The organism is Klebsiella sp. JB_Kp031 (assembly GCF_040064295.1).
GTDB classification, from domain to species: Bacteria; Pseudomonadota; Gammaproteobacteria; order Enterobacterales; family Enterobacteriaceae; genus Klebsiella; species Klebsiella quasipneumoniae.
Map to the genome: position 1 here is coordinate 1 of NZ_JBEAJW010000042.1, position 56,374 is coordinate 56,374.

The 56,374-nt window shown below is 58.6% G+C and carries 53 protein-coding genes, 1 other RNA gene, 1 pseudogene and 1 riboswitch (1 of these 56 cut by a window edge); of the genes and pseudogenes, 27 read left to right on the forward strand and 28 right to left on the reverse strand.

The window, feature by feature from the left end; genetic code table 11:
* The first annotated feature begins 51 nt into the window (after positions 1-51).
* Positions 52-173, forward strand: a non-coding RNA gene (locus tag ABLV64_RS23060) — RtT sRNA.
* A gap of 59 nt (positions 174-232) precedes the next feature.
* Here ABLV64_RS23060 and ABLV64_RS23065 read toward each other — a convergent pair.
* Positions 233-395 (reverse strand): annotated as a pseudogene (locus ABLV64_RS23065) (hypothetical protein).
* 69 nt (positions 396-464) lie between these two features.
* On the opposite strand from ABLV64_RS23065, the gene nadA reads away from it, so the two are divergent.
* Complete coding sequence (gene nadA / locus ABLV64_RS23070; RefSeq protein ID WP_004886008.1) at positions 465-1,508, forward strand: quinolinate synthase NadA; 1,044 nt, start codon at positions 465-467, stop codon at positions 1,506-1,508.
* Between the two features lie 35 nt (positions 1,509-1,543).
* The gene (gene pnuC, locus ABLV64_RS23075) at positions 1,544-2,263 is read left to right on the forward strand and encodes a nicotinamide riboside transporter PnuC (protein ID WP_004151689.1); all 720 of its coding nucleotides are present in this window, start codon (positions 1,544-1,546) and stop codon (positions 2,261-2,263) included.
* On the opposite strand, the gene zitB is transcribed toward pnuC, so the two are convergent.
* Together zitB and ABLV64_RS23085 are read right to left on the reverse strand one after the other, a co-directional pair.
* Positions 2,260-3,204, reverse strand: coding sequence for a CDF family zinc transporter ZitB (gene zitB, locus ABLV64_RS23080; RefSeq protein ID WP_004886012.1), 945 nt, complete (start codon positions 3,202-3,204; stop codon positions 2,260-2,262). The two genes, pnuC and zitB, sit on opposite strands and share 4 nt — an antisense overlap.
* A 118-nt stretch (positions 3,205-3,322) precedes the next feature.
* Entirely contained in the window at positions 3,323-3,700 is a 378-nt protein-coding gene (locus ABLV64_RS23085; RefSeq protein ID WP_017899606.1) for a YbgS-like family protein, read from the reverse strand.
* Between the two features lie 316 nt (positions 3,701-4,016).
* Here ABLV64_RS23085 and aroG point away from each other — a divergent pair, with 316 nt between their 5' ends.
* Entirely contained in the window at positions 4,017-5,069 is a 1,053-nt protein-coding gene (gene aroG, locus ABLV64_RS23090) for a 3-deoxy-7-phosphoheptulonate synthase AroG (RefSeq protein ID WP_049004307.1), read from the forward strand.
* Positions 5,070-5,141: 72 nt separating this feature from the next.
* Here aroG and gpmA read toward each other — a convergent pair whose 3' ends face one another.
* From gpmA to modE, 7 genes are all read right to left on the reverse strand, one after another.
* On the reverse strand, positions 5,142-5,894 hold the full coding sequence (gene gpmA / locus ABLV64_RS23095; protein ID WP_002895089.1) for a 2,3-diphosphoglycerate-dependent phosphoglycerate mutase: 753 nt from the start codon (positions 5,892-5,894) through the stop codon (positions 5,142-5,144).
* A 290-nt stretch (positions 5,895-6,184) separates the two neighbouring features.
* On the reverse strand, positions 6,185-7,228 hold the full coding sequence (gene galM / locus ABLV64_RS23100; RefSeq protein ID WP_023319996.1) for a galactose-1-epimerase: 1,044 nt from the start codon (positions 7,226-7,228) through the stop codon (positions 6,185-6,187).
* Positions 7,222-8,370 carry a galactokinase gene (gene galK, locus ABLV64_RS23105; protein ID WP_023319997.1) on the reverse strand — a complete coding sequence of 383 codons (1,149 nt, stop codon included), beginning with the start codon at positions 8,368-8,370 and terminating at the stop codon, positions 7,222-7,224. Before galK ends, galM begins: the two co-directional genes overlap by 7 nt.
* A 2-nt stretch (positions 8,371-8,372) precedes the next feature.
* Entirely contained in the window at positions 8,373-9,419 is a 1,047-nt protein-coding gene (gene galT / locus ABLV64_RS23110) for a galactose-1-phosphate uridylyltransferase (RefSeq protein ID WP_004886023.1), read from the reverse strand.
* A gap of 9 nt (positions 9,420-9,428) precedes the next feature.
* Positions 9,429-10,445, reverse strand: coding sequence for a UDP-glucose 4-epimerase GalE (gene galE / locus ABLV64_RS23115; protein ID WP_017899610.1), 1,017 nt, complete (start codon positions 10,443-10,445; stop codon positions 9,429-9,431).
* A 209-nt stretch (positions 10,446-10,654) separates the two neighbouring features.
* A complete protein-coding gene (gene modF / locus ABLV64_RS23120; RefSeq protein ID WP_348843097.1) occupies positions 10,655-12,127 on the reverse strand; it encodes a molybdate ABC transporter ATP-binding protein ModF in 1,473 nt (490 codons plus the stop codon).
* Positions 12,128-12,194: 67 nt separating this feature from the next.
* Complete coding sequence (modE, locus tag ABLV64_RS23125) at positions 12,195-12,983, reverse strand: molybdenum-dependent transcriptional regulator (RefSeq protein WP_017899612.1); 789 nt, start codon at positions 12,981-12,983, stop codon at positions 12,195-12,197.
* 152 nt (positions 12,984-13,135) lie between these two features.
* On the opposite strand from modE, the gene ABLV64_RS23130 reads away from it, so the two are divergent.
* The 4 genes from ABLV64_RS23130 (at position 13,136) to modC (ending at position 15,951) form a co-directional block, all read left to right on the forward strand.
* A complete protein-coding gene (locus ABLV64_RS23130) occupies positions 13,136-13,285 on the forward strand; it encodes an AcrZ family multidrug efflux pump-associated protein (protein ID WP_048294400.1) in 150 nt (49 codons plus the stop codon).
* Positions 13,286-13,427: 142 nt separating this feature from the next.
* On the forward strand, positions 13,428-14,201 hold the full coding sequence (gene modA / locus ABLV64_RS23135; RefSeq protein ID WP_048323447.1) for a molybdate ABC transporter substrate-binding protein: 774 nt from the start codon (positions 13,428-13,430) through the stop codon (positions 14,199-14,201).
* On the forward strand, positions 14,201-14,890 hold the full coding sequence (gene modB / locus ABLV64_RS23140) for a molybdate ABC transporter permease subunit (RefSeq protein WP_004886033.1): 690 nt from the start codon (positions 14,201-14,203) through the stop codon (positions 14,888-14,890). The genes modA and modB overlap by 1 nt, the downstream gene beginning before the upstream one ends.
* 2 nt (positions 14,891-14,892) lie before the next feature.
* Positions 14,893-15,951 (forward strand): molybdenum ABC transporter ATP-binding protein ModC, encoded by a 1,059-nt coding sequence (gene modC / locus ABLV64_RS23145; RefSeq protein WP_135683169.1) that lies wholly within the window; start codon positions 14,893-14,895, stop codon positions 15,949-15,951.
* Here the strand turns inward: modC and ABLV64_RS23150 are convergent, their stop codons facing one another.
* Positions 15,952-16,770 carry a pyridoxal phosphatase gene (locus tag ABLV64_RS23150; RefSeq protein ID WP_087771583.1) on the reverse strand — a complete coding sequence of 273 codons (819 nt, stop codon included), beginning with the start codon at positions 16,768-16,770 and terminating at the stop codon, positions 15,952-15,954. It abuts the gene before it with no gap.
* 227 nt (positions 16,771-16,997) lie between these two features.
* On the opposite strand from ABLV64_RS23150, the gene pgl reads away from it, so the two are divergent.
* Entirely contained in the window at positions 16,998-17,993 is a 996-nt protein-coding gene (pgl, locus tag ABLV64_RS23155; RefSeq protein ID WP_017899615.1) for a 6-phosphogluconolactonase, read from the forward strand.
* A 109-nt stretch (positions 17,994-18,102) separates the two neighbouring features.
* On the opposite strand, the gene ABLV64_RS23160 is transcribed toward pgl, so the two are convergent.
* The 3 genes from ABLV64_RS23160 to ycgZ form a co-directional block, all read right to left on the reverse strand.
* Positions 18,103-18,369, reverse strand: a complete 267-nt coding sequence (locus tag ABLV64_RS23160) for a biofilm development regulator YmgB/AriR family protein (protein ID WP_004886050.1) — start codon at positions 18,367-18,369, stop codon at positions 18,103-18,105.
* A 51-nt stretch (positions 18,370-18,420) separates the two neighbouring features.
* Complete coding sequence (locus tag ABLV64_RS23165; protein ID WP_004886052.1) at positions 18,421-18,726, reverse strand: hypothetical protein; 306 nt, start codon at positions 18,724-18,726, stop codon at positions 18,421-18,423.
* Between the two features lie 124 nt (positions 18,727-18,850).
* A complete protein-coding gene (gene ycgZ / locus ABLV64_RS23170) occupies positions 18,851-19,096 on the reverse strand; it encodes a regulatory protein YcgZ (protein WP_004151693.1) in 246 nt (81 codons plus the stop codon).
* 329 nt (positions 19,097-19,425) lie between these two features.
* On the opposite strand from ycgZ, the gene ABLV64_RS23175 reads away from it, so the two are divergent.
* Both ABLV64_RS23175 and ABLV64_RS23180 read left to right on the forward strand, forming a co-directional pair.
* Positions 19,426-20,637, forward strand: a complete 1,212-nt coding sequence (locus ABLV64_RS23175) for a diguanylate phosphodiesterase (RefSeq protein ID WP_032455737.1) — start codon at positions 19,426-19,428, stop codon at positions 20,635-20,637.
* Between the two features lie 154 nt (positions 20,638-20,791).
* Complete coding sequence (locus tag ABLV64_RS23180; protein WP_004886056.1) at positions 20,792-21,526, forward strand: MerR family transcriptional regulator; 735 nt, start codon at positions 20,792-20,794, stop codon at positions 21,524-21,526.
* 41 nt (positions 21,527-21,567) lie between these two features.
* Here the strand turns inward: ABLV64_RS23180 and ABLV64_RS23185 are convergent, their stop codons facing one another.
* Both ABLV64_RS23185 and ABLV64_RS23190 read right to left on the reverse strand, forming a co-directional pair.
* Positions 21,568-22,122 (reverse strand): helix-turn-helix transcriptional regulator, encoded by a 555-nt coding sequence (locus ABLV64_RS23185; RefSeq protein ID WP_049114933.1) that lies wholly within the window; start codon positions 22,120-22,122, stop codon positions 21,568-21,570.
* Between the two features lie 82 nt (positions 22,123-22,204).
* Positions 22,205-22,417: a biofilm development regulator YmgB/AriR family protein gene (locus ABLV64_RS23190; protein WP_004886058.1), complete on the reverse strand. Its 213-nt coding sequence runs from the start codon at positions 22,415-22,417 to the stop codon at positions 22,205-22,207.
* A gap of 370 nt (positions 22,418-22,787) precedes the next feature.
* On the opposite strand from ABLV64_RS23190, the gene ABLV64_RS23195 reads away from it, so the two are divergent.
* Together ABLV64_RS23195 and ABLV64_RS23200 are read left to right on the forward strand one after the other, a co-directional pair.
* Complete coding sequence (locus tag ABLV64_RS23195) at positions 22,788-23,084, forward strand: hypothetical protein (RefSeq protein WP_162492928.1); 297 nt, start codon at positions 22,788-22,790, stop codon at positions 23,082-23,084.
* A 53-nt stretch (positions 23,085-23,137) separates the two neighbouring features.
* Complete coding sequence (locus tag ABLV64_RS23200; RefSeq protein WP_004886059.1) at positions 23,138-23,644, forward strand: hypothetical protein; 507 nt, start codon at positions 23,138-23,140, stop codon at positions 23,642-23,644.
* Between the two features lie 16 nt (positions 23,645-23,660).
* On the opposite strand, the gene ABLV64_RS23205 is transcribed toward ABLV64_RS23200, so the two are convergent.
* The 3 genes from ABLV64_RS23205 to ABLV64_RS23215 are packed head-to-tail and all read right to left on the reverse strand — an operon-like array spanning position 23,661 to position 28,774.
* Positions 23,661-24,584, reverse strand: coding sequence for an acyltransferase family protein (locus tag ABLV64_RS23205; RefSeq protein ID WP_074186554.1), 924 nt, complete (start codon positions 24,582-24,584; stop codon positions 23,661-23,663).
* A gap of 38 nt (positions 24,585-24,622) precedes the next feature.
* Positions 24,623-27,688, reverse strand: coding sequence for an efflux RND transporter permease subunit (locus tag ABLV64_RS23210; protein ID WP_348843096.1), 3,066 nt, complete (start codon positions 27,686-27,688; stop codon positions 24,623-24,625).
* On the reverse strand, positions 27,689-28,774 hold the full coding sequence (locus tag ABLV64_RS23215; RefSeq protein ID WP_048294404.1) for an efflux RND transporter periplasmic adaptor subunit: 1,086 nt from the start codon (positions 28,772-28,774) through the stop codon (positions 27,689-27,691).
* Positions 28,775-29,308: 534 nt separating this feature from the next.
* Here ABLV64_RS23215 and ABLV64_RS23220 point away from each other — a divergent pair.
* Both ABLV64_RS23220 and ABLV64_RS23225 read left to right on the forward strand, forming a co-directional pair.
* Positions 29,309-29,740 carry a universal stress protein gene (locus ABLV64_RS23220; protein WP_348843095.1) on the forward strand — a complete coding sequence of 144 codons (432 nt, stop codon included), beginning with the start codon at positions 29,309-29,311 and terminating at the stop codon, positions 29,738-29,740.
* A gap of 51 nt (positions 29,741-29,791) precedes the next feature.
* On the forward strand, positions 29,792-32,479 hold the full coding sequence (locus ABLV64_RS23225) for a cation-transporting P-type ATPase (RefSeq protein ID WP_348843094.1): 2,688 nt from the start codon (positions 29,792-29,794) through the stop codon (positions 32,477-32,479).
* Between the two features lie 76 nt (positions 32,480-32,555).
* Here the strand turns inward: ABLV64_RS23225 and ABLV64_RS23230 are convergent, their stop codons facing one another.
* Positions 32,556-33,839: a putative acyl-CoA thioester hydrolase gene (locus ABLV64_RS23230; RefSeq protein WP_285755675.1), complete on the reverse strand. Its 1,284-nt coding sequence runs from the start codon at positions 33,837-33,839 to the stop codon at positions 32,556-32,558.
* A gap of 214 nt (positions 33,840-34,053) precedes the next feature.
* Here ABLV64_RS23230 and hutI point away from each other — a divergent pair, with 214 nt between their 5' ends.
* The 6 genes from hutI (at position 34,054) to ABLV64_RS23260 (ending at position 41,893) form a co-directional block, all read left to right on the forward strand.
* Positions 34,054-35,313 (forward strand): imidazolonepropionase, encoded by a 1,260-nt coding sequence (hutI, locus tag ABLV64_RS23235; RefSeq protein WP_072500723.1) that lies wholly within the window; start codon positions 34,054-34,056, stop codon positions 35,311-35,313.
* Positions 35,310-36,266 (forward strand): formimidoylglutamase, encoded by a 957-nt coding sequence (hutG, locus tag ABLV64_RS23240; RefSeq protein ID WP_023320005.1) that lies wholly within the window; start codon positions 35,310-35,312, stop codon positions 36,264-36,266. The genes hutI and hutG overlap by 4 nt, the downstream gene beginning before the upstream one ends.
* Before the next feature lie 57 nt (positions 36,267-36,323).
* On the forward strand, positions 36,324-37,049 hold the full coding sequence (locus ABLV64_RS23245) for a histidine utilization repressor (RefSeq protein WP_017899626.1): 726 nt from the start codon (positions 36,324-36,326) through the stop codon (positions 37,047-37,049).
* A gap of 142 nt (positions 37,050-37,191) precedes the next feature.
* Positions 37,192-38,880, forward strand: coding sequence for a urocanate hydratase (gene hutU, locus ABLV64_RS23250; protein WP_004886099.1), 1,689 nt, complete (start codon positions 37,192-37,194; stop codon positions 38,878-38,880).
* On the forward strand, positions 38,877-40,412 hold the full coding sequence (gene hutH / locus ABLV64_RS23255) for a histidine ammonia-lyase (protein WP_032455741.1): 1,536 nt from the start codon (positions 38,877-38,879) through the stop codon (positions 40,410-40,412). The genes hutU and hutH overlap by 4 nt, the downstream gene beginning before the upstream one ends.
* Before the next feature lie 98 nt (positions 40,413-40,510).
* Positions 40,511-41,893, forward strand: a complete 1,383-nt coding sequence (locus tag ABLV64_RS23260) for an amino acid permease (RefSeq protein WP_004886104.1) — start codon at positions 40,511-40,513, stop codon at positions 41,891-41,893.
* Positions 41,894-42,133: 240 nt separating this feature from the next.
* Here ABLV64_RS23260 and ABLV64_RS23265 read toward each other — a convergent pair whose 3' ends face one another.
* Together ABLV64_RS23265 and bioA are read right to left on the reverse strand one after the other, a co-directional pair.
* A complete protein-coding gene (locus ABLV64_RS23265; RefSeq protein ID WP_002895575.1) occupies positions 42,134-42,610 on the reverse strand; it encodes a kinase inhibitor in 477 nt (158 codons plus the stop codon).
* Positions 42,611-42,680: 70 nt separating this feature from the next.
* Complete coding sequence (gene bioA, locus ABLV64_RS23270; RefSeq protein ID WP_217325205.1) at positions 42,681-43,970, reverse strand: adenosylmethionine--8-amino-7-oxononanoate transaminase; 1,290 nt, start codon at positions 43,968-43,970, stop codon at positions 42,681-42,683.
* A gap of 85 nt (positions 43,971-44,055) precedes the next feature.
* Between bioA and bioB the strand changes: the two genes are divergently transcribed.
* The 4 genes from bioB to bioD are packed head-to-tail and all read left to right on the forward strand — an operon-like array spanning position 44,056 to position 47,704.
* Positions 44,056-45,096, forward strand: a complete 1,041-nt coding sequence (gene bioB / locus ABLV64_RS23275; protein WP_004886109.1) for a biotin synthase BioB — start codon at positions 44,056-44,058, stop codon at positions 45,094-45,096.
* Positions 45,093-46,250: an 8-amino-7-oxononanoate synthase gene (gene bioF / locus ABLV64_RS23280; protein ID WP_217325031.1), complete on the forward strand. Its 1,158-nt coding sequence runs from the start codon at positions 45,093-45,095 to the stop codon at positions 46,248-46,250. The genes bioB and bioF overlap by 4 nt, the downstream gene beginning before the upstream one ends.
* Positions 46,234-46,989 (forward strand): malonyl-ACP O-methyltransferase BioC, encoded by a 756-nt coding sequence (gene bioC, locus ABLV64_RS23285; RefSeq protein WP_064187601.1) that lies wholly within the window; start codon positions 46,234-46,236, stop codon positions 46,987-46,989. Before bioF ends, bioC begins: the two co-directional genes overlap by 17 nt.
* Positions 46,982-47,704, forward strand: coding sequence for a dethiobiotin synthase (gene bioD, locus ABLV64_RS23290; protein WP_023320010.1), 723 nt, complete (start codon positions 46,982-46,984; stop codon positions 47,702-47,704). The genes bioC and bioD overlap by 8 nt, the downstream gene beginning before the upstream one ends.
* Here bioD and ABLV64_RS23295 read toward each other — a convergent pair.
* Positions 47,646-48,368, reverse strand: a complete 723-nt coding sequence (locus ABLV64_RS23295) for an ATP-binding cassette domain-containing protein (RefSeq protein WP_017900923.1) — start codon at positions 48,366-48,368, stop codon at positions 47,646-47,648. The two genes, bioD and ABLV64_RS23295, sit on opposite strands and share 59 nt — an antisense overlap.
* A gap of 86 nt (positions 48,369-48,454) precedes the next feature.
* A complete protein-coding gene (locus ABLV64_RS23300; protein ID WP_004886124.1) occupies positions 48,455-48,667 on the reverse strand; it encodes a hypothetical protein in 213 nt (70 codons plus the stop codon).
* A 410-nt stretch (positions 48,668-49,077) separates the two neighbouring features.
* Between ABLV64_RS23300 and uvrB the strand changes: the two genes are divergently transcribed.
* Positions 49,078-51,099 carry an excinuclease ABC subunit UvrB gene (gene uvrB, locus ABLV64_RS23305; protein ID WP_004886127.1) on the forward strand — a complete coding sequence of 674 codons (2,022 nt, stop codon included), beginning with the start codon at positions 49,078-49,080 and terminating at the stop codon, positions 51,097-51,099.
* A 252-nt stretch (positions 51,100-51,351) separates the two neighbouring features.
* On the opposite strand, the gene pmrB is transcribed toward uvrB, so the two are convergent.
* From pmrB to yvcK, 4 genes are all read right to left on the reverse strand, one after another.
* Entirely contained in the window at positions 51,352-52,449 is a 1,098-nt protein-coding gene (gene pmrB, locus ABLV64_RS23310) for a two-component system sensor histidine kinase PmrB (protein WP_004886129.1), read from the reverse strand.
* 3 nt (positions 52,450-52,452) lie between these two features.
* Positions 52,453-53,124 (reverse strand): two-component system response regulator PmrA, encoded by a 672-nt coding sequence (gene pmrA / locus ABLV64_RS23315; RefSeq protein WP_004886130.1) that lies wholly within the window; start codon positions 53,122-53,124, stop codon positions 52,453-52,455.
* Entirely contained in the window at positions 53,124-54,764 is a 1,641-nt protein-coding gene (gene eptA / locus ABLV64_RS23320) for a phosphoethanolamine transferase EptA (protein ID WP_065802262.1), read from the reverse strand. The genes pmrA and eptA overlap by 1 nt, the downstream gene beginning before the upstream one ends.
* Positions 54,765-54,867: 103 nt before the next feature.
* Entirely contained in the window at positions 54,868-55,773 is a 906-nt protein-coding gene (gene yvcK / locus ABLV64_RS23325) for a uridine diphosphate-N-acetylglucosamine-binding protein YvcK (protein WP_004886135.1), read from the reverse strand.
* Positions 55,774-55,981: 208 nt separating this feature from the next.
* Positions 55,982-56,120, forward strand: a riboswitch (molybdenum cofactor riboswitch).
* Here yvcK and moaA point away from each other — a divergent pair.
* Positions 56,108-56,374, forward strand: partial view of a GTP 3',8-cyclase MoaA gene (moaA, locus tag ABLV64_RS23330; protein WP_004886137.1) — the beginning only. The gene runs 723 nt beyond the window's last position; only the first 267 of its 990 coding nucleotides appear in the window; it begins with the start codon at positions 56,108-56,110; its stop codon lies beyond the right edge, outside the window. It overlaps the preceding riboswitch by 13 nt.

Sequence of the window (56,374 nt, forward strand, 5' to 3'; positions counted from 1 at the left end):
CTGCACGACCCACCAATGTAAAAAGGCGCCCTAAAGGCGCCTTTTTGCTATGCGTTGAACTCAACGATTCGAACCTGCGGCAGGTTCGGGTCTCACGTAGTGAGACAACGGAGCCGCTTGCGGCGACGGCCCGAAGGGCGAGGCGAAGCCGAGTCATCCTGCACGACCCACCAATGTAAAAAGGCGCCCTAAAGGCGCCTTTTTGCTATGCGTCATTCTCCACAATCCTACTTCAGCATGACCCCCTGCCGCCGCTTACCGTGACGCCATAAGGCACGAACCGGTAGCCCGGGAAGATGCGTAGCATCGTCCCCGGGGAATAGGTGCTCATGTACAAAATTCATCACGACTTTTTGTTCGTAATCCGCTATCTTGTTTAGCATATAAAACACCATGACCGTGTTAAGGCGCAGACAGGCCATAGTGACGGTCTTAGAGTTAAGCCAGTAAAACGAGATTGCATGATGAGCGTAATGTTTGATCCTGAAACGGCGATTTATCCCTTCCCACCGAAACCGCAGCCGCTGACCGTCGACGAAAAGCAGTTTTACCGCGAGAAAATCAAGCGTCTGCTGCGCGAGCGCGATGCCGTGATGGTGGCGCATTACTACACCGATCCTGAAATTCAGCAGCTGGCGGAAGAGACCGGCGGCTGTATAGCCGACTCGCTGGAGATGGCGCGCTTTGGCGCCCGTCATTCGGCCTCCACGCTGCTGGTCGCCGGGGTGCGTTTTATGGGGGAAACCGCCAAAATCCTCAGCCCGGAAAAGACCATTCTGATGCCGACCCTGAACGCGGAGTGTTCGCTGGATCTGGGCTGTCCGATTGAGGAATTCAACGCCTTCTGCGATGCCCATCCCGATCGCACCGTGGTGGTTTATGCCAATACGTCCGCCGCGGTGAAGGCCCGCGCTGACTGGGTGGTGACCTCCAGTATCGCCGTGGAACTCATTGATCATCTGGACAGCCTGGGTCAAAAGATCCTCTGGGCGCCGGACCGCCACCTTGGCCGCTACGTTCAGCGTCAGACCGGCGCAGACGTGCTTTGCTGGCAGGGGGCGTGCATCGTGCACGACGAGTTTAAAACTCAGGCGTTGATGCGGATGAAGGCCCTCTATCCTGAAGCTGCTGTACTGGTCCATCCCGAGTCGCCGCAGGCAATCGTCGAGATGGCCGATGCCGTAGGTTCCACCAGTCAGCTGATCGCGGCGGCGAAAAGCCTGCCCCAGCGCCAGCTGATCGTGGCGACCGATCGCGGTATCTTTTATAAAATGCAGCAGGCGGTGCCGGAGAAAACGCTGCTGGAAGCGCCCACCGCTGGTGAAGGGGCGACCTGCCGCAGCTGCGCGCATTGTCCGTGGATGGCGATGAACGGCCTGAAAGCCATTGCCGAGGGGCTCGAGCAGGGCGGCGCTGAACATGAAATCCACGTCGACGAAGCGCTGCGGACCGGCGCATTAATTCCCCTTAACCGGATGCTGGATTTTGCGGCTACACTACGGGGATAACCTATTGCCGCGTCATCTGACGCTGAGAGGATAAAATGGATTTTTTTAGCACGCAGAATATTTTAGTACATATACCCATCGGCGCCGGGGGGTACGATCTCTCCTGGATAGAGGCCGTGGGGACCATCGCCGGGCTGCTGTGTATCTGGCTGGCGAGCCTGGAGAAGATCAGCAACTATGCATTCGGTCTGGTCAACGTCACGCTGTTCGCCATCATCTTCTTTCAGATCCAGCTGTACGCCAGCCTGTTGCTGCAGCTGTTCTTCTTTGCCGCTAACGTTTACGGCTGGTATGCCTGGTCGCGGCAAAGCAGCAATCATGAGGCCGAGCTGCAGATCCGCTGGCTACCACGCAGTAAAGCCCTGGGCTGGCTGGCGGCCTGCGTGGTGGCGATCGGCTTGCTGACCCTGTTTATCAATCCGTTTTTTGCCTTCCTGACGCGAATCGCGGTCAGCCTGATGCAAGCGCTTGGTTTGCAGGTCACGATGCCGGAACTGCAGCCGGATGCCTTCCCGTTCTGGGACTCCTGTATGACGGTGCTGTCGGTAGTGGCGATGATCTTAATGACCCGCAAATACGTTGAGAACTGGCTGCTGTGGGTCATCGTCAACGTCATAAGCGTGGTGATTTTTGCCCGTCAGGGCGTCTATGCTATGTCGCTGGAATATCTCTTGCTGACGTTCATTGCGCTGAACGGCAGCCGAATGTGGATAAACAGCGCGCGTGAGCGAGGTTCTCACGCGTTTTCTGGCTAATGATGGTGGTGATGATCGTGCCCGGCGTGCATCGTGTTGAGATGGCACTCCGGGCCGCTGCAGGGCTGGTACTCCATCTGCACCGTGGCATGCTCAATTTCATATTTATGTTCCAGGAAATGCAGGATGCGGTTGAGTAACGCATCATGATCGTGCGGCGGGACCACCTGCACATGCAGCGTCATCACCGGTTTTTCCCCCACTAGCCAGACGTGAACGTGGTGAACATCGCGCACCTCCGGGATAGAGCGGCGGATATCCCGCTGCAGGGCCGCCACATCCAGCGAACGCGGTGCGCCTTCCAGCAGCTCATTCAGACTCTCCTTCAGCAGCCGCCATGCGCTACGTAGCACCAGGCAGGAAACCAGCACGGAAAGGATCGGATCGACAGGCGTCCAGCCGGTGGTGAGGATCACCACGGCGGCCACAATCGCGCCAACCGAACCCAGCAGATCGCCGAGCACGTGTAGCGCCGCGGCGCGCACGTTGAGATTCCGCTCTTCGCTGCCACGATGCAGGATCCAGAAAGCCAGCACGTTGGCCAGCAGGCCAGCGACCGCAATGACCATCATCGTCACCCCGGCAACCGGCTGCGGATGCTGGAAGCGCTGAATGGCCTCCCAGACAATCAGCATGGTGATCACCACCAGAGCAATGGCATTGAGAAACGCCGCCAGGGTGGTCAAACGCAGCCAGCCAAAAGTATGGCGGGCGTTCGGGGGACGGCTGGCGAAGCGAACCGCCAGCAGCGCAAACAGCAGGGCGGCGGAGTCGGTGAGCATATGGCCGGCATCCGCCAGCAGGGCCAGCGAGCCGGAGATCGCGCCGCCGATGGCTTCTATCAGCATAAAACCGGCGGTGACGATGAACGCCCAAAGCAGCCGGCGAGCGTTGCCGTTATCCGGAGCCTGGGCAGGGGAGTGCGAATGCGAATGCGCCATGGTGTCGTCCCTTGATAGTTATCATTATCACGCTATGACAGCATAAACAGAGAACGATAACAAACAGAGAAAAGGCGAGCCCAGCTCGCCTTTTCTCTGTTTGCACTCACCGCATCAATTACTGGGTGGTGCCGTCGGTTTTGCTGTTGTCATGGTTCATGCTGTCGCCGTTGTCCAGTTTCTTACCGGTATCCGGACAGCGGCCGTCTTTACACATCGAGTTTTTATGTACCTCATCGCTCGACATATTGTCCTGGCTCATCGTCGAGCCGTCAGGATGAAGCATGGTGCCGCCAGAGCCAGAGTTAATTTGGCTATTATCCACGTTATTCGGCGCCACGTTTTCACGGGCATCCGGCGCCACCTGGCCGGCATCAGCGGAAGAGTTGGCCTGGCCATTGTTGGACTGGGCGCCGGTGTCTGCCGCCAGGGCCGCGCCGCTGGCAAGACTTAAGGTGGCGGTGAGCAAAAGGGTCGTCAGTTTTTTCATATTCATCGGATACTCCTGTTGGGTCAGGAAGCGGTAAAAAACGCCTCCAGCGGTAAGTGTGCCAGGGATCTGACTCGCTATGGTTTAAGACTCCGCAGACGATCGCAGTGTCACTATATAATCCTGAAACGTAAGACTTAATTAGCTTTAACAGTTAAATATTGTAGTTCATGAGCCTGCTTTCGCTACTTTATGGCGTATTTTTGCCTATTTCCAGGATTATTCCATCACTACTGTAAAATCACGTTTACACTATTTCAGCGAAGAGATAGATTGGAGGGATTGCATTTCATTGAATAAGTATGGCAACGCTGGAAAGAAGATGAATTATCAGAACGACGATTTACGCATTAAAGAGATCAACGAATTATTACCTCCCGTTGCGCTCCTGGAAAAATTCCCTGCTACCGAAAATGCTGCAAACACCGTTGCACATGCTCGCAAAGCGATCCACCAGATCCTCAAAGGCGATGATGACCGCCTGCTGGTGGTGATTGGGCCTTGTTCTATTCACGACCCGGCGGCGGCGAAAGAGTACGCTTCCCGTCTGCTGACCCTGCGCGAGGCGTTGAAGGGCGAGCTCGAGATCGTCATGCGCGTCTATTTTGAGAAACCGCGCACCACCGTCGGCTGGAAAGGGCTTATCAACGATCCCCATATGGATAACAGCTTCCGCATCAACGACGGGTTGCGCATTGCGCGCAAACTGCTGCTGGACATTAACGACAGCGGTCTGCCGGCGGCGGGGGAATTCCTCGATATGATCACCCCGCAATATGTCGCCGATCTGATGAGCTGGGGCGCCATTGGGGCGCGTACCACCGAATCTCAGGTTCACCGCGAGCTCGCCTCGGGGCTCTCCTGCCCGGTGGGCTTTAAGAATGGTACCGATGGCACCATCAAGGTGGCTATCGACGCGATTAACGCCGCCGGCGCGCCGCACTGTTTCCTGTCGGTCACCAAGTGGGGCCACTCCGCCATCGTGAATACCAGCGGCAACGGCGACTGCCATATTATTCTGCGCGGCGGCAAAGAGCCGAACTACAGCGCGAAGCACGTGGCGGACGTGAAGATCGGCCTGGCTAAAGCGGGCCTGCCGGCCCAGGTGATGATCGATTTCAGCCATGCCAACTCCAGCAAGCAGTTCAAGAAGCAGATGGAAGTGGGCGCCGACGTATGCCAGCAGATCGCCGGCGGCGAGCGCGCCATTATGGGCGTGATGATTGAAAGCCATCTGGTGGAAGGCAACCAGAGCCTCGAGAGCGGTGAACCGCTGACCTACGGCAAGAGCGTCACCGACGCCTGCATCGGCTGGGAGGATACCGACACGATCCTGCGTCAGCTGGCAGAAGCAGTGAAAACCCGTCGCGGCTAAGCTACTCTGCGTTAGCGCAGGTCATAAAAAAAGCGTGGAGATTTCCACGCTTTTTTGTTTTGACCGGGGAAATTACTTCGCTTTACCCTGGTTGGCGACGGCAGCAGCTTTCGCCGCGATCTCTTCCGCATTGCCCAGATAGTAATGTTTGATCGGCTTGAAGTTTTCATCGAACTCATACACCAGCGGTACGCCGGTCGGGATGTTCAGTTCGAGGATCTCGTCTTCGCCCATGTTGTCGAGGTATTTCACCAGCGCGCGCAGGGAGTTACCGTGAGCGGCGATGATCACGCGCTCACCGCTTTTCAGGCGCGGCAGAATGGTTTCGTTCCAGTAAGGCACGACGCGGTCGATGGTCAGCGCCAGGCTTTCAGTGGTCGGTAGTTCGGCGTCGGTCAGTTTTGCATAGCGCGGATCGTGGCCCGGGTAGCGCTCGTCGTCTTTGGTCAGCTCCGGCGGAGTGACAGCGAAGCCGCGACGCCACTGTTTAACCTGCTCGTCACCGTATTTCTCAGCGGTTTCCGCTTTGTTCAGGCCCTGCAGCGCGCCGTAATGACGCTCGTTCAGCTTCCAGGATTTCTCAACCGGCAGCCAGGCCTGATCCAGTTCGTCCAGTACGTTCCACAGGGTATGGATGGCACGTTTCAGCACGGAGGTATAAGCAAAATCAAAGCTGAAGCCTTCAGCCTTCAGCAGTTTACCTGCCGCTTTCGCTTCGCTAACGCCTTTCTCGGACAGATCAACGTCGTACCAACCGGTGAAGCGGTTTTCGTTGTTCCACTGGCTTTCGCCATGACGAACCAGTACCAGCTTAGTTACAGCCATTCTCTTACTCCTCTCTACACGCCATCCCTCGCGCCGCGAACGGTGCGCTGAATATGTTGGTGTATGTGTTATTGATTGATAACTATTCTCATTATATTGCCGTGATTTGGCTCACGGCAATGCTTATCCCTAACCATAGCGAAAATAGTGGCTCAGTGTAAGGTGCTTGTAAAACACAGGTTATTTTTTTGCCCTTTGGTGACGGAAAATAGAGCAGGTTGCTGAAAAAAGAGGCGCCAGAGAGGAGGGCGGGGACGAAAAGCAGCGCCCCCGGCGGAGGGCGCTGGCGATTATCGGGCGATAAACTGATATTCCGTCAGGCTGACGTACTCCTGGCCCGGACGTAACACACAGTCCGGCTGCGGCCATTCCGGATGATTCGGCGAATCCGGGAGGAATTCGCTTTCCAGCGCCAGCCCCTGCCAGTCGGCGTAGGGCTCTGTCGTCTGCGACGGGGTGCCGCCGAGATAGTTGCCGGAGTAAAACTGCAGCGCCGGAGCGGAGGTATAGACCGTCATCTGCAGCTTACCGTCCTGCGACCAGACCTGCGCCGCAGGCTGGCTGGCGTCGCCTCCGGCGTCCAGCAGGAAGGCATGATCGTATCCCTTCACCTTTTGCTGATCGGCGTCGGCGAGGAAGTCGGCGGCGATGGTTTTCGGCTGGCGGAAATCAAAGCTGGTGTTAGCAACATCTTTGAGTTCACCACCCGGGATACCGTCGCTTTCCACCGGCAGATACCTCTGGGCGAGGATCTGCAGCTTGTGCTGGCGCACGTCGCGCTGTTCACCGTCGAGGTTGAAATAGACGTGATTGGTCATGTTCACCGGGCAGGGTTTATCCACGGTGGCGCGATAGGTAATCGCGATGCGGTTATCGTCGGTCAGACGATAGTGCGCGGTGGCCTGCAGCGTGCCGGGAAAGCCTTGATCGCCATCTGGCGAGGTCAGAGCGAACAGCACTTCCTGCTCGTCGGCGCGGACGATGCGCCAGCGACGTTTATCAAACCCTTCCGGGCCGCCGTGGAGCTGGTGGCCCGCGTCGTTTGACGGCGTAACGTTGACGAGCTGGCCGTCAAGCGGGAAGCGGCTATTGCCGATGCGGTTGGCGTAGCGGCCTACCGAGGCGCCAAGAAACGCGGCCTGGCGGGTATAGTCTTCCAGCCTGGCGCATCCCAGCAGCGGGCGGCGCAGGCTGCCATCGGCCAGCGGCACCTCGGCGCTGAGCAGCGTCGCGCCCCAGTCCGCCACGGTGACGGTCATCCCCGCCTTATTGCGCAGGGTCACCTGCTGCCAGGGCTGGCCGTCCGGCGCCAGCGCGGTGGTTTGCGTTACCATTGGCCAGCCCCCTGTGACGGTTTGCAGACATAGAACGTCTCTTTAATTCCGGTTTTCGCTTCATACTCGTTGGCAACGGCCTGCTGCACGGTATCGACCAGATCTTCCGGGACCAGCGCTACCACGCAGCCGCCAAAGCCGCCGCCGGTCATGCGCACGCCGCCTTTATCGCCGATTGTCGCCTTGACGATCTCCACCAGGGTGTCGATCTGCGGGACGGTGATCTCGAAATCATCGCGCATCGAGGCGTGGGATTCGGCCATCAGCTCGCCCATCCGCTTCAGGTCGCCTTTTTCGAGGGCGCTGGCAGCTTCTACGGTGCGGGCATTCTCCGTCAGCACATGGCGTACCCGCTTCGCGACCACCGGATCCAGCTCATGGGCAACGGCGTTGAATTGCTCAAGGGTGACATCGCGCAGAGCGGGCTGCTGGAAGAAGCGCGCGCCGGTCTCGCACTGTTCACGACGGGTGTTGTACTCGCTGCCGACGAGGGTGCGCTTAAAGTTGCTGTTGATGATCACCACCGCCACGCCTTTCGGCATCGAGACGGCTTTGGTGCCCAGAGAACGGCAGTCGATCAGCAGCGCATGGTCTTTTTTGCCCAGCGCCGAAATCAGCTGATCCATGATCCCGCAGTTGCAGCCGACGAACTGGTTTTCCGCCTCCTGGCCGTTGAGGGCGATTTGCGCGCCGTCCAGCGGCAGATGATACAGCTGCTGGAACACGGTGCCGACGGCGACCTCCAGCGAGGCTGAGGAGCTTAAGCCCGCGCCCTGCGGCACATTGCCGCTGATCACCAGATCCGCGCCGCCGAAGTGGCTGTTCCGCTGCTGCAGATGCTTCACCACGCCGCGGACATAGTTCGACCACTGCTGGGTGTCGTGGCTGATAATCGGCGCGTCGAGAGAGAATTCATCGCTCTGATTGTCGTAATCGGCGGCAATCACCCGCACGGTACGATCGTCGCGCGGCGCACAGCTGATCACCGTCTGGTAGTCGATAGCGCAGGGCAGCACAAAGCCGTCGTTGTAATCGGTATGCTCGCCGATCAGGTTGACGCGGCCTGGCGCCTGAATGACATGGCTGGCCGGGTAACCGAAGGCCTCAGCAAACAGGGTTTGGGTTTTCTCTTTCAGACTCATCATTACACTCCGGATTCACGAAAATGGACGTCGCTGACGGCGCGCAGTCGTTCAGCAGCTTGCTCGGCGGTCAGATCGCGCTGCGTTTCGGCCAGCATTTCGTAGCCAACCATAAACTTGCGGACCGTCGCGGATCGCAGCAGCGGCGGATAAAAGTGGGCGTGGAGCTGCCAGTGATTATGGTTTTCGTCGTTAAACGGCGCGCCGTGCCAGCCCATGGAGTAGGGGAATGAGCACTGGAACAGGTTGTCGTAACGGCTGGTCAGCTTTTTCAACGCCAGCGCCAGATCGCTACGCTGGGCGTCGGTGAGATCGGTAATACGCTGCACGGGCGCTTTCGGCAGCAGCAGCGTTTCAAACGGCCACGCGGCCCAGTAGGGCACGACCGCCAGCCAGTGCTCGGTGTCGACCACGGTGCGGCTGCCGTCGGCCAGTTCGCGCCGGGCATAGTCCAGCAGCATTGGCTGGCCCTGGCTGGCGTAATATTCTTTCTGCAGACGGTCTTCCCGTTCCGCTTCATTGGGCAGGAAGCTATTGGCCCACACCTGACCATGCGGGTGCGGGTTGGAGCAGCCCATCGCTGCCCCTTTATTTTCAAAGACCTGGACCCACGGGTAGCTTTTCCCGAGGTCCGCGGTCTGTTCCTGCCACGCTTTAACCACGCCTTCCAGCGCTTCAAGGCTCAGTTCCGGCAGCGTTTTGCTGTGGTCTGGCGAGAAGCAGATCACCCGACTGGTGCCGCGCGCGCTCTGACAGCGCATCAGCGGATCGTCACTCTCCGGGGCGTCCGGGGTGTCGGTCATCAGGGCCGCAAAGTCGTTGGTAAACACGTAGGTACCGGTGTAATTCGGATTCGTGTCGCCGGTGACCCGGGTGTTGCCCGGGCACAGGAAACAGTCCGGATCGTGGGCCGGCAAGGTCTGTTTTGCCGGCGTTTCCTGCGCCCCCTGCCAGGGGCGCTTGGCGCGATGCGGAGAAACCAGAATCCACTGCCCGGTTAACGGGTTATAACGACGATGCGGATGGTCAACGGGGTTAAATACGCTCATGAAGGTTCCTTAGTCTGGATAACCCTGCGGATGGCGGGACTGCCAGTGCCAGGTGTCCTGCGCCATTTCGTCCAGGTTGCGCGTCACGCGCCAGTTCAGCTCGCGGTCGGCCTTGGCGGCATCCGCCCAGTAGGCCGGGAGGTCGCCATCGCGGCGCGGCGCGAAATGGTAGTTAATCGGTTTGCCGCAGGCTTTGCTGAAAGCATTGACCACGTCGAGCACGCTGCTGCCGACGCCGGCGCCAAGGTTGTAGATATGAACCCCGGCTTTGTCAGCCAGTTTTTCCATGGCCGCGACGTGACCGTCAGCGAGGTCCATCACGTGGATATAATCGCGCACGCCGGTGCCATCTTCGGTCGGGTAGTCGTTACCAAACACGGCCAGCGATTCGCGACGGCCAACGGCGACCTGGGCGATGTAGGGCATCAGGTTATTCGGGATCCCCTGCGGGTCTTCACCCATGTCGCCCGACGGATGGGCGCCGACCGGGTTGAAGTAGCGCAGCAGGGCAATGCTCCACTCCGGCTGGGCTTTCTGCAGGTCGGTCAGGATCTGCTCCACCATCAGTTTGCTTTTACCGTAGGGGCTTTGCGGGGTGCCAGTCGGGAAGCTTTCGACATACGGGATTTTCGGCTGGTCGCCGTAGACGGTGGCGGAGGAGCTAAAGATGAAGTTCTTCACGCCCGCGGCGCGCATGGCGGAGACTAATTTCAGTGTGCCGGTGACGTTATTGTCGTAATATTCCAGCGGCTTGGCGACGGACTCCCCGACGGCCTTCAGCCCGGCGAAGTGGATCACCGCTTCAATGGCGTGGTCGTGGAGGATCTCGGTCATCAGCGCTTCATTACGAATATCGCCTTCAATAAAGGTGGCTTTTTTGCCGCCGAGACGCTCAATCACCGGCAGTACGCTGCGCTTGCTGTTGCAGAGATTGTCGAGGATCACCACCTCATGCCCCTGCAGCAGCAGTTGAACGCAGGTATGACTTCCAATGTAACCGCTACCACCTGTAACCAGAACTTTCATGATTCGCTCCATTCGGCTTATCGTGTATGAGGAAGATAGCATATCAAAGAAGTGAAAAGTGTGACACAGAACAAGTTAGTGGAATCGTTTACACTTGAGGGTGAAACGACATCATTTAATTTATTTTGTTTTATATACAATTGGTTATATGAGGTTGGCGCTATTTTTCTGAAAAATACCAGGGATCTTTCGATCCCCGGCAGGAGGCGTCAGGCCACGGGGCCGAGCTGATAAGTGTAACCGTCTCCACTGGGAACGAATACCAGGCGATGGGTAATACAGTCCGGGGCATCTTCCGCATGGTGCGAGACAAACAGCAGCTGCGTGGCGCCTTCGCCAATCAGGACGTCGACAAAGCGGCGTACCAGCTGGCGATTGAGGGGATCCAGCCCCTGCAGCGGTTCATCGAGGATCAGCAGGGTTGGATGCTTGACCAGCGCGCGAACGATAAGTGCCAGCCGCTGCTGGCCCCACGACAGGCTGTGAAACGGCGCGTCGGCGGTGCGCTTATCGATGCCGAGAATATCCAGCCATTGCTGCACCAGCTTATGCTGTTTATCGGACACCGCCTGATAAATGCCGATCGAGTCAAAATAGCCCGACAGAATAACGTTGCGGACGTTGGTGCTGACCCGGTAGTCCAGATGCAGGCTGCTGCTGACGTAGCCGATATGCTTTTTAATATCCCAGATGGTCTCGCCGCTGCCGCGGCGGCGGCCAAAGAGGGTGAGATCGTTGCTGTAGCCCTGCGGATGATCGCCGGTGATAAGGCTCAGCAGCGTGGATTTACCGGCGCCGTTGGGGCCGACGATCTGCCAGTGTTCGCCCGGGCTCACGGTCCATGAGAGATGGTTGATGACCGGACGATCGTTGTAGGAGACCACGCCGTCATTGAGCACGATACGCGGCGCCGAGTCTGCCAGCGCATGACGGGCTGGTGGTACATCTGGCTCCGGTAGGGTGATGCCGTCCAGTTTTTCACTGTGCGCCAGCTGAGCGACCAGCGCCTGCTGCAGAAGAGCGCGCTTCTCGCCGGTCTCGCTGAGGAGGCAATCAGCCAGCACGCCGGCGTATTGCACAAACTCCGGGATCTCATCGAAGCGGTTGAGCACCAGCACCAGGGTGAGGCCGGCGCGATGCAGGTCGGCCAGCAGCGCGGCCAACTGCTGGCGGGAGTTGACGTCGAGGCCGTCGAAAGGCTCGTCGAGGATCAGCAGCTGCGGATCGCTCATCAGGGCCTGGCACAGCAGGGTCTTACGCGTTTCGCCAGTGGACAGATACTTAAAGCGGCGGTCCAACAGGGCGCTGATGGCAAACTGTTCGGCAAGCTGCGCGCAGCGGGCAGAATCTTTCACCTCGTCCTGAATAATCTCCGCAGTGGTGCGGCCGGTATCTTCTTCTCCGGGGCTGAGCAGGTCGGTGTTATTGCGCTGCCACTCGTCGCTGACCAGCTTCTGCAGCTGTTCGAAGGAGAGACGCGTTACGCGGGAGAAGTGGCTCTCGCGCTGACCGCTGAGCAGGGTCAGGTCACCGGCCAGGGCTCGCGCGAGGGCGGATTTGCCGCTGCCGTTGCTGCCGACGAACGCCCAGCTTTCACCCGCCGCCACGCTCAGGTGGTCTATTTTTAAGGTTTTTGTATCGCTCAGGCGAAACGTGCCTTGCGAAATTTGCAATGATGACATGATGTATCCCATTTTTTGCAGCGATGTGCATCAGGGATACGACTTCAGGCGCGCAATGTCAATGGGGTCAGCATAACGTCGCGAGAATGATGCGATCGGCGTTGAAGTAAGCGATCGCCTCCGTCCCTTCCGCCAGGCCAGACGTCTGCGCCTGCGGCAGAGTGGCGCACAGGGTCTGACCGTCGGCCAGCGTCATCAGCACTTCGCACTGCCCGGAGCCGCATTCGATATGGCTGATACGACCCGACAGCTGGTTCTCGGCCTGGCGGGCCACCGCCGGGTCGAGGGTGATGCCGACCCAGGGCGCTTTCAACAGAACCAGCACCTCCTGGCCCTCATCGAGCCCCAGCTTTTCAGCGCTCTGGGCGGTAATGGCGACGTTCAGGCGGGTCTGACCGTCGGCCAGCAGCACCTCAACGTGCTGCTGCACCTGCTGGCGATCGCGGCCGGTAATGGTGCCGAACCACTGGTTGCGGGCGCTGGTCTGCAGGGAAAAGCGCGAGATGGCCGCCAGCAGGCTGTCCAGTGGCAGGGCGTCGTCATCGCTGAGCACATCAAACGCTTTCTGCTGGATCTGCGCCAGCAGATCGTACAGTTGGATCAGACGCTGCCCGTAGCGGGTCAGCACCGCGCCGCCGCCGCCTTTGCCGCCGGTGGCGCGATCCACCAGCGGCTGTTCGCTGAGCTGGTTCATCTCGTTGATGGCATCCCACGCGCTTTTATAGCTGATGCCCGCGTGCTTCGCCCCCTGGCTTATCGAGCCGGTCTGGTCAATCTGTTTGAGTAGGGCGATCCGCCGGGGGTCGGCAAACAGGCGCTGCTGTAGCTTAAGGGTGAGAAGAATTTCAGCCTGCATAATCGTTTCCTGACAAAAAAGCGTATTGTGACCGATAGTCACCCGGTTGCAAAACCTCTCTGCGCGGTTTGTCATTAACCACCGCACAAATGGGGCGTGTTTTTTCGGCTGAAACCGTTACAATCAGGGAATCATACTATCTGGAGTGAACCATGTTAGAGCTTTTGAAAAGTCTGGTTTTTGCGGTCATCATGGTACCGGTGGTGATGGCGGTCATCCTGGGATTGATTTACGGTCTTGGCGAAGTGTTCAACCTCTTCTCCGCTGTCGGCCACAAAGATCGCAGCCAGCAAAATCATTGATTTCCCGGCGCCCGGTTTAACCGGGCGCTGTGCTATTTCCCTCCTGCATCATTTCCCTTCGTTTTATTGTCCTGCATCACTATAAAAACGTTTCGCATATCGTTATATTGTCAAGTACATAACGCATTGACAGGAGATTCAGATGACAGGTTCTTGGTTACGCGGGGTTGTCGGGGTATCACTCACGCTGTGCGTCGCGGGTCAGGCGCTGGCGGCCGAGGGGAAAGTGACCGTTTTCGCCGCCGCGTCGTTAACCAACGCGATGCAGGATATCGCCCAGGCGTATAAGAAAGAGAAAAACGTCGAGGTCGTCTCGTCGTTTGCCTCGTCGTCGACGCTGGCGCGGCAGATTGAAGCAGGCGCCCCGGCGGATCTGTTTATCTCCGCCGATCAAAAGTGGATGGACTACGCGGCTGACAAAAAGGCCATCGATCCGGCGACCCGCGCCACCCTGCTTGGCAATAGCCTGGTGGTGGTGGCGCCGAAAGCCAGCGCGCAGGGTGCGATTACCATTGATGAGAAAACCGACTGGACCAGCCTGCTGAAAGGGGGCCGTCTGGCGGTGGGCGATCCGCAGCACGTTCCGGCAGGGATCTACGCCAAAGAGGCGCTGCAGAAACTGGGCGCCTGGGAGACCCTGTCGCCGAAGCTTGCGCCGGCGGAAGACGTGCGCGGCGCGCTGGCGCTGGTGGAGCGTAGCGAAGCGCCGTTGGGCATCGTCTACGGATCGGATGCTGTGGCCAGCAAAGGGGTGAAAGTGGTGGGCACCTTCCCGGAGGCGTCGCATCAGAAAGTCGAATACCCGCTGGCGATTGTCGATGGCCATCGCAATGCGGCCGTGAGCGCTTTCTATGACTACCTGAAAGGGCCGGAAGCGTCCGCGATTTTCCAACGTTACGGATTTACCACCCGCTGATGTTTCTGAGCGAACCCGAATGGCAGGCGGTGCTGCTGAGCCTGAAAGTCTCCTCCCTGGCGGTGGCCTTGAGCCTGCCCTTTGGCATCTTTTTTTCCTGGCTGCTGGTCAGGCGCACCTTCCCCGGCAAGGCGCTGCTCGACAGCCTTCTCCATCTGCCGCTGGTGCTGCCGCCGGTGGTGGTGGGATATCTGCTGCTGGTGGCCATGGGGCGGCGCGGGTTTATTGGCAGCTGGCTGTATGACTGGTTCGGCATCAGCTTTGCCTTCAGCTGGCGCGGGGCGGTGCTGGCGGCGGCGGTGATGTCTTTCCCGCTGATGGTGCGCGCCATCCGCCTGGCGCTGGAGGGGGTGGACATCAAACTGGAGCAGGCGGCGAGAACCCTCGGGGCCAGCCGCTGGCGGGTATTTTTCACCATTACGCTGCCGCTGACTCTGCCGGGAATTATTGTTGGCACGGTGCTGGCCTTCGCCCGCTCGTTAGGGGAATTTGGCGCGACCATCACCTTCGTCTCCAATATTCCCGGCGAAACGCGTACCCTGCCTTCGGCGATGTACACCCTGATCCAGACTCCGGGCGGGGAGGGGGCGGCGGCTCGTCTGTGCCTCATCGCTATCGGCCTGGCGCTGGTCTCGCTCTTGATATCAGAATGGCTGGCCCGCGTGAGCCGCCAGCGCATAGGAGGATAATGATGCTGGAGCTGGACTTTACCCAGACCCTCGGCAGCCACTGTCTGCAGATCCGTGAAACGCTGCCCAGCAGCGGGATCACCGCCATCTTTGGCGTCTCCGGCGCCGGGAAAACGTCGTTGATCAACGCTATCAGCGGCCTGACCCGGCCGCAGGCGGGGCGGATCGTGCTCAACGGCAGGGTGCTGAACGACACCGCGCAGCGTATCTGCCTGGCGCCGGAGCAGCGGCGGATCGGCTATGTCTTTCAGGATGCGCGCCTGTTTCCCCACTATAAAGTGCGCGGCAATCTGCAGTACGGCATGGCGAAATCCATGGTCAGCCAGTTCGATAAGCTGGTGGAGCTGCTGGGGATCGCTCCCTTGCTGGATCGCCTGCCTGGCCGGTTATCCGGCGGCGAAAAGCAGCGTGTAGCCATCGGCCGCGCTCTGCTGACCGCGCCGGAGCTGCTGCTGCTGGACGAGCCGCTGGCCTCGCTGGATATTCCGCGCAAACGCGAACTGTTACCCTATCTGCAGCGGCTGGCGCAGGAGATCCATATTCCGATGCTTTACGTCAGCCACTCGCTGGACGAGATCCAGCATCTGGCCGATCGCGTTCTGGTGCTGGAGGCCGGTAAGGTGAAGGCTTTCGGTCCGCTGGAGGAGGTCTGGAGCAGCAGCGTGATGCACCCCTGGCTGCCGGCGGAACAGCAGAGTACGATCCTCAGCGCCACCATCGCCGCGCAGCATCCGCAGTACGCGATGACCGCGCTGACGCTGGGGGATCAAATGCTGTGGGTCAACCGGCTCGAACGTCCCGCAGGTGATACCGCGCGGATCCGCATTCAGGCGTCGGATGTTTCGCTGGTGCTGGCCCAGCCGTCCGTCACCAGCATCCGCAACATCTTGCGCGCCGAGGTGGTTCAGTGTCTGGAGGTCAACGGACAGATCGAGGTTCAGCTCAGGGTGAGCGGCCATCCTCTGTGGGCTCGAATCAGCCCGTGGGCGCGGGATGACCTGGCGATAGCGCCAGGCCAGCAGGTGTTTGCCCAGATCAAAAGCGTGTCGATCGCCGCCTGATCACAGCAGCTGACGGTAGATAAACTCGGCGATGCTGGCGGACTCATTGTCCCCGATGACCACGTTGGCGCGGGCTTTGACCTCGTCCACCGCATTGCCCATCGCCACCCCGGTGCCTGCTGCTTCCAGCATACTCAGATCGTTGTAGTTATCGCCGAAGGCCACCACATTCTGCATCGACAGCCCCTGGTCAGCGACCCACTGCGCCAGGCGTTTGCCTTTGCTGTTGCCGGCGCGGGCAATATCCACCTGGTCGTGCCACGACCATTCGCACGCCAGGCCCAGCGTCTCGCCGACCTCCTGCGCAAAGCGCTGCAGACGGGGAATGTCATCGTCGGTGAGGGCGAATTTCCATATCGCCTTGACCTCGCGGACCGCCTGCGCCAGCGAGTCGACCTGGCTGAAGACCGGGCGCTGATCCTCCGGTAGCGCCTGCGCCCAGTTGCGGGTGCGGATCACATGCCCGGTGGGCTGTTCGTAAAGCATCGCGTCATCCACATAGGCCAGACCGTGGATCTGCTGTTCGGCGAGCATGGCGGTGAGGCTTACCGCGTGTTCCACCGACATAGGATCGGCCGCCAAAACCTTTTTTGCGTGATAATCATACAAATAAGTGCCATTACAACAAATTGCAGGTGTATCGAGGGCCAGTGCCTGATAAAAAGGATGAATAGCGACGTGATGACGTCCGGTAACGACGATCACCTGGTAGCCCGCCTCTCTGGCGCGGGCCAGCGCTTCCAGCGAAGCGGGCAGGATGGTTTTTTTGCTGGTAAGCAGGGTGCCGTCTAAATCCAGGGCAATCACGCGTGTTGTCATGTGTTATTTCCGGTTGATGTTGAAAAGTACCTGGCCATGATGGTACACCGCCGTGGCGTCAGGACCAATTTTTCCACATCTGCCGTGAATGTCTGTATGCCCTTTGTGCCGCCTTCCGTCGGTAATTCGGTCGGCGATGCGAGTATCATGGGCGGATGTCTTATAATTTTCAGGGTGCTGTTATCCTGAAAATGAAAAATCCACGTGCAGTGAGGGAAGGAGTAGTCATGAAACAAACCGTTTATACCGCCAGCCCGGAAAGCCAACAAATCCACGTCTGGAGTCTTGAAGCGGACGGCAAACTGACGCTGGTGCAGGTGGTTGATGCCCCGGGTCAGGTCCAGCCGATGGTGGTCAGTCCCAATAAGGAGTATCTGTACGTTGGCGTTCGTCCGGAGTTTCGCGTGTTAGCTTATCGCATCACGCCGGATAACGGGGCGTTGACCTTTGCGGGAGAAGCGGCGCTGCCGGGCAGCCCGACCCACATTTCTACCGATCATCATGGCCGCTTTGTCTTCAGCGCCTCCTACAATCAGGGCTGCGTCAGCGTGACCCCGCTGCAGGATGGCCTGCCGGCTGAAACTATCACCGTGGTGGAAGGGCTGGAAGGCTGCCACTCGGCCAATATCTCCCCGGACAACCGTACCCTGTGGGTGCCGGCGCTGAAGCAGGATCGCATCTGCCTGTTTACCCTCAGCGAAGATGGTTTCCTCTCCGCCCAGGAGCCAGCGGAAGTCACCACCGTCGAGGGGGCGGGTCCGCGCCACATGGTGTTCCATCCGAACCAGCAGTATGGTTACTGCGTCAATGAGCTGAACAGCTCAATTGACGTTTGGGAGCTGAAAGACCCGAATGGCAACATCGAATGTGTACAAACTCTGGATATGATGCCGCCTGATTTCACCGGCGTGCGCTGGGCGGCGGATATTCATATCACTCCGGACGGGCGTCATTTGTACGCCTGCGATCGTACCGCCAGCATCATCACGGTGTTCAGCGTGTCGGAAGATGGTAGCGTGCTGGCGGTGGAAGGCTATCAGCCGACCGAGACCCAGCCGCGCGGCTTCAATCTCGATCACAGCGGTAAGTATCTGATTGCCGCCGGGCAGAAGTCGCACCATATCGCGGTGTACGAAATTACCGGCGAGCAGGGGCTGCTGCAGGAGAAAGGCCGCTATGCGGTCGGGCAGGGACCGATGTGGGTGGTGGTCAACGCTCACTGATCCGTCAGGCGGTAAAAGAAAAAACCTCGCGTGAGCGAGGTTTTTTTGATCAGAGCGGACAGGCTCTGTAGGGAAGGTGTTGCCCTGGTAGACCTGAAGCGTGATGGCTTTAGATATCGTCCATGGTGTAGCCGACGACAATCTCCAGCGTTTTACGGATCACGTCTGCGGTCACCACGTCATCGGTGCTTTCCAGCGCCTGAATCAACCATAAAATAATGGCCTTATTGTTCAGGTGACCCTCGGACTGGAGAATACTGTTGATGGCCAGCGACATCACGGCGGACTCATCAACCAGCTTATCACCGGCGTTACGGAAATAGTCGGAGAGCGCGGTGTCCTGCAGTCCTGCGTAAATATCGGGTTGCTGATGCATAGTCTGTCTCATCACATTCTCACTCTGTGTTATTCACCATGGTTGGGAGACTCAGTGGATCTTTTTACCTTCCAGCGCCATGGCGCTTTGTGTCGGCGAACCTCGGGTTTCCCAACGGCCATTGATTTTCTTTACCTGCAAAGGCGCTTGCTTGCGCTGACGGGCAAGCTTCGTGCAAATTTCTTCGATCACAGCAGCGATGACCTTTCTTCGCTGTCGGTCTGACTCTGTCGCCTGCATCAACCGAAGTCGAACCAGCAGGGTCGGGGTGGTAATCGGGCGATTCGTTTTCAGAAGCGCGAGCACCGCCTCGCCGATGATCTCATCGGTGATTTCCTCAGTTTCACTGCTATTCATAACCGTCTCTCTGCATGCCACTCTCTCCCTGAACCTGCGAACGGGCATTCAGGTCAGCAGCAGGTTTGTGGATGCGATCGCCCCTCATCTGCTACTGCGGCGCAACAGGCGACGATCGATGACGTTATTCCTGACCGGCAAACAGCAGACCAATTAAGGTCTGATAGTGACTCTCTTCCTCGGGGGCACGGGCGCGGTCGAGGCGGCTCAACAGTTTGGTGCACAGCGCTTTGCGGTTGAGATGACGCCCTTCGTTGAGAATATCCATCACAATCTGACCCAGCGTTTCCTGCTGGGAAGGTAACGATGCTTTGTTGAAATACTGGGCAATTGCGTTCGCTGTATCTGGAATGTAACCATTCTGCTGCATATGTGCTCCTTTCATTTCATTCATCTGTTAACTGTCATTAAACTTATACAATAATTATTAACCTGTACACACAAAGTTGCACAGAAATGATTCAAAAAGTGTTAAGATTTTGATTTATAATAAGTTAATTTTTTTGTGTTTGGCGAGATTCTGGTTTGTAAAGGTAGGGGTTAGCGTTGCATGTTGTACAAGAAAAGAAAAATGCAAAAGCCTTGCACAAAACATGGATTTTTAGTGTATCTTTTTTGTTAAGACAAAACCTAGTTTTACAAGACGATTAGCCTGATAACTGCTACTGTGAATGCTTATCCCTCCCATCTGGAATCACTATGCTAACCACCATCATTTATCGCAGCCATATTTGCGACAATGTCTCATTCAAATCGATCGAGGCCATGGTTGCCAGGGCAAACGAGAGAAATGGGCAGGCGGATGTCACCGGTATTTTACTTTTTAACGGGACGCATTTTTTTCAACTCATTGAGGGGCCTGAAGAAAAGGTTCGGGATATTTATCAGCATATTTGCCGCGATCCCCGCCACTATAACCTGGTGGAGCTTCTGTGCGACTATGCGCCGTCCCGCCGTTTCGGTAATGTCGGCATGGAACTGTTTGATTTACGCGAACATGATCGCGAGGAAGTGCTGCAGACGGTGATGGACCGCGGGACCTCAAAATATCAGCTCACCTATGACGACCGGGCACTGCAATTTTTCCGTACCTTCGTCGAATCAACGGAAAAAGCGAACTATTTTGAGATTCCTTCCGCTGACAGCTGGGTATTTATCCCCGATCAGAATACTTTCTATCCTGATACCCCGATAAGTGATAATAATGAAAGCTGGTCCTTTGCCTTCCAGCCGATCGTCGACCCTTTCGCCTGCGAAATTATTTCGTGGGAAGCGCTGTTACGCGCACCGGACGGCCAGTCGCCTGGCGCCTATTTTGCCGGGCTTTCCGGGGACGACATTTATCTCGCCGATCTGCACAGTAAACGGGTGGCGCTGTCGCTGGCGGGGAAATTAGGGTTACGTAATAAGGCGTTAAGTATTAATCTACTGCCGATGACGCTGGTTAAAGCGCCGAACGCGGTGGGTTTCCTGCTCGATCAAATTCAGCGTAATGATCTTATTCCTGAGCAGATTATTGTCGAGTTTACCGAGCGGGAAGTGATTTCGCGGATGGATGATTTTACCGATGCGGTGCGAAAGCTAAAGGGGGCGGGCATCAATCTCGCCATCGACCACTTCGGCGCCGGGTTTGCCGGGCTGTCACTGCTGGCGCAATACCAGCCCGACAGAATTAAAATCGACCATGAGCTGATCCGCAATATCCACCAGGATGGGCCGCGCCAGTCGATTGTACAGGCGATTATCAAATGCTGTTTTTCACTGGAGATTGCGGTCTCAGCCGTCGGCGTTGAGCGCGCTGAAGAGTGGATGTGGCTGGAATCAGCCGGTATTTCGCAGTTTCAGGGGAATTTGTTCGCCAGCGCGCGCCTGGGAGGCTTGCCTGCCGTCGCCTGGCCAGAGAAAAAATGATCCATCTAGAAATCAGCTAATTATTTTTTCATCTTTTTCCCAAGCGCTGTGAGCCACAACCTGATATCTTTATCTGTACAAGAAAATAGAGTTGTACAGGATGCCTGAATTCGTTAGTTTAGGTATTAAAGTATCAGATTGATGTGAGGCTGCTATGGCGTTTTACAGTATCGGTGAGGTAGCCGAACGTTGCGGAATCAATCCGGTCACACTGCGCGCCTGGCAGCGTCGTTACGGTCTACTGAAACCGCAGCGTAGCGAAGGTGGGCATCGACAATTTGATGAAGAAGATATCCTGCGCATTGAAGAGATCAAGCGCTGGATAGAGCGCGGTGTATCAGTAGGGAAAGTTAAAGCGCTGCTGGAGGATAACCTGCCGGCGGCGCGCGACGAATCCGCGCATCTTCAGGAAGAGATGATGTCCATTCTGCGTTATATGCAGCCTGCCAGAATCCGTGCCAAATTACTGGCACTAAGCCATCAACACCCCGTCGACACGCTCATCGACAGCCTGTTAGTGCCGGTACGTCAGCGTCTGAAGCTCGATCAGAATACCTCGCTGGTGATTAGCAGTATGCTGGATGGTCTGTTGATTGACTGCGTGGCGCTGTTTCTTGCCGAAGCGCGTAAGAAGAACGGCAGGGAGACGCTGCTGGTGGGCTGGAGCAATGAGGACAGGACCCGTCTGTGGCTGGAGGCATGGCGTCTTTCCCAGCGTGGCTGGCACGTCAACGTCCTCGCCGAACCGCTGGAGTCGCCGCGGCCCGAGCTGTTTCCCGGCCAGCATATCTTCGTCTGGACCGGACGCGCTGCCACCCCTCTGCAGGAAGAGCTGCTCAGCCACTGGCAAGAGCAGGGCTTCAGCATCCATTTTCACGGTAATAATTAATCGCCCCGATCCGCAAAGCAGACCGGGGCTAACGCGCCGGGTTACAGGTGGATCTGGCTCCAGGATTTAAAGGTTTCGCTGCGGCTGATATTAAAAAAATCGGTCCTACCGCTACAGCCGAGCTTTTTAATCAGATTCAGCCGGATCTGATAAATGGTTTTAATATGCAGATTCAGCGACCGGCCAATGCTGGCGACCGCTTCGCCATTGCTGATAAGTTGAATCACTTTCTTTTCCCGCTCGGTAAACTGCACCGAGGCGCCCGGCGCCGGGTGGGTTTTATAGTAGCGGGTGGGCTGGTGCAGAAATATCTTTAACTCTTCCGGCGTTGAATCGGCCGGTAAGCGCAGCATAGGCAGTTCACTCAGAAAATTAAGATCGTTGCCTTCGGTTAAAAGAATAAATAACGTATCCCGACGGTTATAGTTGTGCTGCAGTACTGCGAAATAATTGTCGCTGGTAAAGAAAACATGTTTTTTGCGAAAGTAAGATGCCGGCAGACTATTCAGGATCAGCGACATCCCGTAGAGAAGAAAACGATTATCAAACCACAGATCGTAATGTTCAGTACGATAGCAGGTATTATGGTGTGACATTTTATTTGCCTCAGTTAGCCGATAGAGACCCAGGCGTGCCGGCACCGCAGGGTTGAGCCTGCTGCCAGCTCCGCGGGGTTAATTAATGATGAGGTTTGCTGGACAGCATATCCAGCGCCTGCAAATAGAGGTCGGAAAGTATTTCATTACTTTCCGTTTGCAGGCGATGCTGGATTTCCGTAATCATCCGCTCATTATTTATCGTTCTGTGCTGCTTAATGAGCGTATTTTCAATATTCTTCATCAGGGCCGAATTGAAGACAAACTCTGCTGGAATGGTATTTTTAATATGCATAGCTCGAACTCTCCCACGTATAACGCAAACTGACAATAAAAGTCGCTACGTACCATTGGTACGCGCTAAGTCACGAACAGGAAATGCAAAACCAGGAACCACCGCCTGACTTGCCGCGCCACCGTTAAACATCCCCGCTTCGTTGCGCAACAAGCAGTTAACACTCCAAAACTATAGACGGTGATTCTGCTATGTACAACTTTTTTCAGGACTATATGTACAACGGAACGACTTATTTTTGTATTTTGTATTAATCGATTGATTTTAAAGAATTTTGTTGTCTGCATTACTTGTACATAAAATCCGGTTTGTGCAAGATACCTTTGTAAAACTGGCGGGAAGAGGCTGACGATAATGAGAAGGTGATGTTTTGACCGGCGTGCTGGATGAAATAGCGCCGACGCAGGAAGGGGTACACAGCAACTCTGTCGTCGACAGGTGGCTTTCTTCCGCGTCGGACGCTGATCATAACGAAAAGCAGGTGAGGTTTTGTCTTTTTTTTGCACAATTAGGTAAAGGGAAACACATCGGTCATTTCGTTGTCGGTTTGCTCAGTTTGTTGGCGGATAAGGGGTGTGCTACGCTTTTTAATAACGATGTGGCGGTTGGGCATCGTTATCTTTCCCCCATTTCCCTCTCGGGCTTTTCCCCTTGTCCCGACGGATAAATATGGCAGAAGCTATCTGTCCATGGACAGGCCTTGAAGACTGAGGAGGGAAAATGCGCGGTAGAACCGTAATGCTCCTGGCCGGGTTAGCGACTCTCGCGCAGGCGAAAGAGATTAACCTCTATTCGATGAATACCGGTTCCTATGTTTACCATTTGACCAATAACCATGGGCAATATACTGAGAATTTCGAAAACCACTTTTTCTCAGTGGAACGTAAATTCTCAGAAGACTCGAAATACAGTCTGCTGATTGGCACTATGAATAATAGCTTCGACGATCGCTGCCTGGCGCTGGGCGTGAGAAGAGACTGGTACCACAACGGCAGCGGATGGACCTTCAAAGGCGTTTACGGCTATACCGGCGAATTCTTCTTCGACGCCTTCGAGCATTGCGGCGATCATGGCTCCTATAAAGATTTTAAGGATGCCACCGGGATCGGCTTTTCACCTTATATTTACCATGCCATCCAGTACAACTTTACCGACTATTTCGCTCTTGAGAGTGGCATCATTATTCCCAGCGTGTTTGTGATCAGCATTCAGTGGAGCTTCCGCTAAATCGCCGCGTTGTCGGTTACAGGGTTATCACCTTCTTGAGCAGCGTACTGGAGAGCGCCGCAAGGGAAATGAGCACCGACAGGACAAACGTTAGCGCAATCACTCCCAGCTTGGTGGCTAACGAGTGTATAGGGATCAGCATCACCAGCAGGTGAAAAACGGAGTAGTGCAGAATATAGACCCCGGTCATCGCTTTGCTAACCGTCGCCAGCACCGCCTCCTTCAGTTCGCGGTTCTTTTTAAACTGCACGGCGTTAGCGGCGATCACCAGCAGGACGATCAGAATATAAATCTGCGACCCCGTGAGAATGAACGCATTGCGATCGGCTTTAAACAGCGCGAAGAAAAAGTGGCGCTCATAAAACCAGGTAAATAAATAGACAAAGGGCAGAGCGATAATCGACCCTTTAATGACCCGCGGGTCGCGTATCCACTCCGTGACTCGCGGATCGTTAAACAACTGCCCGGTTAAATAAAAAAGTAGCCATGTCCACAGACGATACTGCGGCGCCAGGCTGAAAAGATGTCTTTCCGGATAGAGCACTGAGAGCAGGTCGTAACCATAAGAGCAGCACAGCAGCGTCAGGACCACGGTGAAAAACAGGCCGCGCCGCTGACTGAGCCAGGCAATCAGGGGATGGAAGGTATAGATGACGATCAGGGCGAAAATAAACCAGGGCTGGATCAGGTAGCCGCGCTGATAAGGCTCCCAGACATAATAGACCGTCATCCAAAACAGAAAGACGATCACCACGCTTTTAATTTTGCCAATTTGCCAGTTGGCGTCGTGGCGCGTCTGCGCATCAAGATAGCCGGCCACCACAAAAAACAGCGGCGTGGCGATGGTCGAGACGAAGGTCAGCAGCCCGAGGATCCAGTGATAATCATAATCAAAGCGATCCCAGGTGTTATAGATGGTGAAAAAAGTCACCGCTGTCATACAGCCGAGTGTCTTAATAATGCTCAGACCGGTACTGTTCATCGTTGAGGCGTCATATCCTTATGGTGAAAGCAGGCGTAAATCACCGGCAGAACCAGCAGCGTCAGCACGGTGGCGAAGGCCAGACCGAACATAATCACCACCGCCATACTCTGGAAAAAAACATCGCGCAGCAGCGGGGCAAGGCCAAGCACGGTGGTGAAGGCGGTCAGCAGGATTGGCCGCAGACGGGATGTTGCCGCATCAATGATCGCTTGTCGTTGATCTTTCTCTTGTTTTTGTTGCTCTATCTCTTCCACCAGCACAATGCCGTTGCGGATCAGCATGCCGCTGAGGCTGAGAAGGCCGATTAAGGCCATAAAGCCGAAGGGAATGCCGGTCAGCAAAAAGCCGGGCGTGACGCCGATCAGCGCCAGCGGGACGGTCAGCCAGATGGCGACGGCGTTTTTTAGCGAACTGAACATCAGCACCGTAATGATAAACATCACCAGATAGCCAAGCGGTAGGGTCGTGAACAGCCCTTGCTGCGCCTCACTGGAATTCTCCGCATCGCCGCCCCATTCGATACGGTAGCCATGCGGCAGCGTCAATGCGTCAATGCGCGGTTTCACCCGGGCGAGAATATCACCCGAGGTTTGGCCGCTTTGCGGACTGGGGTCGGTCTGGACCGTCAGCACCCGGGTGCGATCCCGGCGGAGAATCAATGGATCTTCCCACTCCAGTGAGAAGCCATGGATGACGTTACTCAACGGGATATACTGCTGGCGGCTCTGGCTCCAGACCAGCACGTTATTCAGGTGGTTGGCATCCTGTCGCTCCGTTGCCGGCGGCCGGACGATCACCGGCAGCAGATCGGCGCCCTCGCGATATAACCCGGCGCGACTGCCGGAGAAATTCATCTCCAGCGCATGATCAATGTCCTGTTTATCCACCCCCAGCTCGCGCCCCAGCGCCAGGGAGTACTGCGGGCGGATCACCTTGCTGCGGTTCTGCCAGTCGTTACGCACGCTGTCGGTGGCCGGATCTTCGGCGAGAATATCGCTCACCTGACTGGCCAGCGCGCGCAGCGTATCCGGGTCAGGGCCCTTAATGCGCACTTCAATTGCGCTATCCCCGGAGGGGCCGAACATAATGCGTTTAGTGCTGGCGTTCACCTGCGGGTAGTTTCTGGCGATCCAGGCTTCCACGTGGCGGGTGACGGGGGCGATGCCGCGCTGGTCGTCCATCCGCACCATAATTTGCGCGTAGTTGCTGTACTGCCGCTGGCCGCTGTAGGTAAGAATAAAACGCATACTGCCCTGGCCAATGGTGGCGACGGTGGTGACTACCCCCGGCTGGCTGGCGATCGACCGCTCAATATCGCGGGTCATCTGCTCGGTGGCGTTAATATCGGTACCGTAGGGGAGCCACAGGTCGACAAAGAAAATGGGCGTATTCGATGACGGAAAGAAATTCTGCCGAACGAAGGTGAAGCCCCAGATAGCCGCGGCCAGCAGGGCGCCCATCAGCACCAGGGTCACGGTCTTTTGCTGCAGCAGTATTCGCAGCGTCTGTTGATAGCCGCGATAAAAGCGGCCGCGGTATGGATCGGCTTTTTCCGCCGGCGCGGCGGCTGACGGGGCGTGTTTAAACAACCACCACTTAATGAGTACCGGCGTGATGGTCAGGGCGGAGAACCAGCTTAGCATCAGCGAGATCAGCAGCACCTGGAACAGGGATTTGCAATACTCCCCGGTGGAGTCCTGCGAGAGGCCAATCGGCGCGAAGGCGAGGATGGCGATGATCGTGGCGCCGAGCAGCGGCAGGGCGGAGCGGCGGATCACATAGTTAATGGCGCCCAGCAGCGGCGAACCTTGCTGGCGGGCGATCAGCACCCCTTCGACAATGACGATGGCATTGTCCACCAGCATACTCAGGGCGATGATCAGCGCCCCGAGGGAGATCCGCTGTAACTCTATCCCCCAGATATACATGATAAGCAGGGTGCCGAGAACGTTGAGCGCCAGCGACAGAGCGATAATGATCCCGCTGCGTACCCCCATGAACACCAGCAGCACGCCGACCACGATCGCCAGGGCCATCAGGAAGTTGGTAATAAAGCCATTGACCGAGTGGGCGACCTCTGCCGCTTGATCGTAAAAAATGGCGATGTCGATCCCCGCCGGTTTGTCGGCGGCCATCTGCTGGAGGCGGGCTTCAAGGGCGTGCCCGACGTCAATGACGTTGACGCCAGGAATAAAAGAGACCCCCATGGTCACCGCCTGGCGGCCGTTGGCATGATAGATACTGGACGGCGAATCGGTCAGCCCGCGCGACAGTGTGGCAATATCCCGCAGTCGGGTGGTGGCGCTGGCGCCGTGAGAGCTGACCAGCAGATCCCCCAGCTCATCGATGCTCTGAAACTCTCCGGTGGGGTGAAGGCGGATCGATTCGCTGCCAACGCGGATCTCTCCGGCGCTGGACACCACGTTGAGCCGGGTCAGGATAGCGGCGAGCTGGTTGAGCGTGATCCCGCGCGCCGCCATCTTCGCCAGCGAGATATCAACATTGATCTGTTGCGGAATGACGCCGCCGATAGCGACTTTACCGACCCCAGGAACCAGCACCAGCTCCCGACGCAGCTGTTCGGCATAGCGCACCAGTTCGGGGTTGGTAAAACTGTCGCCCGAGATGGCGAAGAAAAAGCCAAACACATCGCCAAAGTCGTCATTGACGAAGGGGGTCACGACGCCAGGCGGGAAAAGTCGGCTGGCGTCACCGACGCGGCGACGTAGCTCATCCCAGATTTGCGGCAGCTCGCTGGAATGGTACTGCGAAGCGATATTCACCGTAATTTGCGATAAGCCATTTGAGGAGATGGAGCTGACGTTATCCAGTGAGGGAAGCTGCTGAATCGCATTTTCCAGCGGCAGGGTCACCTCCTCCTCCACCTGCTGAGCGGACGCGCCAGGGTAGTGGGTGACGATCACCGCCGTTTTAATGGTGAAGGCAGGATCTTCCAGACGGCCGATATTGAGCAGGGCGAACAGACCCCCCACCCCCAGCAGCAGAATGGCTAACCAGACGCGGGTCGGGTTATTAATAAACTGACGGGAAATGTCCATTTATAATCCTCGTTCACGCGTCCAGATCCGCACCGGCTGCCCGGCATGCAGCTCGCTCACGCCCGCCGCGACCACCTGCTCACCCGCGTGGAGACCGTCGGTGATGGTCACTCCCTGCGCGGTCACCTCGCCGACGGTGACTTTGCGCTCTTCAAGAAACCGATGCGCATTGTCGCCTTTCACCACCCAGACGATGGGTTCATTCTTCGGCCGGTTATCCGGGTTAAACACCGCCTCCACTGGCACCACGAGGGTTTCCCTTCCGGCGCTGGCCGGTAAATTGCCGAGGTTGACCGTCACGGTGCCGCTAACCCCGCCGACGGTGGGAAAATCATCCGGCCGCGGCATGGTTAAAATGATCTGCCAGGTGAGGGTGCTGTTATCGCTGCTGCCGGTATGCTCTTTGTATTCCGCCGTAAATTCGCGGCCCGGCAGGGTATTGATCCTGACGACGGGACGGTAGGCGGTATTACGGATATCCAGGGAGGTGAAAAGATTTTCGGGAATGCTGAAGACTACATCCAGCAGGTCGGTCCGCGTCAGGGTGATCACCGGCTGGCCGGCGGCGACCACCTGATGGTTGCGGATATGCACGCCGGCGGCAATCCCGCCGAAGGGCGCGGTGAGGCTCATTTGCGCCAGCTCTTCACGGGCGATTTTTAAGGCCGCGTTGGCGGCATCGCGATTGGCGCGCTGCACGTCCATTTCCGCCTGGGAGATGGCCTGACGTCCCGCCAGGGTCTGGAAGCGGTCGAACTGACGCTGGGCGAGGGTGGCCGCCGTTTGTCGCTCATTGACCCGCTGTTGGGCCTCGCGGGCATTCAGGCGCGCCAGCGTTTGTCCCTGGGCGATGGTCGCCCCCTGGCGAATATCCAGCGATTCCACCTGGCCCCCCCGCTTAAACGACAGCTCGGTGGAGTCGCCAGACTCGATACGTGCCGGAAACGTTCGCTGCTGGGTATTGCCCACGGCGGTCACCTGCGCCACCTTGACCATGCGCGGGGCGGACTCGACGGACGGCGATTTCTGATCGCAAGCGGTTGCCAATAAAATAACAACCGGGATGAGAGAAAAATAACGGTTCACAGTATTCCCCTCAGATTCAGGATTTATTTTACATTTTTATTACGCGGCGCACGCTTATTCGGCGAGGGCGGCGACAACCAGATAGGTGAATAGTCCCACCAGCGTGCAGGCGACAATGGCCAGCGCGACAAAGAATCCCAGACGTAACAGGCTATAACCAAACATGATTTTCTCCCTTAACATCCACCCGAACCGCGAATGTCAATTAATTCGGCCCTCGCTGTGACCACTGGACATTCGGAGCGGCACTCCTGCTTGTAATCAGCATAGTCGGAGAAAAGGTGAAGTGTTAAAAAAGTGAATACCCCGAGCGTTGGCGGCATCGTTGGGGAAAGGGCAGGAGATTCGCAGGTGATAAGAGCTTTTTATAATATTTTTCAGTCTATTAATCCGTCATTTTCTAATGTTAATTTTCCTGTGCTACGTTTAATAACATCTATTCCGCTCGCCGCTTCTGTTGTTGAGATTTCGTTCCTCCCCAAGTATGGGGTTATTCATCACTACGCATTGTATTGGTAATAAAAGGATTATCTCATGTATAAAAATATCGTTGTTCCCGTTGACGTTTTTGATGCAGGCCTGGCCGACAAAGCGCTCTCTCATGCAAAATTCCTTGCCCAACATTCTGCCGGGCAAATTTATCTTGTCCATGTCATTCCGGCATTCTCTCCGGTGTTAACGCGTGGATTTATCTCTGATGCCCGAAAGATGGAAGAACATTTGATTACTACCGCTAAGGAAAAACTGACCGAGCTGGTCAAAAAAAATGGCCTGGTGGAAGACGCCAGCCATCTTTATGTGCGCAGTGGCAATGTTCGCGATCAAGTGATCGCCCTGGCCGATGAGCTAAAAGCGGACGTAGTGATTGTCGGTTCACGCAATCCGGGGATCCAGACTCACCTGCTGGGCTCGGAAGCGGCCAATATCGTGCGCTATGCCCATGTACCGGTTTTCGTTGTGCGCTGATGACGGCGGGATGTCGTCCTGACTTCCGCTTCATAAATCGAGGGAGAGAGTATGAATACAGATAAACCGGGGGCGCCCTACTATCAGCGCTCCGTCGAGGAGACGCTCGCCAGCGTGCAGAGTTCGCCGGACGGGATTAGCGGAACAGAGGCGGCCACGCGCCTGCAGCAGTATGGCGAAAACGCCCTGCCGCAGAAGCCGGGTAAACCCGCCTGGCTGCGTTTTATTGTGCATTTTAACGATGTGCTGATCTACGTCCTGCTGGCGGCGGCGCTGCTCAAGGCGGTAATGGGCCACTGGATCGACATGTCAGTGATCCTCGCGGTGGCGGTGATCAATGCGCTGATCGGCTTCATTCAGGAGAGTAATGCGGAAAAATCGCTGCAGAGTATCCGTAATATGCTCTCCAGCGAGGCGGTGGTGATCCGCCAGGGCAACCATGAAACCATCCCCACCACCTCGCTGGTACCCGGCGATATCGTGGTGATCCGCGCCGGCGACCGAATCCCCGCCGATTTACGGGTGATTGAGGCGCACAACCTGCGGGTGGAAGAGGCAATCCTCACCGGCGAGTCGACGGTGGTGGAAAAAACCACCGAGCCGCTAAGCGGTGATTTGCCGCTCGGCGATCGCAGCAACCTGGTGTTTTCCGGGACCACCGTCAGCTCAGGGGCGGGGAAAGGGATCGTGGTGGCCACCGGCGGCGATACCGAGCTGGGCCACATCAACCAGATGATGGCGGGCATTGAGAAACATCGCACGCCGCTGCTGGTGCAGATGGATAAGCTGGGCAAAGCCATTTTTATCCTCATTCTGGTGATGATGGCGGCGCTGTTCGTCTTTAGCCTGCTGTTCCGCGATATGCCGGTCTCCGAACTGATGCTGTCGTTAATTAGCCTCGCGGTGGCGTCGGTCCCGGAAGGGTTGCCGGCGATTATCTCCATTATTCTGTCGCTTGGCGTGCAGGCGATGGCCCGTCAGAAAGCGATTATCCGCAAGCTGCCGACGGTGGAAACCCTCGGTGCGATGACCGTTATCTGCTCTGATAAAACCGGGACCCTGACCATGAACGAAATGACGGTGAAGGCGGTGATCACCGCGGACAGCGTCTATCGGGTGGAAGGGGACAGCTATGAGCCGGTCGGTAAAATCCATGCCATCGACGACCCGACGCCGATCGCCGTGGCGCCAGGATCGCTTCTTGAGCGCTATCTGCGCACCATCGATCTGTGTAACGACAGCCAGCTTATCAAAGAGGAAGGCGGGCTGTGGAAAATTACCGGCGGCCCCACCGAGGGGGCATTGAAGGTGCTGGCGGCGAAGATAACCCTGCCGCCGCAGCCCAGCGAGCTGCGTAGTAAAATTCCTTTTGATTCGCAATATAAATACATGTCGACGCTTTACCGGCTGGGCGAAGAGGAGGTGGTGCTGGTCACCGGCGCGCCTGACGTTCTGTTCCGCCTGTGCCAGTATCAGCAGAGCGACAACGGACTGCAGCCGCTGGATCTCCCGTACTGGGAAAGCAAAATTGAAGAGTACGCCCGGGAGGGGCTGCGCATGGTGGCCGCGGCCTGGAAGCCAGCTGCCGCAGGCCAGACCGAGCTGACCCATCAGGATCTGCAGCAGGGGGTCATTTTATTAGGGGTTGCCGGGATGATGGATCCGCCACGTCCGGAAGCGATCACGGCGATTGCCGACTGCCTGCAGGCCGGGATTCGCGTGAAGATGATCACCGGCGACCATCCGCAAACGGCGATGAGCATCGGCAAAATGTTGGGGATTGGCAATGCGGGTAACGCCATTACCGGGCGCGAGCTGGAGGTGATGGACGACGCGCAGCTGAGCGTCGCCGCGCAGCAGTTCGATATCTTCGCCCGCACCAGCCCGGAAGATAAGTTCCGTCTGGTGCAGGCTCTGCAGAGCAAGAAAGAGATTGTCGGCATGACCGGAGACGGGGTGAACGATGCCCCGGCGCTGAAGCAGGCTGACGTCGGCGTGGCGATGGGGATCAAGGGAACCGAAGTCACCAAGGAAGCCGCCGATATGGTGTTGACCGACGACAACTTCGCCACCATCGCCAGCGCGGTTCGCGAGGGGCGCCGGGTGTATGACAACCTGAAGAAAACCATTCTTTTTGTCATGCCGACCAACCTTGCGCAGGGTTTACTGATCGTGATCGCGCTGCTGGCAGGCAACGTGCTGCCGCTGACGCCGGTGCTGATCCTGTGGATGAACATGGCCACCTCCGCCACGCTGTCGTTTGGTCTGGCGTTTGAAGCCGGTGAGAAAAATATTATGCGGCGGCCGCCGCGCGACCCGAAAATTCACGTCATGGACGGGTTTGCCATCTGGCGCGTGGCGTTTGTGGGGTCGATGATTGCGGTCAGCGCCTTTATTCTCGAAGCCTGGCTGCAGCCGCGCGGCTATTCGCCGGAGTTTATCCGTACCGTGCTGTTGCAGACCCTGGTCACCGCCCAGTGGTTCTATATGCTGAACTGCCGCGTATCGGATGGTTTCTCGTTAACCAAAGGTCTGCTGGCTAACAAGGGGATCTGGATCGTCAGCGGCGTGCTGCTGGTGCTGCAGCTGCTGATTATCTATGCGCCGTTTATGCAGATGCTGTTTGGCACCACCGGGCTGCCGTTCCGCTACTGGGTGATCACCTTTATCATCGGCTTCGCCATGTTCCTGATCGTGGAACTGGAAAAACCGCTGACCCGCAAATGGCGAACCGCCTGACGGCGTGAAGCGCTGAACGAAAAAGGAAAGAGGGGGCATCGCCCCCTCTTTTATTATGCTTCACGCTTGTTGCGCTTTACTGTTTCGGCTCGGCGACCACGCTGCTTCCCACGCCGCGGTTGTTATATTCCCACATGCGGTTGAAGCTGTTGTCGTTGAGGTTGCGCTGCAGATTGCCTTTGTCATCCGCGCTGCCGGTGTTGCCGCTGAACGGACGGCCGGAGCCTACCGCTGCCGCCCACGGCTGGGCGATGTTAAAGCCTTCATTGATGGCGCTGTCGCGGATCACGACCTGACCGTTGCTGTTGCCGTCAACATCCAGCGCGCGGCCGAGCTGCGCGACGTTATCCCCGGAGGCGGTGAAGCGGCTGTTAGTCGCCAGGAAGCCGTAGGTCACGCTCTTCAGGGTGGCCGGCGCGAAGACATAGGCTTCTTTCTGAGTACGGGAGTTCACCACGCGGAAGTCGGTGTTATCAAACACCACGGCGCCACGGCCAGAAACGATATCCACGTCGCCTTCAATATAGCTGTTGGTTACCAGGGTGCGAGTCTGGCGGTTGTCCTGCAGACGGTTCTGCACACCGCTGTTGGTCACGAAGAAGGTGTTCTGGCGGCCAAGAATGTTCACCTTATCGATCTGCACCTGGTCGCCATCGCTGCGCAGGGCAACGGCCTGGTGGGTACCGGCATCGACGCTGTCGCCAAGGTTGTTGGCGATGGTCAGGTTCTGCAGCTGCAGGCCGTTATTCTGCGACCAGAAGACCGCGGAGCACATCACGCCGACGGTGGCGGTGGATTTGCTCTGGCAGCTGTCGAACATATACCACGCCGGTTTGCCCGGCATGTATTTGCCACCCGGATTGACCAGACGACGCCAGGTGTTGCGATCCATCTCAGAATCAATGGCTTCGCTGATTTTTACGTCAATCGGTTTATCGCCGGTACCATACAGAGTCAGGGCGCCCGGCGCCGCCGGAACGTAGACGGTGCCCGGGTATTCGCCCGGCATGATGGCGATAAACAGGCGACGGTTAGAGTGGCGGGCAATTGCCGCATCCACCGCTGCCTGGACGGTGGTATGGGTCACGCCCTGGGTTCCCGCCGGGCCGACGATAAAGTCAGGTTGCGCCGGCAGGCTGATGGCGGACGGCGTCCAGGCCGCGGCATTGGGGTTCAGCGACTGGAAATAGGCCGCCGGGGTAAAGTTTTTCACTTCATCGGCGTTCAGAATGGGACGCGCGGTGGTGCCCGGTGCAGTCTGCGTTGAGGGCTGTTGATCGGCAGGCGTCGAGCTACAGGCGGACAGCGTCACGCCGAAGGCCAGCGCCAGCGCCAGACGGGAAACGGAATATGTGTTCATGTTGCTCCGGGCAAAATTAAGCGTAGTGAAATACCCCGGCTGAGACGCCAGGGTATAAGTCCTTTAAAACCTGCTGTTTTATACTAACTTGAACGAAACGGGAAGATGCGGGCTGAAAAACTTACCTTCTTTACGCAATGAACGCTTTCCCGGGACGGTCCCTAGTCACAAATAAATAACATTTAGTCGCGCTTTTGTTGACATTCCCGACGTTATGAAAATAAATGTCTATACAACCCATGACAAGTTAAGCGCTATGACTGAAGCCACTTCCGAACTCGTTATCTGGCGAAACGCCCGTCTCGCCACCTTGAACCCCGATCACGCTCAACCGTACGGTCTGCTCGAGCGCCACGCGCTGCTGGTCCGCGACGGTCGCATTGCGGCGATCGTCGCCGAAGATGACCTTCCCAGCGGGCGCAGGATCGATCTCGAAGGCCGGCTGGTCACGCCGGGATTAATCGACTGCCACACCCATCTCGTCTTCGGCGGCAGCCGGGCCCAGGAGTGGGAGCAGCGTCTGAACGGCGTCTCCTATCAGACCATCAGCGCCAGCGGCGGGGGGATTAATGCCACCGTGCGCGCCACCCGCGACAGCAGCGAAGCCGAGCTGCTGGCGCTGGCCCAGCCGCGGCTGGCCCGCCTGCTGCGTGAAGGGGTGACCACTCTGGAGATCAAATCCGGCTACGGTCTCGATCTGCAAAACGAGCGCAAAATGCTGCGGGTCGCCCGCCAGCTGGCCGACGACAATGGCGTCGAGCTTTCGGCGACGCTGCTCTCTGCCCACGCCACGCCGCCGGAATATCAAGGCGACGCCGACGGCTATATTACGCTGGTCTGCGAGACGATCCTGCCGACGCTGTGGCGGGAGGGACTGTTTGAAAGCGTCGACGTCTTCTGCGAAAACGTCGGTTTCAGCCCGCAGCAAACCGAGCGGGTGTTTCAGGCGGCGCAGGCGCTAGGCATCCCGGTTAAAGGTCACGTTGAGCAGCTCTCTTCGCTGGGCGGCGCGCAGCTGGTGAGCCGTTATCACGGACTGTCCGCCGACCATATCGAATATCTGACGGAAGAGGGGGTGGCGGCGATGCGCGAGAGCGGCACCGTGGCGGCCCTGCTGCCCGGCGCGTTCTACTTCCTCAATGAAACCCGCAAACCGCCGGTGGAACTGTTGCGCAAGTACCAGGTGCCGATGGCGGTGGCGACGGATTTCAACCCCGGCACCAGCCCCTTCGCCAGCCTGCATCTGGCGATGAACATGGCCTGCGTCAAATTTGGCCTGACGCCGGAAGAGGCGTGGGCCGGCGTGACGCGCCATGCCGCGCGGGCGCTGGGGCGGCAGAACAGCCACGGCCAGCTGGCGGCGGGCTTTGTGGCGAACTTTGCCATCTGGGATGCTGAGCATCCGGTCGAGATGGTGTATGAGCCGGGGCGCAGTCCGCTCTGGCAGCGTGTGGTACGAGGAGAACTACAATGATGTTGTGGCAAGCTACCCCCGCTAACCTTTGGCAAGGTCGCGACGACAGCGCGGAAGCGCCGAATGCGCTGCGTCTGTTCCAGACCATTCCCCGCGCCGAACGCTTCGCGCCGCAGGAGATGCCCGGCGATATCGCGCTGCTCGGCTTCGCCTGTGACGAAGGCGTCCGGCGCAACAAAGGGCGTACCGGAGCGGCTGACGGCCCGGCGACCCTACGCCGGGCGCTGGCCAATATGGCCAGCCATCAGGGCCACGACCGCTGCGTGGATATGGGCACGATTAGCGTCGAAGGCGACCAGCTGGAAGCCGCGCATCAGGCGCTGCGCGAGGCGGTGACCGCCTGCCAGCGCGCCGGCAAACGCACGCTGGTACTGGGCGGTGGCCACGAGACCGCCTTCGGTCACGGCGCCGGGATACTGGATGCCTTCCCCGGCGAAAAAGTGGGCATTATTAACCTCGATGCGCATCTGGATCTGCGCTTTGCCGAGTGCGCCAGCTCCGGGACGCCGTTCCGCCAGCTGGCGCTGGAGTGTGACGCGCAGCAGCGCGGTTTTCACTATACCTGCATTGGGGTCAGTCGGGCGGCAAACACCCAGGCGCTCTGGGAGGAAGCGGCGAGGCGCGAGGTGGCTATTGTGGAGGATCTACAGGTATTAGAGGCCTTTGAAACCCGGGTGCTGGCGGAGCTTGAGCGCAATATCGCGCAATTCGACCGTCTGTATCTGACTATCGATCTCGACGTGCTGCCGGCGCGCGAAATGCCGGCGGTATCCGCGCCGGCGGCGCTGGGCGTGCCGCTGGCGACCCTGCTGCGCATCGTAGAGCCGTTGTGCCGCAGCGGTAAGCTGCAGGCGGTGGATCTGGTGGAGTTCAACCCGCAGTTTGACATTGACGGTCAGGGCGCCCGCGCGGCGGCCCGTCTGGCATGGCAAATCGCCCATTGGTGGCAGTAGCCATTCCGGTATATTCTGGGTGTTTCGCCGCCCATTTTGCAAAAGGAAAGCCAGGCTATGTTTTCACAGCAACCCCGTTCCGCGCCCGCGCCTTTTTATGAGAAGGTGAAGCAGGCTATCGGTGAAAAAATTCACAGCGGCGTCTGGCGACCGCATGACCGTATCCCTTCGGAAGCGGAGCTGGTGGCCCAGTTCGGCTTCAGCCGGATGACCATCAACCGCGCGCTGCGCGAGCTAACGGATGAAGGCCTGCTGGTCAGGTTGCAAGGGGTGGGGACCTTTGTCGCCGAGCCGAAAGGGCAGTCGGCGCTGTTTGAGGTGCGCAGCATTGCCGAAGAAATTCTTGCCCGTCACCATCAGCACCGCTGCGAGGTGCTGCTGCTGGAGGAGACCCGGGCGGATCATATTCAGGCGACGGCGCTCAGCGTAGCGGAAGGCACCCGCATCTTTCACTCGCTGATGGTGCATTACGAAAACGAGGTGCCGGTACAAATCGAAGATCGCTGCGTCAATGCCGCGGTGGTGCCGAACTATCTCCAGCAGGATTATACCGCCACCACGCCCCATGATTATCTGTCGCTGATCGCCCCGTTAACCGAAGGTGAACATATTGTTGAAGCGGTGCAGGCCACAGCGGAAGAGTGCGCGCTGCTGCATATTCACGCCCACGATCCCTGCCTGCTGATCCGTCGCCGCACCTGGTCGACAACCCATATCGTTTCCCACGCGCGCCTGCTGTTCCCCGGCAGCCGTTATCGTCTGCAGGGCCGCTTTGGCTCCTGATCCACACTGGCGTCAGCAAAACGTGATTGCTGACGCAATATAACAAAATTGTATCATTTCTGTTAAATCCTGGCTTGCGCATGCTTGTATAGACAAGTATATGTATCTACGTAAACAACGTTCATTGTCAGGAGAAACCCCGATGTCGCAAAGCAAATATCGCCAGCTGGACGTCCGTGCGCCAAGAGGCACGACGCTGACCGCGAAGAGCTGGTTGACCGAAGCCCCGCTGCGTATGTTAATGAATAACCTCGATCCCGATGTCGCCGAAAACCCGCACGAGCTGGTGGTCTATGGCGGTATTGGTCGCGCAGCGCGCAACTGGGAATGCTATGACGCTATCGTGAAGGCGCTGAAGAACCTGGAAAGCGACGAAACCCTGCTGGTCCAGTCCGGCAAGCCGGTGGGCGTTTTCAAAACCCATGAAAACTCGCCGCGCGTGCTGATCGCTAACTCCAACCTGGTCCCGCACTGGGCGACCTGGGAACACTTCAACGAGCTGGATGCCAAAGGGCTGGCGATGTACGGCCAGATGACCGCTGGCAGCTGGATCTACATTGGCAGCCAGGGCATCGTGCAGGGCACCTACGAAACCTTCGTCGAAGCCGGTCGTCAGCACTATCAGGGCAGCCTGAAAGGCCGCTGGGTGCTAACCGCCGGGCTGGGCGGCATGGGCGGCGCGCAGCCGCTGGCCGCGACGCTGGCCGGGGCCTGCTCGCTGAACATTGAATGCCAGCAGAGCCGCATCGATTTCCGTCTGCGCACCCGCTATGTGGACGAACAAGCTACTTCTCTGGATGACGCCCTGGCGCGCATCAAGAAATACACTGCCGAAGGTCGCGCTATCTCCATCGCCCTGTGCGGCAACGCCGCGGAGATCGTGCCGGAGCTGGTGAAACGCGGCGTGCGCCCGGATATGGTCACCGACCAGACCAGCGCCCACGACCCGCTGCACGGCTATCTGCCGAAAGGCTGGAGCTGGGAAGAGTATCAGCAGAAAGCCGAATCCGATCCGCAGGGCACCATTCTGGCGGCGAAACGCTCGATGGCCGACCACGTGCAGGCGATGCTGGCCTTCCATGAGATGGGGGTCCCGACCTTCGACTACGGTAACAACATTCGCCAGATGGCTCAGGAAGTGGGCGTCAGCAACGCCTTTGATTTCCCGGGCTTCGTGCCGGCCTATATCCGCCCCCTGTTCTGTCGGGGTATCGGACCGTTCCGCTGGGTAGCGCTCTCCGGCGATCCGCAGGATATCTACAAAACCGACGCCAAAGTGAAAGAGATCATTAAGGATGATAAGCATCTGCACCACTGGCTGGATATGGCGCGCGAGCGCATCAGCTTCCAGGGGCTGCCGGCGCGTATCTGCTGGGTCGGTCTGGAATGGCGGCAGAAGCTGGGCCTGGCGTTTAACGAAATGGTGCGCAGCGGCGAAGTCTCCGCGCCGATCGTCATTGGCCGCGATCACCTTGACTCCGGCTCCGTCGCCAGCCCAAACCGCGAAACCGAAGCGATGCGCGACGGCTCTGACGCGGTCTCCGATTGGCCGCTGCTCAACGCCCTGCTCAACACCGCCAGCGGCGCGACCTGGGTGTCGCTGCACCACGGCGGCGGGGTAGGCATGGGCTTCTCGCAACACTCCGGGATGGTTATCGTCTGCGATGGCACCGATGAAGCGGCGGCGCGTATCGCCCGCGTCCTGCACAACGACCCGGCCACCGGTGTGATGCGTCATGCCGACGCGGGGTACGAGATTGCCATTGAATGCGCAGCAGAACAGGGTCTCAATCTTCCGATGGTCGCGGCAACGCAGGGGAACGCGAAATGAAATCTTTAACTCTGATCCCGGGTCAACTCAGCCTGTCGCAGCTCCGCGACATCTACAGCCACCCGGTGAATATTACCCTCGACAGCGGCGCGTTTGCCGCCATCGACGAGAGCGTGGCCTGCGTCAACGCCATCCTTGCCGAAGGGCGGACTGCCTACGGCATTAACACTGGTTTTGGCCTGCTGGCGCAGACCCGGATCTCGACGGAAGATCTGGAGAACCTGCAGCGTTCGCTGGTGCTGTCCCATGCGGCGGGCGTTGGCGAGCCGCTGGACGATGACCTTGCGCGCCTGATTATGGTGCTGAAGATTAACAGCCTGTCCCGCGGTTTCTCCGGGATCCGCCTGAGCGTGATCCAGGCGCTGATTGGCCTGGTGAATGCCGGCGTGACGCCGTGGATCCCGGCGAAAGGTTCCGTCGGCGCCTCCGGCGACCTCGCGCCGCTGGCGCATATGTCGCTGACCCTGCTTGGCGAAGGCAAAGCGCGGGTACGCGGCGGCGAATGGCTGCCGGCCACCGAAGCGCTGCGTCAGGTTGGGCTGGAGCCGATTACCCTGGCGGCGAAAGAGGGGCTGGCGCTACTCAACGGCACCCAGGCCTCGACCGCTTTTGCCCTGCGCGGTTTGTTCGAAGCCGAAGATCTGTTCGCCTCCGCGGTCGTTTGCGGGGCGTTAACCACCGAAGCGGCGCTGGGTTCGCGTCGTCCGTTCGATGCGCGTATTCATGAGGTACGCGGCCAGCGCGGGCAGATTGATGCGGCGGCGCTGTATCGCCATCTGCTGACCGACGATAGCGCGATCTCGCAGTCGCACCATAACTGCAGCAAGGTGCAGGACCCGTACTCCCTGCGCTGTCAGCCGCAGGTGATGGGCGCCTGCCTGACCCAGATCCGCCAGGCGGCGGAAGTGCTGCTGGCCGAAGCCAACGCGGTCTCTGATAACCCGCTGGTCTTTGCCGCTGAAAATGACGTCATCTCCGGCGGTAACTTCCACGCCGAACCGGTGGCGATGGCCGCGGATAATATCGCGCTGGCGATCGCCGAAATCGGCTCGCTCTCCGAGCGCCGCATCGCGCTGATGATGGACAGCCATATGTCGCAGCTGCCGCCGTTCCTCGTGAAAAACGGCGGGGTGAACTCCGGGTTTATGATTGCCCAGGTCACGGCGGCGGCGCTGGCCAGTGAAAACAAAGCGCTATCGCACCCGCACAGCGTCGACAGCCTGCCGACCTCCGCCAACCAGGAAGACCACGTCTCGATGGCGCCGGCGGCCGGTCGCCGCCTGTGGGCGATGGCCGAGAACACCCGCGGCGTATTGGCCGTTGAGTGGCTGGCGGCGGTGCAGGGGCTGGATATGCGCGAAGGGCTGACCACCAGCCCACTGCTGGAAGAAGCGCGTCATCTGCTGCGCGAACGTGTCCCTCATTATACGCAGGATCGCTACTTCGCCCCGGATATCGATAATGCCATTGCGCTTCTGGCGGCCCGTCACCTGACGCGTCTGCTGCCTGCCGTACTGCCAGGCCTGCACTAATCACCGTTGTTCTCTGTACCCGCGTCGGGGGAAGTCATTCCCCCGACCGCCCTACATCGCATATTTGTCGTCATATAAAAAAACCAGGACACCTGTATATGCAACAACAACACAAGCCACATCTGCTGCGCGGGCTCAATGCCCGACACATTCGATTTATTGCGCTCGGCTCCGCTATCGGCACCGGGCTGTTCTATGGCTCGGCCTCCGCCATCAAGGCGGCGGGCCCGGCGGTGCTGCTGGCCTATCTGATTGGCGGCGCGGCGGTGTTTATCGTCATGCGCGCGCTGGGCGAGATGGCGGTGCGCAACCCGGTTTCCGGCTCCTTCGGCAGCTACGCCCGCCAGTATCTCGGGCCGCTGGCCGGGTTTATTACCGGCTGGACCTATACTTTTGAAATGGTGATCGTCGCCCTGGCCGATGTCACCGCCTTCGGCATCTATATGGGATTGTGGTATCCCGATGTCCCGCGCTGGATCTGGATCCTCAGCATCATCTTCTTTATCGGTGCCATGAACCTGTGCAACGTGCGGGTGTTCGGCGAGATGGAGTTCTGGCTGTCGCTGGTGAAGGTGGTGGCGATTATCGCCATGATGCTGGCGGGCGCCGGGATCATCTTCTTTGGCTTCGGCCATAGCTTCCCGGCTACCGGTCTGGAAAATCTGTGGAGCCACGGCGGCTTTGCTCCTAACGGCTGGCAGGGCGTTATCGCTTCGCTTGGCATCGTGATGTTCGCTTTCGGCGGGGTGGAGATTATCGGCGTCACCGCCGCGGAAGCGAAAGATCCGAAAAAGGTCATCCCGCAGGCCATCAATACCATTCCGCTGCGTATTATCCTGTTCTACGTCTGCACCCTGGCGGTGCTGATGGCGATTTTCCCGTGGAACAGCTTTGGCGAGCAGGGGAGTCCGTTTGTGCTGATTTTCGACGGTCTGGGGATCCCGGCGGCGGCGACAATCCTTAACATCATCGTGATCAGCGCCAGCATTTCGGCAATTAACAGCGATATCTTCGGCGCCGGACGCATGATGTACGGCATGTCGAAAGAGGGGCTGGCGCCGAAAAGCTTCCAGCGCATCGCCAGCAACGGCGTACCCTGGATGACGGTGGTGGTCATGGGCGGCGCGCTGCTGGCGGCGGTGGTGCTGAACTATCTGATCCCCGAGCAGGTCTTTGTGCTGATTGCTTCGCTGGCGGCATTCGCCACGGTGTGGGTGTGGTTGATGATCCTGCTGTCCCATTTCGCCATGCGCCGTAGTTTGTCTGCCGAAGAGCGCAGCCAGATTGCCTTCCCCGTCCCGTTCTGGCCAGTTGCGCCGCTGTTGACGCTGCTGTTTATGGGGCTGGTTATCGCGGTGCTGGGGATGTTTGCTGAGACGCGGATGGCGCTGATTGCCGGCCTGGTCTGGCTCGGGCTGCTGACGGTGGTGTGGTACGCGCGGGTGCGTAAAACGGCGCTGCAGGTAGCCACTGAACAGTAAGGCCAATTTCCCCGGTGGCGCTGCGCTTACCGGGGCTACAAATGGCACGGACCGTAGGCCGGGCAAGGCGTCAGCCGCCGCCCGGCATAAAAGCGGCTCCGTGCCCGCGGCAATCGCCCGGCGGCGCTGCGCTTGCGTGGGACTGGGGGTATTGTAGGTCGGGTAAGCGCAGCGCCACCCGAAAAACAAATGGCGCCGCAAGTAGCCCGGATAAGGCGACAGCCGCTATCCGGGGGGAGATTAACTGAACAGGGCGGTGATGGAGGCGCTGGCGAGGGAATGGAAATGGACGTTAAAGCCGACCATTGCGCCGCTGGCCTCGGCATCCACTTCAATTTTCTCGACGTCCAGGGCGTGGACGGTAAAGATATAGCGGTGGGTTTCGCCCTTCGGCGGCGCTGCGCCGCCGTATCCCGCCTTGCCAAAATCGGTGCGAGTCTGAACGGCCTCTTCCGGCAGCTCCGCCTGACCGGAACCGGCCCCTTGCGGCAGGACGCGGGTATCCGCAGGCAGGTTAGCCACCACCCAGTGCCACCAGCCGGAGCCGGTCGGCGCATCCGGATCGTAGCAGGTCACCACAAAGCTTTTGGTTCCTGCGGGCACATCATCCCACATCAGATGCGGCGAAATATTGTCGCCATCGTAGCCCATGCCGTTGAAGACGTGACGATTAGGCAGCTTACCGCCGTCCTGGAGATCGTGACTGATCAGTTTCATGCTTCATCCTCATTGATAATGCGCTGATTAACCTGGAAGTGTAGCCTGCACCACGACGCAATTCCGCTATTTATTCGCTAAAAAATGTTTCATCCTGCACCGCCAGGTTAACGGCGCGGGTCAGGCGGGACAGCTGGTCAGGCGCGATGATGTACGGCGGCATCAAATAGATCAGGCGGCCAAACGGGCGGATCCACACCCCCTGCTCGACGAAAAAGCGCTGCAGGGCAGCCATATTGACCGGGCGACGGGTTTCAACCACGCCAATAGCGCCCAGCACGCGGACATCGGCGACCAGGGCGGATCCCCGCGCCGGCGCCAGCTCGGCCAGCAGCTGGGCTTCAATCGCCGCCACTTGCCGCTGCCATTCGCCGCTATCCAGCAGGCGCAGGCTTTCGCTGGCCACCGCGCAGGCCAGCGGGTTGCCCATAAAGGTCGGGCCGTGCATAAAGCAGCCGGCTTCACCGTTGCTGATGGTTTCCGCCACCTCGCGGGTGGTCAGCGCGGCGGAGAGGGTCATGGTGCCGCCGGTCAGCGCCTTGCCCAGACACAGTATGTCGGCGGTAATCCCGGCGTGTTCACAGGCGAACAGCTTGCCGGTGCGGCCAAAGCCGGTGGCAATCTCATCGGCGATCAGCAGTATCCCTTCCCGGTCGCACATTTTACGCACCCGCTTCAGCCACTCCGGATGGTACATCCGCATCCCGCCCGCGCCCTGTACGATCGGTTCGAGGATCACCGCGGCGATGTCGTGACGGTGCGCGGCCATCAGGCGGGCAAAGGGCACCATATCCATTTCATCCCACTCGCCGTCAAAGCGGCTCTGCGGCGCGGGGGCGAACAGGTTATCCGGCAGATAGCCCTGCCACAGGCTGTGCATCGAGTTCTGCGGATCGCAGACCGACATCGCGCCGAAGGTATCGCCGTGATAGCCATTGCGGAAGGTCAGGAAACGTCGACGCGGTTGGCCTTTCGCCTGCCAGTACTGCAGGGCCATTTTCATCGCCACCTCAACCGCCACCGAACCGGAATCAGCGAGGAAAACGCACTCCAGCGATTCCGGCGTCATTGCCACCAGCTGGCGACAGAGCGCCACCGCCGACGGATGGGTAATCCCGCCGAACATCACGTGCGACATCTGGTCGATCTGCGCTTTCATCGCCGCATTCAGGCGCGGGTGATTGTAGCCGTGGATTGCCGCCCACCAGGAGGACATACCGTCAACCAACTGTTCGCCGCCGGCGAGGGACAGCTCGCAACCGTGGGCGGAAACCACCGGGTAGACCGGCAGGGGGGAAGTCATAGAGGTGTAGGGGTGCCAGATGTGGCGCCGATCGAAGGCGAGATCGTCCAGGGTCATAAGTGACTTGTAAACCATTTTGAAAACATTTAGGTTTACGAGTATAAACCGAACCGTAAATTAACAAAACCCTTTGGAGAGGCCAATGGCTCACCACGTACGTTGGACAATGTCGCAAGTAACTGAATTATTTAATAAACCACTCATCGATCTGTTATTCGAAGCGCAGCAAATCCACCGGCAACACTTTGATCCGCGCCAGGTGCAGGTCAGCACCCTGCTGTCGATCAAAACCGGCGCCTGCCCGGAAGATTGTAAATATTGTCCGCAGAGCGCGCGATATAAAACCGGGCTCGAAACCGAGCGCCTGATGGAAGTCGAGCAGGTGCTGGAATCAGCGCGTCAGGCGAAAAACGCCGGCTCGACCCGCTTCTGCATGGGCGCGGCGTGGAAAAACCCCAACGATCGCGACATGCCGTATCTGGAGCAGATGGTGAAAGGGGTGAAGGCCCTGGGGCTGGAGTCGTGCATGACGCTTGGCACTCTGACCGACAGCCAGGCGCAGCGCCTGGCCGAGGCGGGCCTCGATTACTACAACCACAACCTCGATACCTCGCCGGAATTTTACGGCAACATCATCACCACCCGCACCTACCAGGAGCGCCTGGATACCCTGGACAAAGTGCGTGACGCCGGGATCAAAGTCTGCTCCGGCGGTATCGTCGGGCTGGGGGAGACCGTGAAAGACCGCGCCGGCCTGCTGCTGCAGTTGGCTAACCTGCCCACGCCGCCGGAAAGCGTACCGATCAACATGTTGGTGAAGGTCAAAGGTACGCCGCTGGCGGATAACGACGATGTCGACGCTTTCGATTTTATTCGCACTATCGCCATCGCGCGCATCATGATGCCCACCTCTTACGTGCGTCTCTCCGCCGGCCGCGAGCAGATGAACGAGCAGACCCAGGCGATGTGCTTTATGGCCGGGGCGAACTCGATTTTCTATGGCTGCAAACTGCTGACCACGCCGAACCCGGAAGAAGATAAAGACCTGCAGCTGTTCCGCAAGCTGGGGATCAACCCGCAGCAGACGGCGGTGCTGGAAGGTGATAATGAGCAGCAGCAGCGCCTGGAGCAGGCCTTACTCACCCCGGACACTGAGGAATATTACAACGCGGCGGTGCTATGAGCTGGCAGCAGCGAATCGATCGGGCGCTGGACGAGCGACGAGCGGCGGATGCTCTTCGCCGCCGCCTGCCGGTGACGCACGGCGCCGGGCGCTGGCTGGCGCGGGAAGGGGAGCGCTGGCTTAACTTCTCCAGCAATGACTATCTTGGCCTGAGCCAGCATCCGGCGATTATCGCCGCCTGGCAGCAGGGGGCGGAACGTTATGGCGTCGGTTCCGGCGGTTCGGGACACGTAAGCGGCTATAACGAGGCCCACCGCGCGCTGGAAGAGGAACTTGCCGACTGGCTGGGCTATCCGCGCGCGTTGCTGTTTATCTCCGGCTTTGCCGCCAATCAGGCGCTGATCGCCGCCCTGGCGGATAAAGAGGATCGGATCGTGGCCGACCGCCTGAGCCACGCCTCCCTGCTGGAGGCGGCAAGCCTCAGCCCGGCGCAGCTACGCCGTTTCGCCCACAACGATCCGCAGCAGCTCGCGCAACTGCTGGCTAAGCCGCTGGCGGGCGAACAATTGGCGGTCACTGAAGGCATTTTCAGCATGGATGGCGACAGCGCGCCGCTGGCGGCCATTCACGCCGCGGCGCAGGCAGCAGGGGCATTGTTGCTGGTGGATGACGCCCACGGCGTCGGCGTGGTCGGCGACGAAGGACGCGGGAGCTGCGCCGCGCAGGCGGTGCGCCCTGAGCTGCTGGTGGTTACCTTCGGCAAGGCCTTCGGCGTCAGCGGCGCGGCGGTGCTGTGCGACGAAGCAATGGCCGATTATCTGCTGCAGTTTGCCCGTCATTTGATCTATAGCACCGCGATGCCGCCCGCCCAGGCGGTGGCGCTGAGCGCCGCGCTACGGGTGATTCGCAGCAATGAAGGACAGCAGCGTCGCGACATCCTGGCCGCCCGCATCCGGCAGTTCCGCAAGGGGATGGGCGAGGTGTCGCTGGGGTTGACCGACTCCGTCAGCGCGATCCAGCCGCTGATCGTCGGCGATAACGGCCGGGCGCTGAGCCTGGCCTCACGTCTGCGCGACGCGGGCTGCTGGACGACGGCGATCCGTCCACCGACGGTGCCGGTCGGCAGCGCTCGTCTGCGCCTGACCCTGACCGCCGCCCATCAGGCTGAGGACATTAACCGTATACTGGAGGTGCTGCATGGCCACGGTGAATAAGCAGGCGGTGGCCGCGGCGTTTGGCCGGGCGGCCGGCGGCTATTCGCAACATGATGAACTGCAGCGGCGCAGCGCGGAATTGCTGCTGCGCCAGCTGGCGCGTCGCGATTTTCCCCGGGTGCTGGATGCTGGCTGCGGCCCCGGCGGCATGAGCCGCCGCTGGCGTGAGGCGGGCAGCGTGGTGACCGCGCTGGATCTCTCCCCCGGGATGCTGGCAGAGGCGCAGCGTAACGACGCCGCCCAGTATTACCTGCTGGGCGACATTGAGGCGCTGCCGCTGCCGGACGCCTGCGTCGATCTGGCGTGGAGCAATCTGGCGGTGCAGTGGTGCGACGATCTGCGCGCCGCCCTTGGCGAGCTGTACCGGGTGGTGCGCCCCGGCGGCAGGGTGGCGTTTAGCACGCTGCTGGCCGACTCGCTGCCGGAGCTCAATCAGGCGTGGCAGGCCATCGACGACCGGCCGCATGCCAACCGTTTTCTCAGCGAAGCGGCGGTGCGCGCGGCGCTGAGCGGCCTGCGGGCGTCCGGCAAGGTGCATCAGATTAGCCTGCCGTTCGCCGACGCGCTGAGCGCCATGCGATCGCTGAAGGGCATCGGCGCCACCCATTTGCACCAGGGGCGGGCATCGGCCCCGCTTGGCCGCGGCAAACTGCGCGAGCTACAGCTGGCCTGGCCGCAGCGGCAGGGCGTCTGCCCGCTGACGTATTCTCTTTTTACAGGAGTCATTGAGCGTGACTAAACGTTTTTTTGTCACCGGGACCGATACTGAAGTCGGGAAAACCATCGCCAGCAGCGCCCTGCTGCAGGCGGCGAATCAGCTGGGTTTTCACACCGCTGGCTACAAGCCGGTGGCTTCCGGCAGCGAGCTTACCGCCGCAGGGCTGCGTAATGAAGACGCCCTGGCGCTGCAGCGTCATAGCCGGGTCGCGCTGCGCTATGAACAGGTTAACCCGTATACCTTCGCCGAGCCGACCTCACCGCACATCATCAGCGCCGACGAAGGGCGTCCGATCGCCGCGGCGAGGCTCTCCAGCGGGCTGCGCGAGTTAGAACGCCTCGCCGACTGGGTGCTGGTGGAAGGGGCCGGCGGCTGGTTTACGCCGCTGTCGGAAACCCTGACCTTTGCCGACTGGGCGCAGGCGGAGCAGCTGCCGGTGATTCTGGTGGTGGGCGTCAAGCTCGGCTGCATCAACCACGCGATGCTTACCGCCCAGGCGGTACGCCAGGCAGGGCTGCCGCTCGCGGGGTGGATCGCCAATGACGTGCAGCCGCCAGGCAAGCGCCACGCCGAGTATCTGGCGACGCTGAAAAACCGGCTGGCCGCGCCGTTCCTCGGCGAAATACCGTGGCTTGCCGATATCGCGCAGCGCGACGATCTCGGCCAGTATCTGGATCTCAGGGCGCTGGATCCGGCGTCATCCACTGCGCCAGCAGCGGTTCATCCAGCGCCATAATATCGCCTTCGGCGACGTTACGGCCCCGGTGCAAAACACAGAAACGATCCGCTACCCGGCGGATAAAGGGCAGGTGCTGCTCGGCGAGCAGCACCGTCAGGCCGATATCGCGATTCAACCGCAGCAGCAGATCCGCCAGCTTTTGCAGACAGCGCGGCCCTCTGCCGCGCGAGGGTTCATCAAGGATCAGCAGCCGTGGCTGGACAATCAGCGCCCTGGCCAGCGCCAGTTGGTACTGATCGTCGTCGCTCAGCGAGGCGCCTTTGCGCTGCCGTAGGGCATAGAGTTCGGGAAAATGTTCATAGATCTCGCCGCCGCTGGCGTTAGCCCCGGGTTTCCCGGCTGCGAGGGCAATATGCAGATTCTCTTCCACGCTGAGCTGCGAAAAGATGCGTTTATCCTGCGGCACATAGCCGATACCGATGGCGCTGCGCGACTGGGCCGACAGGGGGGTGAGATCCTGCGGCGGGGCGCCAATGTCATGCCAGGTCATCCGGCCGCTGGCCACCGGCAGGTGCCCGGCAATGCAGTTAACCAGGGTGGTTTTTCCCATGCCCTCGCGTCCCAGTACGCCAATGCACTCCCCCGGGCGTAGTTCAAGATCAACATTCCACAGCGAATGCTGGTTGCCGTAAAAGTGATTTACTGCCTGTAAATTCAACATGGACGTTTTCTCCTTATCCTGGCGTCAGGGCGACAGAAAGATGCTGCAAAACTCTTGCCAGGAAAAAGAACGCTCGGAAAAAAACGCTAAATGCCGATACCATCAGGCACAGCCAGCGCCTGGGGTGCACTTTTCCGGTGCCCGACGCTAAAGGGTGGTGCAAAAAGCAGCAAAAATCGAGCGGCTTTAAGCGGATAGTTATCAAAAATAGTTCGATAAAAATTTTTCGCCACGTGATTAAGGCCGCCAGACGATTTGCGCCGGGCGGCGGCGGTCTTGGGCTGCAGACAGTTATCCACTATTCCTGTGGATAACCTTGTGTATTAGAGTTAGAAAACCTGCGGTAAGCTAGAGCGTACGCGGCTTGCGGCTGAATTGGCGCGAAAGGCGTCTTTTCTTTAAAAGCATTAAATATCAGCTTGTTAGATAAAATCAATGGGTGTAAGAAAAGCGTCATCTGCTGCCATAAAACTTTCACCCGTCCGCTTGACAAATGTTAAAAGGTAAAAATTTCTGGGGATAACCCTGACGGCCGGAGGATTATTCCGCCCGGCGCGCGTTTTATACCCTGCTTACCGGCAAAAAAGGCCATATTGTGGCGCTATCATAAGCACGCACTGTTTAAATATCCAGTATAATTTATTGGCAAAAAACGGCCCGGGGGGTAGAATTAAACACCGGCCGCTAAATCTTTTTCAGGTTCTGATTGATGAGTAAATCGTTTGTTCTGCATTCCGCCTTTCGCCCCTCCGGAGACCAACCGGAAGCCATCCGCCGCCTGGAAGAGGGGCTGGAGGATGGGCTCGCGCATCAAACGCTGCTGGGGGTCACCGGCTCCGGTAAGACCTTTACCATCGCCAACGTGATTGCCGATCTGCAGCGGCCGACGATGGTGCTGGCGCCAAACAAAACTCTGGCGGCCCAGCTCTACGGCGAGATGAAAGAGTTTTTCCCGGAAAATGCCGTCGAGTATTTCGTCTCCTACTACGATTACTATCAGCCGGAAGCCTATGTCCCCAGCTCAGATACCTTCATTGAGAAAGATGCCTCGGTAAACGAACATATCGAGCAGATGCGCCTGTCGGCCACCAAAGCGCTGCTTGAGCGGCGCGATGTGGTGGTGGTGGCCTCGGTCTCGGCTATTTACGGCCTCGGCGACCCGGACCTGTATCTGAAAATGATGTTGCATCTGACGGTGGGGATGCTGATTGACCAGCGGGCGATCCTGCGCCGCCTGGCGGAACTGCAGTATACCCGCAACGATCAGGCCTTCCAGCGCGGCACCTTCCGGGTGCGCGGCGAGGTGATCGACGTCTTCCCGGCGGAATCGGACGATATCGCCCTGCGCATTGAGCTGTTTGACGAAGAAGTTGAGCGCCTGTCGCTGTTCGACCCGCTCACCGGCCATGTGGAATCGACGGTGCCGCGCTACACCATTTATCCCAAGACCCACTACGTGACGCCGCGGGAGCGCATTGTCCAGGCGATGGAAGAGATTAAGCTGGAACTGGCGGAGCGGCGCAAGGTGCTGCTGGCCAACAACAAGCTGCTGGAAGAGCAGCGCTTAACCCAGCGCACCCAGTTCGACCTCGAAATGATGAACGAGCTGGGCTACTGCTCGGGCATTGAAAACTACTCGCGCTTCCTCTCCGGGCGCGGCCCCGGCGAGCCGCCGCCCACCCTGTTCGACTACCTGCCGGCAGACGGCCTGCTGGTGATTGACGAATCTCACGTCACGGTGCCGCAGATCGGCGGTATGTACCGCGGCGACCGGGCGCGCAAAGAGACGCTGGTGGAGTACGGCTTCCGCCTGCCGTCGGCGCTGGATAACCGGCCGATGAAGTTTGAAGAATTCGAAGCGCTGGCGCCGCAAACCATCTACGTGTCGGCCACCCCCGGCGCCTACGAGCTGGATAAATCCGGCGGCGAGGTGGTGGATCAGGTGGTGCGGCCGACCGGTCTGCTGGATCCGATCATCGAAGTGCGGCCGGTGGCGACCCAGGTCGACGATCTGCTGTCGGAGATCCGCCTGCGCACGGCCATCAACGAGCGCGTGCTGGTCACCACCCTCACCAAGCGGATGGCGGAAGACTTAACCGAGTACCTTGAGGAGCACGGCGAGCGGGTGCGCTATCTGCACTCGGATATCGACACCGTCGAACGTATGGAGATTATCCGCGACCTGCGTCTTGGCGAGTTTGACGTGCTGGTGGGGATCAACCTGCTGCGTGAGGGGCTGGATATGCCGGAGGTGTCGCTGGTGGCGATCCTGGATGCGGACAAAGAGGGCTTCCTGCGCTCCGAACGCTCGCTGATCCAGACCATCGGCCGCGCGGCGCGCAACGTCAACGGCAAGGCTATCCTGTACGGCGATAAGATCACCCCCTCGATGGCGAAAGCCATCGGCGAGACAGAGCGTCGACGGGAGAAACAGCAGCGCTATAACGAAGAGCACGGCATTGTGCCGCAGGGGCTCAACAAGAAAGTGGTGGATATCCTGCAGCTGGGCCAGAGCCTGGCGAAAACCAAAGCCAAAGGGCGCGGTAAAGCGAAGGCCGTCGAGCCTGCCGGGCTCAGCGGCGTGGATATGACGCCAAAAGCGCTGCAGCAGAAAATCCACGAGCTGGAAGGGCAGATGATGCAGCACGCGCAAAACCTCGAGTTCGAAGAGGCGGCGCAAATTCGCGACCAGCTGCATCAGCTGCGCGAACTGTTTATCGCCGCCTCCTGAGTCCCGGCGTGTACTGCCGGGAGGTGGACGTGCGGGAAGCAGACAAGGCGTGGCCCTTATCGCCCTGTTCCGCAGCCAGATAACCATTCGCGGTGAAGAAAAAAGGCCGCAAAGCGGCCTTCTTAATGTTTGCTTAATCTCGCCAGGCGACACTATCCTCAACCTGATGAGGATAGCGCCCATGCAAAAAATCAACTTCCGTGAATATCTGGCGGTCGCCACCGCCCTGGTCATTATTGTTGCCTTCTTCCATCAGTGGGTGCTGACGTTCTGACCCCCGCGCCGCGGGAATAACACCCACGCGCGGACCCCTGGCCCCGGCTGGCGGTTATGTAAAAAGAACTGGGCGTCATGCAGCTGAGCGATGCGCGTGACGATGCTCAGTCCTAGCCCTATACCGCCGTAGCGACTGTCCATGCGCACGAAGGCCTTACTGAGTTCGCCGCTTTTCGCCTCATCAATCCCCGGTCCTTCATCTTCCACTGCCATCACCGGCATCAGACCCGCTTTCACCGACACGCGGATCGTCGACCCTTGCGGGCTGTAGCGATGGGCATTCTCCACCAGATTGCGCAGTATGACGCGGATGAGCGTCGCGTCGCCAGAGACGACGGCCTCGCTTTCGACATCCGTCAGCAGCAGCCGTTGCTGGCGCTCGGCCAGCATGGTCTCCAGCTCATCCTGCAGCGGTTTGACCACGTCATCCAGCAGCAGCACCTGCTGATAGCTGCCGGCGGAAAAGGACTGACCGACGCGCGCCAGCTGCAGCAGCTGCGAAATGCTGGTGGTCATCTGGTCGAGCCGCTGGATCAGCGGGTCGACGCCCATGCCGTGCACTTTCGCCAGCAGCTCAAGGTGCAGCCGCAGCCCGGCCAGCGGGGTGCGCAGCTCGTGCGCCACGTCGGCGGTAAACAGCCGTTCGCGATCGAGAGTCAGATTGAGGCGGGAAACCAGCTGATTCAGGGCGGTGGTCACCGCCGTCACCTCGGGCACCGATTCGCTGAGCACGATGGGGGTGAGGTTGTCCGGGGTACGACTCTCCAGCTCGCTTTGCAGACGTGACAGCGGGCGGGTGATTTTGCGTACCGCCAGCATGCTGATATACAGCGCCAGACCCACGATCAGCAGGCTCGGCACCAGCAGGCTGGCGACCGCTTCCCGAACCTCATGCTCCACATGCTTCTGGTTGTTGTGCCCTTCGATGGCGCTGGCCACCAGCAGCTGGATCTGCTCTTTGCTCTCATGCCATAGCCAGAAGACGCTGATCAGCTGGCAGACCACCAGAATGGCGCCGATGGTCAACAGCAGCCGGTGACGCATGGTCCAGTTTTCGGTTGCAAACAGAGCCATGGTCTATTCCGTATCGATATGGTTAGCCAGCATATAGCCGAAGCCCCTGACGGTGCGGATCCGCGATTTGCCAATCTTATCGCGCAGGTTATGGATATGCACTTCCAGGGTATTGGTCGCTGGCTCATTGTCCCAGCTGTAGATATCGTTGTAGAGGATCTCACGATGTACCGGGCTGCCGGCTTTCATCATCAGCCGCGACAGCAGGGCATACTCCTTCGGCGTCAGATCCAGCGCCGTCTCACCGAGCCACACCTGGCGGCGGGTGACGTTGAGGCGCAGATCGCCGACGCTGATTTCGTTATCGCCCTGATTATTATGCCGACGGAGCAGGGCGCGAATGCGCGCGTTTAGCTCTTCCAGGGCAAAGGGTTTCACCAGATAGTCATCCGCGCCGGTGTCGAGACCGCTAATGCGATCCTCAAGGGTATCGCGGGCGGTGAGGATCAGCACCGGCTGGGTCATTTTCTCCCGCCGCATACGGGCGAGAAAATGCAGGCCGTCTTCGTCCGGCAGGCCGAGGTCGAGTACGATCAGGCTGTAGTGATTGCTGGCCAGCGACAGCGCCGCTTCGTGCGCCGTGGAGACGCCGTCGCACACGTATCCTTCACTTTGCATTGCCAGAATCAACCCCTGCAACAGCAGCGCATCGTCTTCAATGACTAAGATTTTCATCAACCAGCCTCTCTACATGGCGTTAAAATATCATCTGCCGCCTGGTACTCGTGGGTGCTGACGCCGAGCAGGCCGAGCAGGGTGGAGAACAGATTATCTTGTGAATAATCCTTCGTCTTAGCCTGTTGTTGCAAACACTGGCTGGAAACACCGTAACGTTGCTGGTAATCCGGCGACAGCCACAGCAGCATGGGCACGTGCTTTTGCGTATCCGGCGCAATGGAGTACGGCAGACCATGCAAATAGACGCCATTTTCGCCCAGCGATTCGCCGTGGTCGGACAAATAAACCAGGCTAGTGGTGAATTTGTCCTGTTTAGATTGCAGTAGTTTTATCGCTTTATCAACGACATAGTCGACATACAGAATGGTGTTATCGTAGGTATTGGTCAACTGTTGTTGCGTACAACTTTGGATTTCATTGGTATCGCAGGTTGGGGTGAATTTTTTGAATTCAGCCGGATAGCGATTGTAATAGGTTGGGCCGTGGCTGCCGATGGTATGCAGCACAATAATGCCATCCTGTTGCAGGTTATCGATATAGCTGTCGAGATTATGGAACAGCACGTCGTCGTAGCACTCGCCGTCGATGCACTGTCCGGTTAGCTTCAGATCGGTCACGTTCTGGTGCGGTACCCGATCGCATGCCCCCTTGCAGCCGCCATCGTTGTCGTTCCACAGCACCTGGATGCCAGCGCGCTGCAGAATATCCAGGACGCCTTCCTGGTGATGGGCCAGCTCTTCGTCGTAGCGCGCGCGCGGCATATTGGAGAACATGCAGGGCACGGAAACCGCAGTTGCTGTGCCGCAGGAGGTGGTTTTCGGGAAGTACACCACGTTGTCCTGTTGCAGGCGCGGGTTAGTCTCCCGATCGTAGCCGCCCAGCGAGAAGTTCTCGGCGCGCGAGGTTTCACCCAGTACCACAATCGTCAGGTTCTTACGGGGACCGTTATGCATCACCGGTTTCTGCGTGGCATCTTCGCCAATCTTCACCAGCGGCAGGTTGTCCATGCGATGGTGCGCATACCAGGAGTTCAGCGCCACAATGCTGTTGGAGGGGCTCAGGGATTTCACCAGCTCTTTGTTGTTACGGAACACCGAGGCGTAATCTTTGTAGAACAGCGCGGCCACCAGAATTATCAGTAGTGCCGAAACGGCGATATTGAGCAGACGCATCGCCGCGCCGCGCCAGAAAGAGGCAGGTTTACGAACTTTAATCCACCAGGCCACCAGAACCATCAACAGGCCGGAAACTCCAAGCACGATGACCATTTTCGTCGACAACAGAGCGAAGCTTTCCGCCGGTGTGGTATCGAAGATATTGGCGATCATCGAACGGTCAATCACCACGCCGAAGGACCAGATAAAGTACTGAGCCGAAGCGCTGAGTAGAATAAAAAGGCTAATCACCAGCCGGTCCAGCTTCAGGAACGAGGCGAGGGTGGTGAGGATATTCATCACGCAAATGGCCACGATTGGCATACTGAGGAATACCAGCCAGTTATGCAGGCTATTTACCGGCAGTAGCGGGAAAACCTGGCGATAAAAAGCCAGGTTGAGAAAGATACCGATATAGCAAGCAAAGAGAATCAGATACGTTGTGCGGCTGAGAACGGGCCGACGCAGAGGCAATAAAGACATAACACCTACCTACAGAAAGAGATATGGGTATAATGCCAGCTCTGTTTTAAGACAACCTTAAGATTTTAAGGTGCGCCGAAAGCCGATCCTCCGGCGCGCAGGATCAGCCCGGCAGCTGGAGCGCTTTCTCCAGCGCCCCGCGAAGCAGCGCCCGGTCATGGCGATAGGGAACGTCGCTGGCTTCCAACGGCGTCTGAATCACCAGCCGGTTGTCGATGCCGCTGATATCGGCTTTTGGGCCCGCGATGACCGCATCCACCACCCGCTTGCCCACATAGCGCTCCATAATCGCGATGCGCTCCGCCAGCGACAGCCTCGCGGCCGGGCTGTGCTCTTTGCCGAGGTTATCGATAAACACCATCGGCGCCGGAGTGCGACGCAGCGCCTGGGCCATCTCGTCAAGCAGCAGGATTGGCAGCAGGCTGGTATAGAAACTGCCCGGGCCGATAAGGATCAGATCGGCTTCGGCGATGGCCTCCACCGCCTCACGGGTGGCCGGTACCGGCGGGGTGAGCATCAGCTCCTGCGGCACGCTATCGAGCTGATCGATATTGACTTCACCGTAAACTTCATGGCCTTCATGATCGAGCGCCATCAAATCCACCGGTTGTTCCGACATCGGAATAAGAAAAGCGTCCACTTTGAGCAGGTTTCTGATCAAATTGATCGCTTCCAACGGCCGCACGCTGAGATGATCCAGCGCCTTTAACATCAGATTTCCCAAGTTATGGCCGGAAAGCTCGCCATTGCCGCTAAAACGGTACTCAAACATCGCCGACGCCACGCTCGGCTCGGCGATTAACTGATTGATGCAGTTGCGCATATCGCCCCAGGCAATGCCGCCTTCCGAGCGGCGGATCCGCCCGGTGGATCCCCCGTTGTCGGTGGTGGTCACAATGCCAGTCAGCCGTGAGCCCAGCGAGGAGAGGGAGGACATTACCCGACCCAGACCATGCCCGCCGCCGAGCGCCACCACCCGATCCAGGTCAGCGAATGTACGATTGCGCATAGAAATTCCTTATTTCACATAAACGGCCACACACTACCCGATCTACCCCTAAAAGACGATGGGAGGAGCCCGACAAACTGACCGATATCAAGGCAAAAAGATGATTTATGGCTATTCTGTAGCGAAAATGCACGAAGGTAGCGATATATACAAGAATATATAGCGAAATCGCAAATGGCGAAACCGTCTGGAACGCGCTACTATCGGCATAACCTGTTAACACTCTAGCCTCTTCGCCTGTGTCAAAAGATATGGCGGTTTGGCCGCGACGCCGCCGGTTGTCGCCAGGGCGTGGGAAGAAATGACCGCGTCTCCCGTATTTGGAAAGGTGTATATGGCCTCACAGCTTACCGATGCATTCGCGCGTAAGTTTTATTACCTGCGTCTGTCGATTACCGATGTGTGCAATTTCCGTTGCACCTACTGCCTGCCGGATGGCTACAAGCCCGGCGCCGTCAATAACAACGGCTTTCTTAGCGTAGACGAAGTGCGCCGGGTCACGCGCGCTTTCTCCGCGCTGGGCACTGAAAAAGTTCGCCTCACCGGTGGGGAACCCTCCCTGCGCCGTGACTTCACCGAGATCATCGCCGCCGTGCGTGAA

Excerpts from the sequence above, each read along its gene's own strand:
- galM (WP_023319996.1), bottom strand. The coding sequence starts at position 7,228 with ATGGTAACGCAAACCACCGCGCTGGCGCCGGACGGCCAGCCCTGGCAG.
- pgl (WP_017899615.1), top strand. The coding sequence starts at position 16,998 with ATGAAACAAACCGTTTATACCGCCAGCCCGGAAAGCCAACAAATCCAC.
- modC (WP_135683169.1), top strand. The coding sequence starts at position 14,893 with ATGCTGGAGCTGGACTTTACCCAGACCCTCGGCAGCCACTGTCTGCAG.
- uvrB (WP_004886127.1), top strand. The coding sequence starts at position 49,078 with ATGAGTAAATCGTTTGTTCTGCATTCCGCCTTTCGCCCCTCCGGAGAC.
- hutU (WP_004886099.1), top strand. The coding sequence starts at position 37,192 with ATGTCGCAAAGCAAATATCGCCAGCTGGACGTCCGTGCGCCAAGAGGC.
- ABLV64_RS23085 (WP_017899606.1), bottom strand. The coding sequence starts at position 3,700 with ATGAATATGAAAAAACTGACGACCCTTTTGCTCACCGCCACCTTAAGT.
- pnuC (WP_004151689.1), top strand. The coding sequence starts at position 1,544 with ATGGATTTTTTTAGCACGCAGAATATTTTAGTACATATACCCATCGGC.
- ABLV64_RS23190 (WP_004886058.1), bottom strand. The coding sequence starts at position 22,417 with ATGCATATTAAAAATACCATTCCAGCAGAGTTTGTCTTCAATTCGGCC.
- ABLV64_RS23295 (WP_017900923.1), bottom strand. The coding sequence starts at position 48,368 with ATGTTGAATTTACAGGCAGTAAATCACTTTTACGGCAACCAGCATTCG.
- hutG (WP_023320005.1), top strand. The coding sequence starts at position 35,310 with ATGATGTTGTGGCAAGCTACCCCCGCTAACCTTTGGCAAGGTCGCGAC.
- pmrA (WP_004886130.1), bottom strand. The coding sequence starts at position 53,124 with ATGAAAATCTTAGTCATTGAAGACGATGCGCTGCTGTTGCAGGGGTTG.
- galK (WP_023319997.1), bottom strand. The coding sequence starts at position 8,370 with ATGAGTCTGAAAGAGAAAACCCAAACCCTGTTTGCTGAGGCCTTCGGT.
- modB (WP_004886033.1), top strand. The coding sequence starts at position 14,201 with ATGTTTCTGAGCGAACCCGAATGGCAGGCGGTGCTGCTGAGCCTGAAA.
- ABLV64_RS23130 (WP_048294400.1), top strand. The coding sequence starts at position 13,136 with ATGTTAGAGCTTTTGAAAAGTCTGGTTTTTGCGGTCATCATGGTACCG.
- nadA (WP_004886008.1), top strand. The coding sequence starts at position 465 with ATGAGCGTAATGTTTGATCCTGAAACGGCGATTTATCCCTTCCCACCG.
- zitB (WP_004886012.1), bottom strand. The coding sequence starts at position 3,204 with ATGGCGCATTCGCATTCGCACTCCCCTGCCCAGGCTCCGGATAACGGC.
- ABLV64_RS23185 (WP_049114933.1), bottom strand. The coding sequence starts at position 22,122 with ATGTCACACCATAATACCTGCTATCGTACTGAACATTACGATCTGTGG.
- aroG (WP_049004307.1), top strand. The coding sequence starts at position 4,017 with ATGAATTATCAGAACGACGATTTACGCATTAAAGAGATCAACGAATTA.
- ABLV64_RS23200 (WP_004886059.1), top strand. The coding sequence starts at position 23,138 with ATGCGCGGTAGAACCGTAATGCTCCTGGCCGGGTTAGCGACTCTCGCG.
- ycgZ (WP_004151693.1), bottom strand. The coding sequence starts at position 19,096 with ATGCAGCAGAATGGTTACATTCCAGATACAGCGAACGCAATTGCCCAG.
- ABLV64_RS23265 (WP_002895575.1), bottom strand. The coding sequence starts at position 42,610 with ATGAAACTGATCAGTCACGATCTCCAGGACGGCGGTAAGCTGCCTAAT.
- ABLV64_RS23160 (WP_004886050.1), bottom strand. The coding sequence starts at position 18,369 with ATGCATCAGCAACCCGATATTTACGCAGGACTGCAGGACACCGCGCTC.
- gpmA (WP_002895089.1), bottom strand. The coding sequence starts at position 5,894 with ATGGCTGTAACTAAGCTGGTACTGGTTCGTCATGGCGAAAGCCAGTGG.
- bioF (WP_217325031.1), top strand. The coding sequence starts at position 45,093 with ATGAGCTGGCAGCAGCGAATCGATCGGGCGCTGGACGAGCGACGAGCG.
- ABLV64_RS23230 (WP_285755675.1), bottom strand. The coding sequence starts at position 33,839 with ATGAACACATATTCCGTTTCCCGTCTGGCGCTGGCGCTGGCCTTCGGC.
- galT (WP_004886023.1), bottom strand. The coding sequence starts at position 9,419 with ATGAGCGTATTTAACCCCGTTGACCATCCGCATCGTCGTTATAACCCG.
- modF (WP_348843097.1), bottom strand. The coding sequence starts at position 12,127 with ATGTCATCATTGCAAATTTCGCAAGGCACGTTTCGCCTGAGCGATACA.
- ABLV64_RS23245 (WP_017899626.1), top strand. The coding sequence starts at position 36,324 with ATGTTTTCACAGCAACCCCGTTCCGCGCCCGCGCCTTTTTATGAGAAG.
- eptA (WP_065802262.1), bottom strand. The coding sequence starts at position 54,764 with ATGTCTTTATTGCCTCTGCGTCGGCCCGTTCTCAGCCGCACAACGTAT.
- hutI (WP_072500723.1), top strand. The coding sequence starts at position 34,054 with ATGAAAATAAATGTCTATACAACCCATGACAAGTTAAGCGCTATGACT.
- ABLV64_RS23260 (WP_004886104.1), top strand. The coding sequence starts at position 40,511 with ATGCAACAACAACACAAGCCACATCTGCTGCGCGGGCTCAATGCCCGA.
- modA (WP_048323447.1), top strand. The coding sequence starts at position 13,428 with ATGACAGGTTCTTGGTTACGCGGGGTTGTCGGGGTATCACTCACGCTG.
- ABLV64_RS23210 (WP_348843096.1), bottom strand. The coding sequence starts at position 27,688 with ATGGACATTTCCCGTCAGTTTATTAATAACCCGACCCGCGTCTGGTTA.
- galE (WP_017899610.1), bottom strand. The coding sequence starts at position 10,445 with ATGAAAGTTCTGGTTACAGGTGGTAGCGGTTACATTGGAAGTCATACC.
- ABLV64_RS23220 (WP_348843095.1), top strand. The coding sequence starts at position 29,309 with ATGTATAAAAATATCGTTGTTCCCGTTGACGTTTTTGATGCAGGCCTG.
- yvcK (WP_004886135.1), bottom strand. The coding sequence starts at position 55,773 with ATGCGCAATCGTACATTCGCTGACCTGGATCGGGTGGTGGCGCTCGGC.
- bioB (WP_004886109.1), top strand. The coding sequence starts at position 44,056 with ATGGCTCACCACGTACGTTGGACAATGTCGCAAGTAACTGAATTATTT.
- modE (WP_017899612.1), bottom strand. The coding sequence starts at position 12,983 with ATGCAGGCTGAAATTCTTCTCACCCTTAAGCTACAGCAGCGCCTGTTT.
- ABLV64_RS23205 (WP_074186554.1), bottom strand. The coding sequence starts at position 24,584 with ATGACAGCGGTGACTTTTTTCACCATCTATAACACCTGGGATCGCTTT.
- pmrB (WP_004886129.1), bottom strand. The coding sequence starts at position 52,449 with ATGGCTCTGTTTGCAACCGAAAACTGGACCATGCGTCACCGGCTGCTG.
- hutH (WP_032455741.1), top strand. The coding sequence starts at position 38,877 with ATGAAATCTTTAACTCTGATCCCGGGTCAACTCAGCCTGTCGCAGCTC.
- ABLV64_RS23225 (WP_348843094.1), top strand. The coding sequence starts at position 29,792 with ATGAATACAGATAAACCGGGGGCGCCCTACTATCAGCGCTCCGTCGAG.
- ABLV64_RS23180 (WP_004886056.1), top strand. The coding sequence starts at position 20,792 with ATGGCGTTTTACAGTATCGGTGAGGTAGCCGAACGTTGCGGAATCAAT.
- ABLV64_RS23150 (WP_087771583.1), bottom strand. The coding sequence starts at position 16,770 with ATGACAACACGCGTGATTGCCCTGGATTTAGACGGCACCCTGCTTACC.
- bioC (WP_064187601.1), top strand. The coding sequence starts at position 46,234 with ATGGCCACGGTGAATAAGCAGGCGGTGGCCGCGGCGTTTGGCCGGGCG.
- ABLV64_RS23175 (WP_032455737.1), top strand. The coding sequence starts at position 19,426 with ATGCTAACCACCATCATTTATCGCAGCCATATTTGCGACAATGTCTCA.
- ABLV64_RS23165 (WP_004886052.1), bottom strand. The coding sequence starts at position 18,726 with ATGAATAGCAGTGAAACTGAGGAAATCACCGATGAGATCATCGGCGAG.
- bioA (WP_217325205.1), bottom strand. The coding sequence starts at position 43,970 with ATGACCCTGGACGATCTCGCCTTCGATCGGCGCCACATCTGGCACCCC.